Below are 56,978 nucleotides of genomic sequence, written 5' to 3'. Positions count from 1 at the left end.
TCCTCGACGTCCCACAGCGTGTTCTGCAGCAGACGAGCGATCGTCCACCCGGCTGCACGATGACGGTCGAGGTCGAGCATCTCGGTGAGGGTATCGAAACGTCGCCGCACGATGCGTGGCGCCTCGGTGACGGTGTCATCGGAGCTCCACCCGCTGTCCAGAGCCGGCCACAGATCGAATCCAGGGTCGCCGACGAGGGGTTCGGGATCGATCGCCAGCCATGGTTCTCGGTCGGCGGCGAGGACGTTGCCGTAGTGCAGGTTCCAGTGGAGGAGATGATGTCCGGGCTCGGCTTCGAGATCGGCGACTCTGTGCATCCATCGACGGAGTCGAGACCGGTCGTCCTCTTCCAAGGCTCGCATCGCTGTGGGAGCGGCGTCGAGCATCTCCGAGAGGATCGTCCGGAGCCGAGGGATCCCCTCGGGTGCCGGTGCGCTGTGCAGGCGTGAGAGCAGGGACCCGATCACCTGAACGGCGTCGTCGTCATCCTCGACGGCCTCGAGGGTGCGATCAGAGTGGAGGCGTTCGAGGAGCATGGCGCCTCGAACGCCGTCGCTGCGCAGGAGGCGGACGATCCCTCGACCGTCCCATCGGTCGAGACCGATGATCGCCGCCGTGGTCTCGGCGCGCGGCACCTGCAACTTCAACACCGCCAGGGTCCCGTCGGCGCGGCGCACCGGCACGACGACTCCCGCTTCCCCCGATCGGACCACGCCATCTTGTCGAAGCTCCCACTCCCGGAGAACGTCGGCGGCGACCGACGGCAGCGCACCCGCCCAGGCGCGGGTCCCGTCATCGCCGGTCTCGAAAGCACCGAGAGCGGTCGCCGGGACGACGAACTCCGGATCTCTGTCCATATTCGACACTTCACCATGAAGCGCCCCGTCGACCACAACGGCCGCCGACACCCGTGATGGTTCCCGTCGCTGGACGCACCCCTAGTTCGGCGGTGTCTGCCCCGCAGCGGAATGCGCTGCGGACGAAGGGGTTGCCGTCGTCTGAGCGGGAGGCGCCGCGAACAGATGCGCGTCGGGGACTCCGGCCGGCAGCGCGGCGAGAGCGGATGCCTCGCGCCGTCGCGACCGACGCACGAGCCAGATGATCACCACGGCGGTGAGGAGCAGGAGGACGAGCCAGGGGAGTCCGAGCCCGAGTGCGATCACGACGCTGGTCCAGAACGAGATGAAGCCGGACCACCCGATCGCGATCGCCTCGCCGAGATTCTCCGGTGCCGTCGTGACGGGGACGTACTCGGACTGCAGCGCCAAGGTCACGGTCGACAGGGAGACCTGGTCGGCCAGGTCGCGGGCCTGGGTCTCGAGTCCCTCAAGCTCGGTCTGCCGCTCGGCGATCGCCGACTCCAGCTCGATGAGGTCGGAGGTGGAGTCCGCGGTGCCGAGCCACTCGGTGTATCGGGCGATCGATGTGCGCAGCGTCGTGATCCGGGCATCCAGATCGCGTGTCGCCGCGCCGACCTCGGTGGTCTCCATGGTGGTCTCCGTCACCGTCCCGAGCGCGGCGAGCGCGGTGCGGACCGTCTCGAGCGCATCAGCGGGGATGCGCAGCGTCAACACGGCCTGGGCCTGCTCACCGTCCTCGCCGGCGCGCTCCTCTCTGCCGCTCACCCTGCCGCCCGCCTCTCCGACGATCGCGGTCGCCTCGGTGGCGGCGCTCAGCGGATCGCTCGTTGTGATGGCGATGCGGCCGGTGATGACGACGGCGCTGTCGGGTTCGGCCGAATCCTCCTCGGTGGCGGCGTCGGCAGCGGGTTGAGCCTGACTGCTGCCCGACGAGGAGCTGGAGGCTGTGCAACCGGTGAGCCCGACGAGGGCGACAGTGGCGAGGACGAGTGCGGTCAGTCGTCGTGCGGTGAGCGTCATGCCGAAAGGCTAGGGAGCGCAGCCCGCAGAACTCCCGAGAGTTCGATCACGAAACGACAGCCTTTCCGTAACGACTCCGTATCGTCCCGGCATCCGCTCGTCGCCGGTCCATTGTCACGGCCCGTCGTCCGCATGCGTCCAGGCACCCGCGGGTAGACTCGCCGAGTCCACTTCGAGAGGAATGCAATGCGGATCACCGGGCTCGGCCACGCCGGAATGTTCATCGAGACGGTCGGCGGGAACATCATCTGCGACCCCGTTCTCGGCCCGTCCTTCTTCGGCTCCTGGTTCCCGTTCCCCGACAACCGAGCCCTCGACTGGGAGCGCTTCGGGCGTGAGGCGGACTTCCTGTACATCTCGCACCGTCACCGTGACCACTTCGACCCGAAGCTCCTCGAGCGCTACATCCGCAAGGACATCGAGGTGCTGCTGCCGGAGTACCCGATCGATGATCTCGAGCAGGACATCCGTGCCCTCGGCTACACGAACATCACCTACGCGCCCGCCGGCGAGATCATCCACCGCGGTGAGCTCAAGATCATGATCACACCGCTCCGTGCCCCCAGTGACGGTCCGATCGGCGACTCCTCGCTCAGCGTCGACGACGGCACCGGCTCGGTACTGAACCAGAACGACTCCCACCCGCTGGACCTCGAGAAGCTCCTGCACTTCGGCCGGCCCGACGCGTACTTCACGCAGGTCTCCGGCGCAATCTGGTGGCCCATGGTCTACGACCTGCCGCTGGACGCGAAGCAGAACTTCGCGCAGCTCAAGCGCGAGGCCCAGAACAAGCGCGCGATGTACTACATCGAGAAGGTCGACGCCCCCCACGTCTTCCCGATGGCCGGCCCCCCCATGTTCCTTCGCGACGAGCTGTTCGACTTCAACGGCATCGGCCGTAACGGCGAGTCGATCTTCACGGATCAGAAGCAGTTCCTCGCCCACATGAAGGAGCTGGCTCCGCAGTACGACGGACAGCTCTTCATCCCCGGCACCGTGGTCACGGTCGACGGCGGCGAGGTGAGCATGGAGCAGACCCTCTATTCGGATGCCGAGATCGCGCACATCTTCGATGAGAAGTGGGACTACCTCGAGTCGCAGCGCGCGAGCCGCCAGCAGGAGATCGCCGATGAGGTGGCTTCTCGTGCCGAGGTTCTGCCCGCCGAGGAGATCCTCGCGACGCTGAAGGAGTGGTGGGAGCCGCTGCTGAAGAAGTCGCGGACGATCCGGCTCGGCGTCGGAGGCTGCGTGCGGTTCCGGATCGGCGACCTCGACATGGTCGTCGACTTCCCGAAGGCCAAGGTGCGCGAGTACGCGGGGGAGGAGTGCATCTACTGGTACACGATCCCCGCTGACCTCGTATCCACCAACATCCGCGACCGTGAAATCGACTGGTCGAACTCGATCTTCCTGTCGATGCAGTTCTCGGTCGGCCGCAGCGGCAAGTTCAACGAGTTCCTCACCACGTTCCTCAAGTGCCTCTCGGTCGACCGGATCGAGTACGTCGAGAACTGGTATCAGGAGCAGACCGACCAGACCGAGGATGCTGAGATCGGCGATTGGGTCGTGCAGCGACGCTGCCCGCATCTGCGCGCCGACCTCACCCGCACCGGCAAGATCGAGGACGGCGTGCTGACGTGCAGCATGCACGACTGGAAGTGGGACCTCGCGACGGGACGCTGCCTCTCGACGAGCGGCCACCCGATCCGCGCGAGCAAGGTCGACGAGGTCACCGACGAAGCCCTGGCATCCTGACGTGACGCATCCGCAGGGGTCGGGGCGTGACGCCCGGACCTCCCGGGGCGCGTGGACGGGGCCGTTGCGCGGCGCCAGATGGGTGGTGCGGTCCACGCCGGAGCGGCTGACGCGGATCGCGACCGACTTCCTCGTCGCCGAGGGGTTCGAGGTGAGAGCCGATGGGTTCGACGACCGGCTGAGCGCTCAGGGATCGGAGTGGACGTCGGTCGCCCTCGAGATCGGCGACGAGAGGCGCTCCCGCAGAGGATGGTGGCAGGGCTTCGTGACCGACGATCTGCCCTTCCCGCTGCCGCGATTCCTGCAGCGCGTGCTTCCCCCGACGCTCGTCGTCGCGACCGCCAGGAAGGTCGCGTCGGTAGTGGCGGAGCTCGTGGTGTTCCCGCACACGTCGCGCCGCGGGGATGCGGAGTACGCCGCAGCAGCCGCGCCGCGCGTGACCGCGGCGATCGACGGCATCACGGCGGCAGCGGGATCGGAGACGGCGATGCTCTCGCACGAGTACCTGCGCGGGCTGCCGAACGACGGATGCCCCGCCTCCCAGGCGGTCGTCCGCGACGTCCTCGGCTGGCGCTGAGGTCACGCTAGACTGAAAGACGCAAGCAACCTTTAACACCGTCCTGAGAGGCGGAGAAGGGAGCGGAGGAATGAGCACGCGCACTGTGCTTCAGGATGCCGATATCACGCGGGCACTGACCCGCATCGCCCATGAGATCCTCGAGTCGAACCGTGGTCCTGACGGACTCGTGCTCCTCGGGATCCCCACCCGCGGCGTCACCCTCGCCCAACGCCTGGCGACACTGATCAGCAGCATCGCCGAGGTGCCGGTGGCCGTCGGATCGCTCGATGTGACGCTGTTCCGAGACGATCTCGCGCAGCATCCGACCCGCTCGCCGCAGCCGACCGACATCCCGGCGGGTGGCATCGACGGCAAGACGGTCGTCCTCGTCGACGACGTCCTGTTCTCCGGACGCAGCATCCGTGCCGCCCTCGATGCGATCCAGTCGATCGGTCGCCCGGCCGTCGTGCGGCTCGCGATCCTCGTCGACCGAGGGCACCGAGAACTGCCGATCCGTCCCGACTTCGTCGGCAAGAACATCCCGTCGTCGCGTCAGGAACGCGTGAACGTGCGCCTCGTCGAGAACGACGGCGTCGAGGGGGTGACGATCGAGGGATGAGACACCTTCTCGATACGCGCACCCTCGATCGCGAGACCGCGCTTCGCATCCTCGATGTCGCCGAGGACATGGCCGACACTCAGTCTCGCGAGATCAAGAAGCTCCCGACGCTGCGCGGCAAGACCGTCGTCAATCTCTTCTTCGAGGACTCTACGCGCACCCGGATCTCGTTCGAGGCCGCAGCCAAGCGCCTCTCGGCCGACGTCATCAACTTCGCCGCGAAGGGCTCGAGCGTCTCCAAGGGCGAGAGCCTCAAGGACACGGCTCAGACCCTCGAGGCGATCGGTGCGGATGCCGTCGTCGTGCGGCATCCGTCCTCCGGCGCCCCGCAGACCCTCGCCACCAGCGGATGGATCTCGGCCGGCGTCGTCAACGCGGGCGACGGCACGCACGAGCACCCCACGCAGGCGCTGCTCGACGCGTTCACGATCCGCAAGCGGCGCTTCGGTGCCGACAGCCGCGGACGAGATCTCGCCGGGGTGCGCGTCGTGATCGTCGGCGACGTGCTGCACTCCCGGGTCGCGCGATCGAACGTGTGGCTGCTCAGCACGCTGGGTGCCGAGGTGACCCTGGTCTCGCCGCCGACCCTGGTTCCGCAGAACGTCTCGCTCTGGCCCGCTCGAGTCGAGTACGACCTGGATCGCGCTCTGGCGGAGGACCCGGACGCCGTCATGATGCTGCGCATCCAGCTCGAGCGCATGAACGCCGCGTATTTCCCGACTGAGCGGGAGTATTCGAGGCGATGGGGTCTCGACGCACGGCGCGTGCAGGGGCTTCCGACCGGTAGCATTGTCATGCACCCCGGACCCATGAACCGCGGCTTGGAGATCTCCTCCGAAGCGGCCGATTCCGAGCGCTCCACCGTGCTCGAGCAGGTCGCGAACGGGGTGTCCATCCGGATGGCGGTGCTGTACCTGCTGCTGGCAGGAGAACGAGACGACGAACGAGGGGGAGACCTGTGAGCGAGACCCTCGTCATCACCGGCGCGCAGCTTCTCGGTGCCGAAAGCACCGACATCATCGTGGAGAACGGGGTGATCAGCGAGCTCGGCACCGGTCTGCACCGCTCCGGCGCCCGCGTGATCGACGCGGCCGGCCTCATCGCCCTTCCCGGCCTGGTCGACCTCCACACGCATCTGCGCGAGCCCGGTTACGAAGCATTCGAGACCGTGCTCACCGGGACGAAGGCCGCGGCCGCCGGCGGGTTCACCGCGGTGTTCGCGATGCCGAACACGTCTCCCGTCTCCGACACCGCAGGCGTCGTCGAGCAAGTGCTCGCGCTCGGCGAGGCCGCCGGCTACGCCACGGTGCAGCCGATCGGCGCCGTCACCGTCGGCCAGAAGGGCGAGCGGCTCGCCGAGCTCGGCGCCATGGCGACCTCCCGCGCGCAGGTCCGCGTCTTCAGCGACGACGGTTTCTGCGTCTTCGACCCGCTGATCATGCGCCGTGCGCTGGAGTACGTGAAGTCCTTCGACGGTGTGATCGCCCAGCACGCGCAGGACCCCCGCCTCACGGAGGGCGCCCAGATGAACGAGGGCACGGTCTCGGCGGAGCTCGGTCTCGCGGGTTGGCCGGCCGTCGCCGAGGAATCGATCATCGCCCGCGACGTGCTGCTCGCCGAGCACGTCGGGTCGCGTCTGCACGTCTGCCATCTGTCCACCGCCGGCTCGGTGGACCTCATCCGCTGGGCCAAGAAGCGCGGCATCCAGGTCACCGCCGAGGTCACCCCGCATCACCTGCTCCTCACCGAGGAGCTGGTGCGCGGCTACGACGCCCGGTACAAGGTCAACCCGCCGCTGCGTCGTCAGGAGGACGTCGAGGCGGTCCGTGAGGGACTCGCCGACGGCACCATCGACATCGTCGGCACCGACCACGCCCCGCACCCGAGCGAGCACAAGGCGTGCGAGTGGCAGGCCGCGGCCAACGGCATGGTGGGACTCGAGAGCGCCCTGCGTGTCGTCCACCAGACGATGGTGCAGACCGGCCTGATCGGCTGGGCCGACGTCGCCCGCGTCATGAGCTCCGAGCCCGCCCGCATCGGTCGACTCGCGGGTCACGGCACGCAGCTGGCCGTCGGGCAGCCCGCGCACATCGCCCTGTACGACGCCTCGGTCGACGGGGTGTTCACCGAGGCCGATCTGCACGGCCGCAGTGGGAACTCGCCGTACCTGGGGCGTCCGCTGCCCGGCCGCGTGGAGTACACCGTGCACGGCGGCGTCCTCACCGTCGTCGAAGGTGCCGTGGTCGAGGAGCTCGGCGCGTGAGCCGCGAAGTCGCGATCGCCCTGTGGATCGTCTTCGCACTCGTCATCCTCGCCCTCATGACGATCGCGTGGCGACGACGACTCCGACGAGACTCGGCGCTCTCAGCGCCGCTCGGGGTGCCGGAGCACGCCGAGGTCGTGGATCGCCATGAGGTGCTCTACGTCTCGACCACCCGTCACGACGAGCCGCTGGAGCGCCTGACCATCTCGCCGCTGGCGTACCGCGCACGGGGAGAGGCGGCGGTCACCGACCGCGGTCTCGCGCTCTGCCTCGACGGAGCGCCCACCGTGTTCCTCGCCTCGAGCCGCCTCGTCGGCGTCGATCGAGCCACCGTCACGATCGATCGGGTCGTCGAACCCGGCGGACTCGTCCGAGTGGCGTGGAACGCGGACGACGACACGATCGTCGACTCCTACCTGCGCGTCGCCGACGGCGACCCGAAGACCTTCATCTCAGAACTGCAGCGGCTCGTCCCCGCCGCCCCCGACACAGGAGCCACCTCATGACCTCCCTGCCCGAACCAGCCGTCCTCGTCCTCGAAGACGGCACCCGCCACGTCGGGCGCGCCTACGGCGCCCTCGGCACGACGCTCGGCGAGGTCGTCTTCGCCACCGGTATGTCCGGCTACCAGGAGACGCTCACCGACCCGTCCTACGCCGGTCAGATCGTGCTGCAGACCGCGCCGCACATCGGCAACACCGGAATGAACGACGAAGACCCCGAGTCGCGTCGCATCTGGGTCGCCGGTTACATCGTGCGCGACCCCTCGCGCGTCGTATCGAACTGGCGCGCCAACGCCTCGCTCGACGAGATCCTCATCCAAGACGGGATCGTCGGGATCAGCGGGATCGACACCCGCGCGATCACCCGCCACATCCGCTCCGCCGGTTCCATGCGCGGCGGCATCTTCTCGGGCGAGGCCGCGGGGCTGGACGCCGAGGAGCATCTGCGCATCGTCCGCGAGGCGCCGGAGATGGCTGGCCAGAACCTCTCATCGCAGGTCTCGGTCGAGGTCGCCACGGTCACGACCGCGCTGGGGGAGAAGATCGGCAACCTCGCCGTGCTCGACCTCGGTGTCAAGCAGGCGACGATCGACAACCTCGCCGCCCGCGGCTTCGAGGTGCACGTGCTCCCGCAGTCGTCGACCTTCGCCGACATCACGGCGATCGATCCGGTCGCGGTGTTCTACTCCAACGGCCCCGGCGACCCCTCGGCCTCCGACGCGCAGGTCGCGGTGCTCCGCGAGGTGCTCGATGCGAAGCTGCCGTACTTCGGCATCTGCTTCGGCAACCAGCTCTTCGGACGCGCGCTCGGCCTCGGCACCTACAAGCTCACCTTCGGCCACCGCGGCATCAACCAGCCGGTGCTCGACAAGGCGACGGGCAAGGTCGAGATCACGGCCCACAACCACGGCTTCGCGGTCGAGGCGCCCCTCGAGGGCTCCTTCGACAGCCCGGAGGGCTACGGCAAGGTCGAGGTCAGCCACGTCGGTCTGAACGACAACGTGGTCGAAGGGCTCCGCGCCCTCGACATCCCCGCCTTCTCGGTGCAGTACCACCCCGAGGCCGCCGCCGGCCCCCACGACGCCAACTACCTCTTCGACCGGTTCCGTGACCTGGTCCTCGCCTCCCAGAAGGACGCAAAGTAATGCCCAAGCGCGACGACATCAACTCCGTCCTCGTCATCGGATCCGGCCCGATCGTCATCGGCCAGGCCTGCGAATTCGACTACTCCGGTACCCAGGCGTGCCGCGTGCTCCGCGAGGAGGGCGTCCGCGTCATCCTCGTGAACTCCAACCCGGCCACGATCATGACCGACCCCGACTTCGCCGACGCGACCTACATCGAGCCGATCACCCCCGAGGTCATCGAGACGATCATCGCCAAGGAGAAGCCCGACGCGATCCTGCCGACGCTCGGCGGTCAGACGGCTCTCAACGCTGCCATGGCCCTCGACGAGCGCGGCATCCTCGCGAAGTACGGCGTCGAGTTGATCGGCGCCAAGGTCGACGCGATCAAGAAGGGCGAGGACCGTCAGATCTTCAAGGAGCTCGTGATCGAGGCGGGCGCCGACGTCGCCAAGAGCGTGATCGCCCACTCGATGGACGACCTGCTCGCCGGCGCCGAGAAGCTCGGCTACCCGCTCGTGGTCCGCCCCAGCTTCACCATGGGAGGTCTCGGCTCGGGCTTCGCCTACAACGAGGAGGACCTCCGCCGTATCGGCGGCGCCGGCCTGCACGACTCTCCGACGAACGAGGTCCTGCTCGAGGAGTCGATCCTCGGCTGGAAGGAGTACGAGCTCGAGCTCATGCGCGACACCGCCGACAACACGGTCGTCGTCTGCTCGATCGAGAACGTCGATCCTGTGGGCGTGCACACCGGTGACTCGATCACCGTCGCTCCTGCCCTGACCCTCACGGACCGCGAGTACCAGCGTCTGCGTGACATCGGCATCGACATCATCCGCGCCGTCGGCGTGGACACCGGTGGCTGCAACATCCAGTTCGCGGTGAACCCCGAGAACGGCCGCATCATCGTCATCGAGATGAACCCTCGCGTCTCGCGGTCGTCTGCTCTCGCATCGAAGGCCACGGGCTTCCCGATCGCGAAGCTGGCCGCGAAGCTCGCCCTCGGCTACCGCCTCGACGAGATCCCGAACGACATCACAGGCGTCACCCCGGCGAGCTTCGAGCCCACGCTCGACTACGTCGTCGTCAAGGTTCCCCGCTTCGCGTTTGAGAAGTTCCCGGCCGCCGACGCGACACTCACCACGACCATGAAGTCCGTCGGCGAGGCGATGGCGATCGGCCGCAACTACGCCACGGCCCTGCAGAAGGCACTGCGCTCGCTCGAGAAGCGCGGCTCCAGCTTCCACTGGGGAATCGAGGAGCGCTCTCTCGAGGAGCTCCTCGAGATCTCGAAGACCCCGACCGACGGGCGCATCGTCACCCTGCAGCAGGCGCTGCGCAAGGGTGCGACGGTCGAGCAGGCATTCGACGCCACGGCGATCGACCCGTGGTTCCTCGACCAGATCGTGCTGATCAACGAAGTCGCCGAGATCGTGCGTTCGGCCGCCGAGCTGGATGCCGCCACCCTGCGCTATGCCAAGGAGCACGGTTTCTCCGACGCGCAGATCGCGGAGATCCGCGGCGAGTCCGAGGCGGAGATCCGCGGCGTGCGCCACGGTCTCGGCATCCGCCCCGTGTACAAGACGGTCGACACCTGCGCCGGCGAGTTCCCCGCCCTCACCCCGTACCACTACTCGAGCTACGACTTCGAGACCGAGGTCGCCCCGTCCGAGCGCACCAAGGTCGTGATCATCGGGTCCGGTCCGAACCGCATCGGACAGGGCGTCGAGTTCGACTACTCGTGCGTGCACGCGTCGTTCGCCCTGTCGGATGCCGGCTACGAGACGGTGATGGTCAATTGCAACCCCGAGACCGTGTCGACCGACTACGACACCTCGGACCGTCTGTACTTCGAGCCGCTCACGCTCGAGGACGTGCTCGAGGTGCTCGACGCCGAGGCGGCGAGCGGCACCATCCTCGGAGTCGTCTGCCAGCTCGGCGGCCAGACCCCGCTGGGGCTCGCGAAGGGCATCGAGGCCGCGGGCTACACGGTTCTCGGCACCAGTCCTGCGGCGATCGACATCGCGGAGGAGCGCGAGCTGTTCTCGCAGCTGCTCGACACTGCGGGTCTCCTGGCCCCGCGTCACGGCACCGCGATCGACGCCGATGGCGCTGTCGCGATCGCCGAGGAGATCGGCTATCCGGTGCTCGTCCGTCCCAGCTTCGTGCTCGGCGGTCGTGGCATGGAGATCGTCTACAGCTCGGACGCGCTGCGCGACTACTTCGTGCGCACCGCGGGCGAGGTCGTGATCGAGGAGGGCAAGCCGCTTCTCGTCGATCGGTTCCTCGACGACGCCATCGAGCTCGACGTGGACGCGCTCTACGACGGCACCGAGCTCTACATCGGCGGCGTCATGGAGCACCTCGAGGAGGCCGGTATCCATTCCGGAGACTCGAGCTGCACGCTTCCGCCCGTTTCGCTCGGTCGCACCGACATCGATCGCGTCCGCGAGGCGACCCTGGCGATCGCCGAGGGCGTCGGAGTGCGCGGTCTGCTGAACGTGCAGTTTGCGATCAGCGCCGGCGTGCTCTATGTCATCGAGGCCAACCCCCGCGCGAGCCGCACGGTGCCCTTCGTGTCCAAGGCGCTCGGCATCCCGCTCGCGAAGGCGGCCAGCCGCATCATGGCCGGCTCCACCATCGCCGAGCTCAAGGGCGAGGGACTGCTGCCCGAGAGCGACGGCTCCCGAGTTCCGCTCGACGCCCCCGTCGCTGTCAAGGAGGCCGTGCTGCCGTTCAAGCGCTTCCGCACCGCCGACGGCAAGACCGTCGACTCGGTCCTCGGCCCGGAGATGCGCTCCACCGGCGAGGTCATGGGCATCGACCGCGACTTCCCGACCGCGTTCGCCAAGAGCCAGGCCGCAGCCTACGGAGGCATGCCGACCTCGGGCACCGTGTTCATCTCGGTGGCCGACTCCGACAAGCGTGCGGTGATCCTGCCCGCGCACCGTCTGCAGCAGCAGGGCTTCACGATCGTCGCGACCGAGGGCACCGCCGAGATCCTCTCGCGCAACGGCATCTCGGTCACGGTCGTCGAGAAGTACAGCGACACGCAGGAGTCCGGCGAGCGCAACATCGTCGACCTCATCAACGACGGAGAGATCGACATCGTCGTGAACACTCCGTCCGGAGGCGCTGCCCGCGCCGACGGCTACGAGATCCGCGCCGCAGCGGTGGCCGCCGACAAGGCGCTGTTCACGACCATGGCCGTGCTCGGTGCCGCGGTGAGCGGAATGGATGCGGCTCACGAGGGCTTCAAGGTCCGAAGCCTGCAGGAGTACGCCCTCGACCGGACGGCGTCGGTGTGACCGGAGGCTTCGGCGAGCGGGTCCGCGCGGTCCTCGACGCGCGCGGCCCCCTCTGCGTCGGCATCGACCCCCATGAGGCGCTGCTCGCCTCCTGGGGGTTGGCCGCCGACGCTGCGGGAGTTCGGGAGTTCGGTCTGCGGACCGTGGAGGCCGCGGCCGAGCGGGTCGGCATCGTGAAGCCGCAGGTGTCGTTCTTCGAGCGGTACGGATCGGCCGGCTTCGCCGCCCTGGAGGACGTTCTCGGTGCGGCGAGGGATGCCGGACTGATCGTGATCGGCGACGCGAAACGCGGCGACATCGGATCGACCATGGATGCCTACGCCGCTGCCTGGCTCACGCCTGGCTCGCCGCTGGAGGTCGACGCACTGACGGTGAACCCGTTCCTCGGGGTGGGAGCGCTCGACGGCGCCTTCGGGCTGGCCGCCGCACACGACAAGGGTCTCTTCGTCCTCGCCTCGACCAGCAATCCAGAGGCGACCGGCCTGCAGCGCTCGACGTCCGCGGGCGGGAGCACGGTGTCCGCGGAAGTGGTGGCCGAGGTGTCTGCTCGCAATGCGGAGACCGTGGCGGCAGGGGAGTGGGGCGGCTTCGGTTTCGTGATCGGTGCGACAGTGGAGTGGACGGATGCCGGGCTCTCGGCGTTCTCGCCGGTCGCCCCCATCCTCGCGCCCGGTTTCGGAGCGCAGGGGGCGTCACCCTCCGATCTCACCAGTCGCTTCGCGGGCATGAGCCCCGCCGTGATCGCGAGTGAGAGCCGCAGCATCCTCTCGGCGGGCCCCGACGGTCTCGCCGCCGCCATCGACGCCCGCGTCGCAGAATACTCGGAGGCGCTCCTTGGCTGAGTCCCGCACCGTTCCCGAGGTCGATCGCGCGGCCGCCGCGCGCCGGGCCGTCGAGCGCCGACGCGCCAGGGCGGCCGTCAAGCGCGATCTGACGACTCGTGTCGTCACCCCGCAGAGAGTTCTCGACCGCGCGCTCGGTGACGCGGATTCGGTCGAAGGGTCCATGCGGGTCACCGACTTCCTCGTGTCGCTGCCCGCGATCGGCGCAGGCAAGCGCGACAGGATCCTCACCGAGCTGCAGATCTCGCCGGTGAAGCGTCTGGGGGGACTGGGCGTGCGTCAGCGCGACGTCCTCCGGGAGTGGCTCGACCGCCGGTTCCCGCCGCTGGAGCCTCGGGGTGGACGGAGCCGCCTGCTGGTGCTCGCCGGCCCCACGGCTGTGGGCAAGGGGACTGTGGCGGCGCACATCCGTGAGCACAACCCCGAGATCCACCTCTCGGTCTCGGCGACGACCCGTGCCCCGCGGCCCGGTGAGATCGACGGAGTGCACTACTACTTCGTCGACGACGCCGAGTTCGACCGGCTCATCGCCGATGGTGAGCTTCTGGAGTACGCCGTCGTGCACAACCGGTCGCGTTACGGCACGCCGCGAGCGCCGATCGACGCCGCACTCGCCGATGGACGCACCGTGCTCCTCGAGATCGATCTGCAGGGCGCCCGCCAGGTGCGCGAGGCGGAGCCGGCCGCGACGCTGATCTTCCTCCTTCCTCCGAGCTGGGACGAACTGGTGCATCGGCTGGTCGGAAGAGGCACCGAGGACGAGGAGGAGCGCGCCCGCAGACTGCGCACCGCCAAGGTCGAACTCGCCGCGCAGAACGAGTTCGACCACCTCATCGTGAACGAGGACGTCGCCACCGCGGCCGCCGAGGTCGTAGACTTGTCTTCTGCGTCTGCGCGCTGATCCGTCGTATCGAGCCTTCGAGGCTGGACCCGTCCGGCGTCGTACCCACGCAGCACACCGACTTCGCGACGACTCCCGTCGCCTGATCAGGAGGTCCATCATGGCCGGACATCACAACAAGGGCATCATCGATCCCCCCATCGACAACCTGCTCGACCGTGTCGACTCCAAGTACGAACTCGTCATCTACGCGGCCAAGCGCGCGCGCCAGATCAACGACTACTACTCCGACCTGCACGAGGGCAACCTGTTCGACAACGTCGGGCCGCTCGTCGACTCGTCGGTCGAGGACAAGCCCCTCACCATCGCTCTGCACGAGATCAACGAGGACAAGCTCCGCCTTCGTCACGCAGAGTGATAAAACCCGCCGCGCCGCCGCTTTGTCGGCGGCGCGGTTCAGAATGGGGTGACACCCGCACAACTTCCGACCCCGTTCTGGAGCATCGATGAGCGCCCTCCGTCTGTTCACGTCCGAGTCCGTCACCGAAGGGCACCCGGACAAGATCTGCGACCAGATCTCCGACAGCATCCTCGACGGTCTGCTCGCCGAGGACCGCGGCTCCCGCGTCGCTGTCGAGACGCTCGTCACCACCGGGCTCGTGCACGTGGCCGGCGAGATCCGCACCGAGGCCTACGTCGACATCCCCACGATCGTCCGCGAGGTCGTCAACGGCATCGGCTACACATCGAGTGACACCGGTTTCGACGGGTCCTCGTGCGGTGTGAGCGTATCGGTGGGCGAGCAGTCCAGTGACATCGCCGCCGGAGTGGACAACGCCCAGGAGCATCGCGACGGCACGTCGACCGATCGCCTCGACGGTCTGGGCGCCGGCGATCAGGGCATCATGTTCGGCTTCGCGACGAACGAGACCCCCCAGCTCATGCCGATGGCCGCCTGGACGGCGCATCGCATCGCGGAGCGCCTCTCCGAGGTGCGTCGCTCCGGTCTGCTGCCGTTCCTGCGCCCCGACGGCAAGACCCAGGTGACGCTGGGATACGACGGATTCACGCCGAAGACGGTCGACGCGATCGTGCTCTCGACGCAGCACAATCCCGACGTCTCTCAGGCGGACCTGCAGGCGCAGGTGCACGAGCACGTGATCGATCCGGTGCTGCAGACGACCGGCCTCGACCTCGACGACGTCACCTTCTACATCAACCCCGCAGGCCCGTTCGTCACCGGCGGCCCCAAGGGCGACGCCGGTCTGACCGGCCGGAAGATCATCATCGACACCTACGGCGGGGCCGCCCGCCACGGCGGCGGCGCGTTCAGCGGCAAGGACCCGTCCAAGGTCGACCGTTCGGGCGCATACGCCACGCGCTGGGTCGCGAAGAACGCCGTGGCGGCAGGCCTCGCCGACCGTCTCGAGGTGCAGGTGGCCTACGCGATCGGCGTCGCCCGTCCGGTGGGCCTCTACGTCGAGACGTTCGGCACGGGCAAGGTCTCGGACGAGACGATCATCGAGGCGATCACGAGCGTGTTCGATCTGCGTCCCCAGGCGATCATCGAGGAGCTCGACCTCCTGCGCCCGATCTACGCGCAGACCGCCGCGTACGGTCACTTCGGACGCGAACTCCCCGACTTCACCTGGGAGCGCACCGACCGCGTCGACGACCTCCGTCGCGTCGCCGGGCTCTGAGCCGGAGTCGCCTCTGATGTCGTCGCAGAGCCGCCGCATCGCGCGCGTGCTCCTGGACTCGCCGTTGCCGCAATTGGACAGGCTGTTCGACTATGCGATTCCGGATGCTCTGGGCGAGGTGCCGCTCGGCGTGCGCGTGCGGGTGCCGCTGCGCACGGCCGGACGCGTGATCGACGGCTACGTCGTGGAGCTCGACGACGAGGACGACGCGGATCGACCTCTCTCCGAGGTCGAGAGCGTCGTCTCGACGGTTCCGGTGCTGCCGGACCGGCTGCACCGGCTGGCGCGACGCGTCGCCGATCGCGCAGCGGGTTCGGAGTCCGACGTGCTGCGCCTGGTGATCCCGAAGCGGCAGGTGCGGGTCGAGAAGGCATGGACGGCGGACTCCGAACCCGTGCGCCCTGGGGTCGCCGAGCGTACGCGCGCGACGGAGGTCGTGGCCGCGTACGACGGTCTGGCCGAGGTGCTGACCTCTGGCGGGCGGGCGGCCGTCGAAGCGATCCCGCAGCCGCACGGCGACGTGCTCGGCTGGGCCGCGCTGATGGCGTCCACGGCGACCGCCATGCTCGAGGAGGGCAGATCGAGCATCCTCATCGTTCCCGACCATCGCGATCTCGACCGCCTGCGCGCGGCACTGGATGAACTCGTCCCCGCCGAGGCGGTCGCCAGGTACGACTCCCGGCAGACGAACCCCGACCGCTATCGGGCGTTCCTGCGATCGCTCGAGGACGCCCCGTGCATCGTGATCGGCAACCGATCCGCCGCATACGCGCCGGTCGTGGCGGGGCTCGTCGCGATCTGGGACGACGGAGATCCGCTGCTAGGCGAGCCGCTCGCGCCTTACGTGCACGCGCGGGACGTCGCGCTCGTCCGCCAGGAGCAGGAGGGATCCGCGCTCCTGTTCGTCGGCCACTCCCGCACCACCGACGTCGAGCGCCTCGTGTCGCACGGATGGCTGAGCGATGTCAGAGCCACCAGGCGCGTGCTGCCGAGGGTGTCGTTGAGCACCCCGCAGGAGCTCGAGCAGCCCGCCCCGCAGCGTCTGCCCTCGTCCGCATTCCTGTCCGCCCGTGCTGCGGCCGCCGAGGGACCGGTGCTCGTCCAGGTCTCACGGCCCGGTTTCGCGCCGACCCTCGTCTGCGCGGAGTGCCGAGCGCCCGCGCGATGCGCACACTGCGGCGGCCCCCTCGGGGCGGCCCATCGGGGCGCGGTGCCGGTCTGCGCGTGGTGCGGACGGGGAGCGCGGGCATGGTCCTGCCCGGCCTGCTCCTCGACGAAGCTGCGTCTCGCGTCCTCGGGCAGTGAACGCACAGCCGACGAGCTCGGTCGTGCGTTCCCCGGCATCCGGGTGATCGTCGCCGACAGCGCCCATCCCATCGAACGCGTCGCCGACAAGCCGTCACTCGTCGTCGCAACCCGGGGCGCCGAGCCGGTCGCCGATGGCGGCTACCGCGCCGTCGTCCTGCTCGACGGACCACGGATGCTCCAGGCGCCGGACCTGCGCATCGGCGAGTCGTGCCTGCGGTGGTGGTCGAACGCGGCCGCCCTCGCCGCGCCGGGAGCACCCGTGCACCTGGTCGGCGTGGACGGAGGTGTGGCCAGGGCTCTCGCCACCTGGAACCAGTCCGGGTACGCGCGAGCCGAGCTCGCCGAACGCGCTCCTCTGCACATGCCGCCGGCGGCCCGCGTCGCTCTCGTGGAGGGCACCAAGGCGGCGCTCGATCGCGCGCTCGGCTCCCTGTCCGAGCTCGCCCTTCCGCCCGACGCGGTGCTCGGGCCGGTCCCGATCGATTCCGATGACCTCCCGCCCCGGCTGCGCGCCCTCGTCCGTTTCGACTACAGCGCAGGAGCGAGGGTCGCGACCGCGCTGCGCGCGGCTCTCGTCGCCGAGGCCGTGGGCAATCGTCGTGGCAGAGGCCGCACGGTCCGCAACCCCCTCTCGATCAAGCTCGATATCCTCGATCCAGAGCTTTGACCCTTCCGGAGTACTTTTCATGCGCCTCGTCTTCGCCGGCACACCGTCGGCTGCCGTCCCCACGCTTCGTCGCCTCGCGGCCGAGCACGACATCCTCGCCGTGGTCACCCGGCCCGACGCGCCTCTGGGGCGCAGGCGGGTGCTGACGGCGTCGCCCGTCGCACAGACGGCCGACGAACTCGGGATTCCGCTGATCAAGGCCGCCCGACTCGATGACGAGGCGACCGCGGCGATCGCGGCGCTCCGCCCCGAGCTCGGAGTGATCGTGGCCTACGGCGGCCTGGTCCGCGAGCCGCTCCTCTCGACGCCCGACGCCGGCTGGATCAACCTGCACTTCTCGCTGCTCCCCGCGTGGCGAGGCGCGGCGCCCGTGCAGCGCGCGCTGATCGCGGGCGACGAGGTATTGGGCGCCAGCGTCTTCCAGCTCGTACCTGCGCTGGATGCCGGTGACGTGTTCGCGACCCTCGAGGTGGATGTGCCGGCCGACGCGACCGCAGACGTGGCGCTGAACATCCTCGCGGAGCGGGGAGCCGCTCTCACCGCCGAGGTGGTGTCCGCCATCGCCGTGGGCACGGCACGCGCGCTGCCGCAGGTGGGCGATGCGACCCTCGCGGCGAAGCTCACCATCGACGACGGGCTGCTCGACTGGAACCTCCCGTCTCAGGCGGTGTTCTCGCGGTTCCGTGGTGTCACGCCGGAGCCGGGAGCCCACACGACCGTCGACGGGGTTCGGGTGAAGATCCTCGAGGCGTCTCCCACGGACGACTCGACGCTCGCCCCGGGGGAGATCGTCGCGACGAAGCACGTGCTCCTCATCGGCACCGCCGATGCCGCACTCGCCGTGGCACGCGTGCAGCCGGCCGGCAAGGGGGCCATGAACGCGGTCGACTGGTGGCGTGGGCAGCGCTCCACCGAGGGCCTGCGAGCGGGATCATGAGCGCCGATCGTCGCGACCCGAATCCTCCTTCTCGGCCGGGGCGCGATCGCCGCCCCGGTGGATCTGGTCGCTCCGGTGGCCCGACTCGCGCCGGTGGGCCGATGCGCACCGTGCAGCCGGCCCGTCGCGTCGCCTTCGACGTACTGCGCGCGGTGACCGAGTCCGACGCGTATGCGAACCTCATGCTGCCGTCCGCGATCACCGAGGCGAACCTGTCGGTGCAGGACGCCGCGCTCGCGACCGAGCTGACGTACGGCACGCTGCGCCGTCGTGGGACCTACGACGCGATCATCGCCGCAGCAGCGGATCGTCCAGTGGCCGAGATCGATCCGGCGGTTCTCGACGCCCTTCGACTGGCCTCCCACCAGCTCCTCGCCACTCGGGTCGCCACGCACGCCGCGGTCAATGAGTCCGTCAACCTCGTCGCATCCACGCAGAGCAGGGGAGCGGCGAACTTCGCGAACGCCGTGCTGCGCCGCATCGCCGGTGCGACCGCCGAGGAGTGGCAGACACGGATCGACGCGGCGGCCAGATCCGACGACGAGCGTCTCGCCCTGCGCACCGCCCATCCGGTCTGGGTGATCCGCGCGCTGCGGCGCGCCCTCGCCGCCGAGGGGCGGGCAGAGGAACTCGAGGCTCTGCTCGATGCCGACAACGCGTCGCCCGAGGTCACCCTGGTCGCGCTTCCCGGACTCGCCGAGCAGGGTGAGCCCCGGCGTCCCTACGCCCCGACGGCGTTCGGATCGCCCGGCGGAGATCCGCTCCGCATCGTCGCCGGATCCGGTGGACGGGTCAGGGTGCAGGACGAGGGCTCGCAGCTCGTCGCCCTGGCGCTGGCGGGCGCCGCACCGATCGCCGAGGGGGAGCGCTGGCTCGACCTCTGCGCGGGGCCCGGCGGCAAGACCGCCCTGCTCGCCGCCATCGCGCATCAGCGCGGCGTGATCCTCGAGGCCAATGAGGTCGTCCCCGCCCGTGCCGGTCTCGTCCGCAACGCCCTGCGTCCGGTCCCGGGCGAGGTCGTCGTGCACGAGGACGACGGACGTGAACTGGCGCGTCGCCGATCCGGGGAGTTCGACAGGATCCTCGTCGACGCCCCCTGCACGGGGCTCGGGGCTCTGCGGCGTCGACCCGAAGCCCGGTGGCGCAAGTCGCCTGCAGATGTCGCCGAGCTCGTGCCGCTGCAGACCGAGTTGCTCTCAGCGGCGGTCGACGCCCTCGCCCCCGGAGGCATCGTCGCCTATGTGACCTGCTCGCCGCACCTCGCGGAGACGGTCGGCGTTGTGCAGGACGTGCTTCGCGGTCGAGACGACCTCGTCGAACTGGACACGCGCTCCGCACTGGCGGGCGTCGCGGTCTCGCCGATCGACCTCGCGGGCGACGATGCCTCGCACGTGCAGCTGTGGCCCCATCGTCACGGCACCGACGCCATGTTCCTCGCGCTGCTCCAACGCACCGCATCCGATCAGAAGGAGAAGTGACCCGCATGCACCTGCCCGGTTCCCCCCGCATCAACCCGAGCATCCTCGCCGCGGACTTCGTCAACATGCAGCGCGACCTCGCGAAGATCGCCACGGCCGACTTCGCGCATGTCGACGTCATGGACAACCACTTCGTCCCCAACCTCACGTTCGGCCCGCAGATGGTCGAACGCATCCAGGCGACGAGTCCGGTGCCGCTGGACGTGCACCTGATGATCTCCGACCCGGACCGCTGGGCCCCCGGCTATGCCGAGCTGGGAGCCGCGAGCGTCACCTTCCATCTCGAGGCCGCGACGGAGCCTGTGGCTCTGGCCCGGAGGCTGCGCGGCATCGGTGCGCGTGCAGGTATCGCGATCAAGCCGGGCACGGCGGGGGAGAGCCTGTACGACGTGCTCGACGAGTTCGACCAGATCCTCGTGATGACGGTCGAGCCCGGGTTCGGCGGACAGGGCTTCATGCCCGAGACCATGCCGAAGCTGCGCGCCCTCTCCGAAGAGGCGAAGCGTCGCGGCTCGAACGTCTGGTTCCAGGTCGACGGGGGCATCTCCGACGCGACCATCGAGATCGCCGCGGCGGCCGGAGCCGACACCTTCGTCGCCGGATCCGCCGTGTACGGGGCCGACGACGTCGAGGCGGCCGTCACCCGGCTCAGGGACCTCGCCAGAGCCGCTAGCCTTGATTCGTGAAGACTTTCGACGAACTGTTCGCTGAGCTCAGCCACAAGGCGGAGACCCGGCCCGAGGGATCGGGTACGGTCGCAGAGCTCGACGGGGGCGTCCACGCGATCGGGAAGAAGATCGTCGAGGAGGCCGCCGAGGTCTGGATGGCGTCCGAGTACGAGTCCGATGAGGCCGCCGCCGAGGAGATCTCGCAGCTCCTCTACCACCTGCAGGTGATGATGATCGCCAAGGGTCTCTCGCTGCAGGACGTGTATCGACATCTGTGATGCGCCTCGCCCATCCCGATTCGATCTGAAAGCCAGACATGCTGCGCATTGCCGTTCCCAACAAGGGCTCTCTCTCCGAGACCGCCGCCGAGATGCTCGCGGAGGCCGGATACGCCGGTCGCCGCGACCCCAAGACCCTGCACGTGATCGACGCCGAGAACGACGTCGAGTTCTTCTTCCTCCGTCCCCGTGACATCGCGACGTACGTCGCATCCGGCGCTCTCGACGTCGGGATCACCGGTCGCGACCTGCTGCTCGACGTGCAGCAGCCCGCTCGCGAGATCGAGCAGCTCGGCTTCGGCGGGTCGACGTTCCGCTTCGCCGGCCCTCCCGGCCGCTTCTCCTCGCTCGAGGATCTGCAGGGAGTGCGCGTCGCCTCGGCGTATCCCGGGCTCGTCGGCGCCTACCTCCGCGAGCACGGCGTCTCCGCCGAGCTCGTGCAGCTGGACGGCGCGGTCGAGTCGGCCGTGCGCCTCGGCGTGGCGGATGCCGTCGCCGATGTCGTGTCGACCGGAACCACGCTCCGCCAGGCGGGGCTCGAGATCTTCGGTCCGGTGATCCTCGAGTCCGAGGCCGTGCTCATCAGCCGCCCCGGCGACGCCGAGGGTACGGAGACGTTGCTGCGTCGTCTGCGCGGCGTCATGGTCGCGCACCGCTTCGTGCTGATCGACTACGACCTGCCGGCCGAACTCGTCGACCAGGCCACCGCCATCGCACCCGGCCGTGAGTCCCCGACGATCTCGCCACTGCGCGATGAAGCCTGGGTCGCCGTCCGCGTCATGATCCCGCGGCGGGGGATGAACCAGGTCATGGACGACCTCTACGCGCTCGGTGCACGGGCGATCCTCGTCACGGCGATCCACGCCGCGAGGCTCTGATGTCGCTCGCGAGTCGTGTCATCCCGTGTCTCGACGTGGCCGACGGCCGTGTCGTCAAGGGCGTGAACTTCGAGAACCTCCGCGACATGGGCGATCCCGTCGAGCTGGCGCGTCACTACGCCGCGCAGGGTGCGGATGAGATCACGTTCCTCGACGTCACCGCGACCGTCGACGCACGGGCGACGACCTACGACGTGGTGCAGCGCACCGCGGAGCAGGTCTTCGTGCCGCTGACCGTCGGCGGGGGAGTCCGCAGCGTCGACGACGTCGCTCGTCTGCTCTCGGTCGGAGCCGACAAGGTCGGCGTGAACTCGGCCGCCATCGCGCGGCCGGATCTGATCGGCGAGATCGCCGACCGCTTCGGCGCGCAGGTGCTCGTGCTCTCGCTCGACATCAAGCGTGCCTCCGGAACGGCATCCGGCTTCGTCGTCACCACCCACGGCGGCCGTACGCAGACCGAACTCGATGCGATCGAATGGGCACGCGAGGCCGCGGAGCGCGGTGCCGGCGAGCTGCTCGTCAACTCCATCGACGCCGACGGAACGCGCGACGGCTTCGACCTCGAACTCGTCGCCCTGATGCGGGAGGCGGCATCCGTCCCCGTCATCGCCTCCGGCGGCGCCGGGGCGGTCGAGCACTTCGCTCCGGCCATCAAGGCGGGCGCGGATGCCGTGCTCGCCGCCAGCGTGTTCCACACCGGCGCGATGACCGTCGGCGACGTCAAGGACGCGCTTCGCGCGGAAGGAGTGACGGTCAGGTGAGCGACATCGAATCCCGGATCGCACAGGTGGCCTTCAACGCCGATGGGCTCGCCCCGGTGATCGTGCAGCAGTGGGACACGAACGAGGTCCTCATGATGGCGTGGGTCAACGATGAGGCGTTGCGACGCACGCTCACCACCGGCCGCGCGGTCTACTGGTCGCGATCCCGCCAGGAGTACTGGCGCAAGGGCGACACCTCCGGACACATCCAGGTCGTGCACGAGGCTCGGCTGGACTGCGACGGGGACGCGATCCTGCTGCGCGTCGACCAGACCGGGCCGGCCTGCCACACCGGCACTCGGACGTGCTTCGACACGACCGATCTCGAAGCCGTGGTGGGGAGCGCCTCCGAATGAGCCTGGCTCGCAGAGGCCGGTCGATCGGCGTCTCCGGTCTCCTCCTGGGAGGCGCGATCGGCATCATCTCGTCCACGCAGACCTGGCTCACGGTGCAGCGCGCCGATGCCGGCGCCGAGATCCTCGTTCCCGGAGCATCCGCGCTGCCGCTGCTCGCGCCGCTCAGCCTGGCGGTTCTCGCGCTCGGTGCCGCCCTGTCGATCACCGGCAGGACGTTACGACTCGTGTTCGGCGTGCTCGCCGCCGCGACCGCCGTGCTCCTCGGCTGGAGCACGCTGCAACTGCTCGTCGGCCCATCGGTCTCCGCGGTCGGAGCGACCGTCACCGAGACGACGGGCCTCGCGGGCGACGAAGGTCTCGCCGACGTGATCGCCGGCATCGTCCCCACCCCCTGGCCATGGATCGCCCTGGTCGGCTGGGTGATCCTGCTCGCGGCATCCGTGGTCGTCCTGATCACGTGGCGCGGCTGGAAGACCGGCGGTCGTCGATACCAGACGGATGCCGCCGCTCGCGCTGTCGCGACGGGCCCCGTCGATGCGATCGATTCCTGGGACGAGCTGTCCCGCGGAACCGATCCGACGCGTTGACCCCGATAGACTGAACCAGATCCCGCTACGCCGTCCCTCCGGAGGAGAACATGACCAACCCGATCGCCGACCCCGGACACGGACACTCTCCCGCAGCCTGGACCGCCGTGATCATCATGCTCCTCGGCTTCACGGTGGGCACCCTCTTCTTCTGCCTCGAGCAGCCTGTGGGTGTCTGGGTCGGTGTCGCGATCATCCCCGTCGGCGCTCTCGTCGGCTGGGCTCTCGCGAAGGCCGGATACGGCGTGAAGGGCCCCAAGTACCAGCCGAAGGGGCACTAGTGGTCCTCGCCGACCTGACGGCCGGCGCTGTCGCAGACGCCGAGCGTCGCGCCCTCACCCGGCCCCTGGCCGAGGTCGAACGTGATGCCGTCGCGCGCCCGGCAGCGAAGGACGCACTCAGCTTCCTGTCGCCCGCCGACCGTGTCAAGATCATCGCCGAGGTGAAGCGGGCCAGCCCATCGCGCGGCGCACTCGCCGAGATCCCGGATCCCGCCCACCAGGCCTCGCTGTACGAGACCGGCGGCGCGTCGGCGATCAGCGTGCTGACCGAGGAGCGCCGGTTCGGCGGCAGTCTCGCGGACCTCGAGGCCGTCACAGCCAGGGTCGCCCTCCCGGTGCTCCGCAAGGACTTCATCGCCACGCGGTATCAGGTCCTCGAGGCGCGTGCCGCGGGCGCCGACCTCGTGCTGCTCATCGTCGCGGGCCTCGACCGCGATGTCCTCGAAGACCTCTTCGGGTTCATCGGCGACCTCGGGATGACCCCGCTCGTCGAGACCCACTCCGCCGAGGAGCTCGAGGTCGCCATCGACCTGGGTTCTCCGCTGATCGGGGTCAACGCTCGTGACCTGAAGACGCTCGAACTCGACCGCGATCTCTTCGGCCGCCTCGTCGAGCGCATCCCGGACTCCGCGGTGAAGATCGCCGAGTCCGCGGTGCTCACCCCTGCCGACGTCGCGCACTACCGCTCCGCGGGTGCGGATGTCGTCCTGATCGGGGAAGCGCTCGTCACGGGCGACCCGATCGCCACGCTCAAGAGCTTCCTGGAGGTCTGAATGGGTCTGCGCGACCAGCACGGTCCGCTGTTCGGCGACTACGGCGGGCGCTACATGCCCGAATCGCTCATCGCCGCGATCGACGAACTCACCGAGGCGTACGCGGCGGCCATCGCCGACCCGGAGTTCCGTGCCGAGCTCTCGCATCTGCTGAGCTCGTACGCGGGGCGTCCCTCTCCGCTCACCGAGGTCCAACGGTTCGCCGAGCACGCGGGCGGAGCGCGGGTGTTCCTCAAGCGCGAGGACCTCAACCACACGGGTTCGCACAAGATCAACAACGTGCTCGGACAGGCGCTGCTCACCAAGCGCCTGGGCAAGACCCGTGTGATCGCGGAGACCGGAGCAGGACAGCACGGTGTCGCGACGGCGACCGCAGCGGCGCTGTTCGGCCTCGACTGCACGATCTACATGGGCGAGGTCGACACCGAGCGCCAGGCGCTCAACGTCGCACGCATGCGCCTGCTCGGCGCCGAGGTCGTCCCTGTGACCTCTGGCTCGCGCACGCTGAAGGACGCGATCAACGACGCCTACCGCGACTGGGTGGCCTCGGTCGAGACCACCAACTACATCTTCGGCACCGCGGCGGGCCCGCATCCGTTCCCGGCGATGGTCCGCGACTTCCAGAAGATCATCGGCGAAGAGGCGCGTCAGCAACTGCTCGACGAGGTCGGTCGCCTTCCGGATGCCGTGATCGCCTGCGTCGGCGGAGGTTCCAACGCGATCGGCATGTTCGACGCCTTCCTCGACGATGAGGGCGTGAAGCTCTACGGCGTCGAGGCTGCCGGCGACGGCGTCGACACCGACAAGCACGCCGCGTCGATCGAACGCGGACGACCCGGCATCCTGCACGGCGCGAAGACGTACGTCCTCCAGGACGAGGACGGTCAGACGATCGAGTCGCACTCGATCTCGGCCGGTCTCGACTACCCGGGCGTCGGCCCTGAGCACTCCTGGCTCGCAGATATCGGCCGCGCGGAGTACATCCCGGCGACCGATGACGAGGCCATGCAGGCTCTGCGTCTGCTCAGTCGCACCGAAGGGATCATCCCCGCCGTGGAGTCGGCTCATGCCCTGGCCGGCGCGCTCCGGCTCGGGCGCGAGCTCGGTCCAGACGCGGTCCTCGCGGTATGTCTGTCGGGACGCGGCGACAAGGACATGGACACCGCAGCCCGGTACTTCGACCTCTACGACGCGCAGGCACTCGCGCACGACGCCGACGCCGAGACCCCGGCCGAGGACGCCGCCACGAAGGGGGAGCCGCAGTCATGAGCGACGTCATCACGAGCCCCGTCGAAAAAGCCATCCGCCGCGCCGAGGCCGCAGGGCGCAGCGCGTTCGTGGGGTATCTGCCCGTCGGCTACCCCGACCTCGAGACGAGCATCCAGGCGGCGATCACCCTCGCCGAGAACGGTGTCGACATCATCGAGCTCGGTCCGCCGTACAGCGATCCCGTCATGGACGGCGCCGTCATCCAGGAGGCGACGACGGCCGCTCTCGCGGGCGGCTTCAAGATGAAGGACCTCTTCACCGCGGTGAAGGCCATCACCGACGCCACCGACGTGCCGGTCCTCGTCATGACCTACTGGAACCCCGTCTTCCAGTACGGGGTCGACCGTTACGCCGATGACCTCCTCGCCGCGGGCGGGGCGGGCCTGATCACCCCCGACATCACTCCCGATGTCGCGCAGGAGTGGATCGCCGCGAGTGAGCGCACGGGTCTCGACCGCGTGTTCCTCGCCGCCCCCACATCGACCGAGGAGCGCCTCGAGCTCGTGGTGAAGTCCTCCACCGGCTTCGTCTACACCGTCTCGACCATGGGCATCACGGGCGAGCGCGCCGAGCTCGACCGTGCGGCGCGCACGCTCGTGGCGCGCCTGCGTGAGCACGGGGCCGTGCGCGCGTGCGTCGGCATCGGCATCTCCACCGCCGAGCAGATCGCCGGGGTGTCGGAGTACGCCGACGGCGCGATCGTCGGCACCGCACTCGTCCGTGCCCTCCGCGACGGGGGCATCCCCGCTCTCGCAGACGTCACCCGCACCCTGGCCGCCGGCACCGCGTCGGCGTGCCCCGTCTCTCAGAACTAGGATCGCTCTCATGTCCCTCGCGCTCCACAGCACCATCGGCGGCGTGCTCGCCAGCATCCCCAGCCCGCCGGTGTCGTACATCGACCTCGGTCCGATCCGCGTGCACTTCTACGCCCTGTGCATCATCGCGGGCATCATCGCCGCAGTGCTCCTGACCAACCACCGCCTGACACGTCGCGGTGCGGAGCCGTGGGTGGTCATCGACATCTCGATCCTCGCGGTGCCGCTCGCGATCATCGGCGCGCGCATCTTCCACGTGCTCACCCACCCCGGCTTCTACTTCGGCGAGGGCAAGAACACCTGGAACCCGTTCGAGCCCGGATCCGTCTGGGCGATCTGGGAGGGCGGCATCGCGATCTTCGGTGCGCTCATCGGTGGTGCGGTCGGCGCCTACCTCGGCTGCCGCTGGTCCGGCATCCGCTTCTGGACGTTCGCGGATGCTCTCGCGCCCGGTCTGCTGCTCGCACAGGCCATGGGGCGCTTCGGCAACTGGTTCAACCACGAGCTCTTCGGGCTGCCGACCGATCTGCCATGGGGACTCGAGATCGAGTCGACGAACTCCGCGTTCCCTCCCGGCCTTCCCGAGGGCACGCTGTTCCACCCGACGTTCCTCTACGAAGTGATCTGGAACGGTCTCGGCGTGATCGTCCTGCTCTGGCTGAGCCGGAAGGCCACCGCCTTCCAGTGGGGGCGCCTGTTCGCGATCTACCTCATCTGGTACAGCGCGGGTCGCGTGGTGTGGGAGTCCATCCGCATCGATCCGAGCGAGATCATCCTCGGCCTGCGCAGCAACGTCTGGGCCGCGATCATCGGCATCGTGGTCGGAATCGCCATCCTCATCGTGCAGCGTCGCCGGCACCTCGGACTCGAGCCGTCGCCGTACCAGCCGGGTCGCGGCCGGAAGGACGTGGACGCTGATGTAGAATCACAGGACAATCCCCTTGACTACGTCGACGTCAGTGAGCCCACGGTCGACGAGGTCTCCGCAGGAGCCAGCGCCACAAGCACCGCTCCCACGGACGCGGAAGGCTCCCGATAGCCGCCCGTCCGTGAGGACCCCACTGCAGCAGCCCGGCCAATGACGTCCCCGGGTCATCCGAAGATCTGAGGACGGTTCAGGTGTATTTTCAGCCTCCGTACGGCGCGTCCGGCGCCTACCCCCCGAAGCAGGGCATGTACAACCCCGCGTTCGAGAAGGACGCGTGCGGCCTTGCGATGGTCGCCACTCTGCGCGGCGAAGCAGGCCACGACATCATCGCGCTGGCGCTCGAAGCACTGCGCAACCTCGAGCACCGAGGGGCGATCGGCTCGGACGCCGGCACCGGCGACGGGGCGGGCATCCTGACGCAGATGCCGGACGCGTTCCTGCGCGAGGTCACGACCTTCGAACTGCCACCGGTCGGCGAGTACGCCGCGGGTCTGGCGTTCCTTCCCCGTGACTCCAGCGAACGCCGTCAGCAGAAGGCGGGCATCGAGAAGATCGCGCGCGCCGAGGGGCTCCGCGTCCTGGGCTGGCGCGAGGTCCCGACGGTCAACGAGCACCTCGGCAAGCTCGCCGACGAGGCCCGTCCCGCATTCGAGCAGCTCTTCGTGAGCGCCGGCGGGGCGACGCATGCTCAGGCCCCGCTCACCGGCATCGCCCTCGACCGCGTCGCCTACCGGCTCCGCAAGCGCGCCGGCCACGAGCTGGGCGCCTACTTCGTCTCGCTCTCGGCCCGCACTCTCGGGTACAAGGGCATGGTCACCACGCTCCAGCTCGAGCCGTTCTACCCGGATCTGCAGGACGAGCGCTTCATGTCGGAGCTCGCCGTCGTGCACTCGCGCTACTCGACGAACACCTTCCCGTCGTGGCCGCTCGCGCAGCCGCTGCGGATGCTCGCCCACAACGGCGAGATCAACACCGTCGGCGGCAACCGCAACTGGATGCGCGCCCGCCAGTCGCAGCTCGAGTCCGAGCTGCTGGGCGACATCCAGCCGCTGCTCCCGATCTGCACCGACGGCGCCAGCGACTCCGCCTCGTTCGACGAGGTGCTCGAACTGCTGACCCTGACCGGCCGCAGCCTGCCGCACGCCATCATGATGATGGTGCCGGAGGCGTACGAGAAGCAGTCCGACATCTCGCCCGAGCTGCGCGCGTTCTACGAGTACCACTCCAACCAGATGGAGCCCTGGGACGGCCCGGCCGCGCTCATCTTCACCGACGGGACGCTCGTCGGCGCGACCCTCGACCGCAACGGTCTGCGCCCGGGGCGTTGGACCGAGACGACCGACGGCCTGATCGTGATCGGCTCCGAGACCGGAGTGCTCACCTTCGAGCCCGAGCGCATCAAGCGCCGCGGACGCCTGCAGCCCGGCAAGATGTTCCTCGTCGACACCGAGCAGCGGCGCATCATCGAGGACGAGGAGATCAAGCGCGACCTCTCCACTCTGCACCCGTGGCAGGCGTGGCTCGACGAGGGTTCCGTGCGACTCGCCGACCTGCCGGAGCGCGAGCACATCGTGCATCCGCCGGCATCCATCACCCGCCGCCAGCGCACCTTCGGCTACACCGAGGAGGAAGTGCGGATCCTGCTGACCCCGATGGGGCAGACCGGGGCCGAGCCCCTCGGTGCCATGGGTTCGGACACCCCGATCGCCGTGCTGAGCAAGCGGCCGCGCCTGCTCTTCGACTACTTCACGCAGCAGTTCGCGCAGGTCACCAACCCGCCGCTGGACTCGATCCGCGAAGAGGTCGTCACGAGTCTGAAGCTCGGCCTCGGCCCCGAGGGCAACCTGCTCGGCTGGGGTCCCGAACACAGCCGCACCGTGTCGCTCGACTTCCCGGTGATCGACAACGACGAGCTCGCGAAGATCCGCTACATCGACAAGGCGCTGCCGGGTCGATCGAGCGCCACGATCAAGGGTCTCTACCACTTCGATGCCGGACCCCAGGCCCTCGCCGAGCGCCTCGAGGAGATGTGCGCCGAGGTCGACGAGGCCATCGAGCGCGGCGCGGAGTTCATCATCCTCTCGGACCGCGACTCGAACAAGGACCTCACCCCGGTGCCGTCCCTGCTCATGGTCGCCGCGGTGCACCATCACCTCATCCGTCGCGAGAACCGCATGAAGGTCGGTCTGATCGTCGAGGCCGGTGACGTCCGCGAGGTGCACCACGTCGCGACGCTGATCGGCTACGGCGCCTCCGCCGTGAACCCGTACCTCGCCATGGAGACCGTCGAACACCTCGTCCGCACCGGACGCATCACGGGCATCAGCCCGGAGAAGGCGGTGCGCAACCTCATCTACGCGCTCGGCAAGGGCGTGCTGAAGATCATGTCGAAGATGGGCATCTCGACGGTGTCCTCGTACGCCGGCGCCCAGGTCTTCGAAGCCGTCGGCCTCAGCCAGGAGGTCATCGACGCGTACTTCACGCGCACCGAGTCCAAGCTCGGCGGCATCACGATCGAGGACATCTTCGCCGAGAACCAGGCGCGTCACGACTACGCCTATCCCGAGGACGAAGCGGCTCGTGCGCACGAGCGGCTGTGGACCGGTGGCGAGTACCAGTGGCGACGCGACGGTTCGCCGCACCTGTTCAGACCGGAGACGGTGTTCAAGCTGCAGCACTCGACCCGCGAACGCCGCTACGACATCTTCCGCGAGTACACCAAGCTCGTCGATGACCAGGCGGCCGAGTTGAAGACACTGCGTGGTCTGTTCACCCTGCGCACCGGCATCCGCAAGCCGGTGCCGCTCAGCGAGGTCGAGCCCGTCTCCGAGATCGTGAAGCGCTTCTCGACAGGTGCGATGAGCTACGGCTCGATCTCGAAGGAAGCGCACGAGACGCTCGCGATCGCCATGAACCGGATCGGTGGCAAGTCGAACACCGGTGAGGGCGGAGAGGATGCCGACCGGCTCGTCGACCCCGAGCGACGCAGTTCGATCAAGCAGGTCGCATCGGGACGGTTCGGTGTCACGAGCCTCTACCTCACCGAGGCGGACGACATCCAGATCAAACTCGCGCAGGGCGCCAAGCCCGGCGAGGGCGGTCAACTTCCCCCGCAGAAGGTCTACCCCTGGGTGGCCCGCACACGCGGCGGCACGCCCGGCGTCGGACTCATCTCCCCGCCTCCGCACCACGACATCTACTCGATCGAGGACCTCAAGCAGCTCATCTTCGACCTGAAGCGTGCGAACCCCGAGGCCCGCATCCACACCAAGCTCGTCAGCCAGTCGGGCATCGGTGCGGTCGCAGCGGGCGTCGCGAAGGCGCTCAGCGACGTCGTGCTCGTCTCCGGACATGACGGCGGCACGGGCGCGAGCCCGATGAACTCCCTCAAGCACGCCGGAACGCCGTGGGAGCTTGGCCTCGCCGAGACCCAGCAGACGCTCATGCTCAACGGCATGCGCGACCGGGTCGTCGTGCAGGTGGACGGTCAGCTCAAGACGGGGCGCGACGTGATCATCGGCGCGCTGCTCGGTGCTGAGGAGTTCGGCTTCGCGACCGCACCGCTCGTCGTGAGCGGCTGCATCATGATGCGCGTCTGCCACCTCGACACCTGCCCCGTGGGCGTGGCGACGCAGAACCCGGTGCTGCGCGAGCGCTTCACCGGCAAGCCGGAGTTCGTCGTGAACTTCATGGAGTTCATCGCCGAAGAGGTGCGCGAGCTCCTCGCCGAACTGGGCTTCCGTTCGCTGGACGAGATCATCGGCCGCGCCGAGCTGATCGAGGCCAACGCCGCGGTCGAGCACTGGAAGAGCGAGGGGCTCGACCTCGCGCCGATCCTCGACGGTCCCGCGTTCCCGGCGAGCGAGCCGCGTCGCAGCGGTCGCTCGCAGGACCACGAACTCGAGAAGCACTTCGACGTCCAGCTCATCGACATCGCCGGTGGTGCCCTCCTGAACGGTGAACCCGTCGTCATCGAGCTGCCGATCGCGAACACCGAACGAGCCGTCGGCACGATGCTCGGCCACCAGGTCACCGCGCGCTACGGCGCGGCGGGGCTGCCTCGTGGCACGATCGACGTGACCCTGCACGGCACCGCCGGTCAGTCTCTCGGAGCGTTCATGCCCTCGGGTATCGTGCTGCGCCTGGAGGGCGACGCGAACGACTACGTCGGCAAGGGGCTCTCGGGTGGTGACATCACGATCCGTCCCTCGCGCGCCTCATCGATCGAGCCGCATCGCAACGTCATCGCCGGCAATGTGATCGGCTACGGCGCGACCGCGGGCACGATGTTCATCTCCGGAGTCGTCGGCGAGCGGTTCCTCGTGCGCAACTCCGGCGCCACGGCGGTCGTCGAGGGCGTGGGCGACCACGCGCTCGAGTACATGACCGGGGGAGTGGCGGTGATCCTCGGATCGACCGGCCGCAACTTCGGCGCCGGAATGTCGGGAGGCGTCGCCTACGTGCGGGGCCTGCAGACCGGCAAGATCAACGCCCAGTCGCTCGGCAGCGGAGAGCTCCTCCTGCAGCCGCTCGACCGCGCTGATCTCGAGGTGCTGCGGGGACTGATCTCCGAGCACGTCGAGCGCACGGCGTCGCCCCTCGGCGCCGACATCCTGTCTCGCTTCGACGAGACGGCATCCGAATTCGTGAAGGTCCTCCCGCGTGACTACGCCGCCGTGCGCAGCATGCGCGAGGAAGCAGTCGCCGAGGGCATCGACCCCGACGGCGACGTCGTCTGGAACCGCATCCTGGAGGTGACCGGTGGCTGATCCCAAAGGTTTTCTGAAGGTCACCGAGCGTGAGCTTCCCGCCCGTCGGCCGGTTCCGGTCCGCATCATGGACTGGAAAGAGGTGTACCAGCCGGGCGACCAGGCTGTGCTCCGGCGTCAGGCGGGGCGGTGCATGGACTGCGGCGTGCCTTTCTGTCATCAGGGCTGCCCGCTGGGCAACCTGATCCCGGAGTGGAATGACCTCACCTGGCGCGGCGAGGGTCGTGCGGCGATCGATCGCCTGCACGCGACGAACAACTTCCCCGAGTTCACGGGACGTCTGTGCCCGGCGCCCTGCGAGAGCGCGTGCGTGCTGGGTATCAACCAGCCGCCCGTCACGATCAAGCAGGTCGAGGTCTCGATCATCGACGAGGCGTTCAACAAGGGCTGGGTCGAGGCGCAGCCGCCGGCTCGCCTGACCGGCAAGACGGTCGCGGTCGTGGGCTCCGGCCCCGCCGGTCTCGCCGCCGCACAGCAGCTGACCCGGGCCGGCCACACCGTCGCCGTGTTCGAGCGCGACGACCGCATCGGCGGACTCCTGCGCTACGGCATCCCGGACTTCAAGATGGAGAAGAACCAGCTCGAGGCTCGCCTGCGTCAGATGCAGGAGGAGGGCACGCGCTTCCGCGCCGGCGTGGAGATCGGCAGGGACATCTCCTGGGCCGACCTGCGCGCACGGTACGACGCGGTCGTCATCGCGACCGGTTCGACGGTTCCTCGCGATCTCGCCATCCCCGGTCGCGACCTGGACGGCGTGCACTTCGCCATGGAGTACCTCGTCGAGTCGAACCACGTCGTCGCCGGCGACAAGGTTCCGGACCAGATCTCCGCCGAGGGCAAGCACGTCATCGTGATCGGCGGCGGTGACACCGGTGCCGACTGCATCGGGACCGCTCACCGGCAGGGCGCGCTCAGCGTGACCAACCTCGCGATCGGCAAGCAGCCGGGCACGGACCGCCCTGACCACCAGCCGTGGCCGATGATGCCGACCGTCTTCGAGGTGTCCTCTGCGCACGAGGAGGGCGGAGAGCGGGTCTTCCTCGCGTCCACCGTCGAGTTCCTCTCGAACGAGGTCGGAGAGGTTCGCGCACTGCGCGTCGCCGAGACCGAGTACGTCGATGGACGCCGCGTTCCCAAGAGCGGCACGGAGCGCGAGATCCCCGCTGATCTGGTGCTCATCGCGATGGGATTCACGGGGCCCGAGCAGAGCGGTTTCACCGACGAGGCTCGCCCCCAGTTCACGGACCGCGGCAACTTCGAGCGCAGCGCATCGTACGAGACGACGCTCCCGGGCGTCTTCGTCGCCGGTGACGCCGGTCGGGGACAGTCGCTCATCGTGTGGGCGATCGCCGAAGGCCGTGCCGCTGCGGCGAGCGTCGACGAGTTCCTCATGGGCTCGACCGTGTTGCCGTCGCCGGTGCGTCCGACCGATGTCGCGATCGGCCTGCAGCCCGCGTAGGCTGAACAGCGGCCCCGTCGCCTGATTTTTCTATCCCCCTTCTACCCTGGAGATTCTGTTGAGACGCGCGAAAATCGTCGCCACACTCGGCCCTGCCACGAGTTCCTATGAGAACGTGCGGGCCATCATCGAGGCGGGAGTGGATGTCGCACGACTGAACCTCAGCCACGGTGACTACTCCGTCCACGACGCGAACTACGCGAACGTGCGCCGCGCTGCGGAGGACGCCGGCAAGGCGGTCGCCGTGCTCGTCGACCTGCAGGGCCCGAAGATCCGCCTCGGCAAGTTCGAGGGCGGCCCCTACGAGCTCGCAGTGGGCGACATCTTCAAGATCACCATCGAGGACATCGTCGGAAACCGTGAGATCTGCGGCACGACGTTCAAGGGGCTGCCTCAGGACGTCAAGGCAGGGGACTTCCTCCTGATCGACGACGGCAAGGTCCGCGTCGAGGTCGTCGAGACCGACGGCACGGTCGTCACCACCCGGGTCGTCGTGGCCGGTGCGGTGTCGAACAACAAGGGCATCAACCTTCCCGGTGTCGCCGTGAACGTCCCCGCGCTCAGCGAGAAGGACGAGGCGGACCTCCGGTGGGGCCTGCGCACCGGCGCCGACCTCATCGCCCTGTCGTTCGTCCGCAACGCGGCCGATGTCGACCGGGTGCACGAGATCATGGCCGAGGAGGGCGTCCGCGTCCCCGTCATCGCCAAGATCGAGAAGCCCCAGGCCGTCGACGCGCTCGAGGAGATCGTCGACGCGTTCGACGGCATCATGGTCGCCCGCGGTGACCTGGGCGTGGAGCTGCCGCTCGAGGCCGTACCGATCGTGCAGAAGCGCGCGGTCGAGCTCGCCCGCCGCAACGCGAAGCCCGTCATCGTCGCGACGCAGATGCTCGAGTCGATGATCTCGAGCCCGGTGCCGACGCGCGCCGAGACGAGCGACGTCGCGAACGCCGTGCTCGACGGAGCGGACGCGGTCATGCTCTCGGGCGAGACCAGCGTCGGCGACTACCCGATCGTCGTCGTCGAGACCATGGCTCGCATCATCGAGTCCACCGAGGAGCACGGCCTGGAGCGCATCGCGCCGCTCACGAACAAGCCGAAGACCCAGGGTGGAGCGATCACCCTCGCCGCTCTCGAGGTCGCCGACTTCGTCGAGGCGAAGTACCTCTGCGTCTTCACGCAGTCGGGTGACTCCGCTCGTCGTCTGTCGCGCCTGCGTTCGCGCATCCCGATGATCGCGTTCACGCCCGAGCCCGGCACCCGTCGCCGCATGGCGCTGACGTGGGGCATCCGCTCCAAGCTGGTCGAGATGGTCCAGCACACCGACCTGATGTATCTGCAGGTCGACGACTACCTCCTCAAGAGCGGCCTCGCCGTCGAGGGCGACAAGGTGGTCGTGGTCTCCGGATCCCCTCCCGGGATCGTCGGGTCGACCAACGACATCCGGGTGCACAAGGTGGGCGACGCCGTGAACGGCGCTGCTCCCGTGTACAAGGAAGCCACGGTCTGACACACGTGCAGCGAAGGGGCGGGGCCATCGGGCTCCGCCCCTTCCTCGTGCCCCGGGTGCAGTCGGCATGTCAACCCGCTGGTCGCCATGCAGCAGGCGTCGTAGGTTCTTCTCGTGCGCCAGACAGGGACCAAGGCAGGGGAGCGGATGCTGAGGCGTGCGCGGTGGTGGCTCGCGGACTACGTCTACGCCGGATACTGGCAGGTCCGTGGATTCTTCGATCGCACGGCGGCGTCGGACTTCACCGTGGGCTCGCGGGCACCGATCCTCATCCTGCCGGGGGTGTACGAGTCATGGCGGTTCATGAGGCCGCTGATCTCCGTGCTGCACGATCGTGGGCACCCGGTGCACGTCGTCCCCGCTCTCGGACACCACCGTCGACCTCTCGCGGAGTCCGCAGCGACGGCGGCGACCGTGCTCGAGGAGTCGAACCTCGACCAGGTCATCATCGTCGCGCACAGCAAAGGCGGTTTGTCGGGCAAGGCGGTGATGCTGAGCCGTTCCGGCGCTCGTGTGCGCGGGATGGTGGCTATCGCGACTCCTTTCGCCGGCTCCGCCTATGCGCGGCTTCTGCTCCCGTCGACGCTGCGGGCGTTCTCGCCATCGCATCCTTCGATCGTCGAGATGGCGGGGCAGCGGGACGTGAACGCGCGCATCGTATCGGTGTACCCCGCCTTCGACCCGCACATCCCCGAGGGTAGCGAGCTGCCCGGAGCGAAGAACGTGCGACTTGCGACCGGGGGCCACTTCCGAGTGCTCGCCGATGCCCGGGTGATCGCCGAGGTCGTCACGATGGCCGAGGGCGACGCTCTGTCGTCGTCATGAGGCAGTGATGCCCTCGTCAGACAGGACGGTCATCGTGAACCAGGCGGGAGCTTGTCGACGCCGTGTCGATCGGAGGCACGCGCCCGGTGCGGTAGTGTCGTTTCGGGCCGGCGTGGCGGAATGGCAGACGCGGAGCACTCAAAATGCTTTGTCCGAGAGGGCGTGTGGGTTCGAGTCCCACCGCCGGCACCAGATCCTCATCACGGATGACATAGACCGACGTCGTCTGCAGGATACGAGTGCGCGCAGCGCCATACGGTGTCTGCGCCCATCCCTGCGAAGAGCCGTCATCGGATGCCGCTTGCACGCGTCGCTGGCCGGCTCCGGGCGTTCGTTCGGTAGGATGGAGCGGTGACCGAGCAAGAACTGTCCGAGCAGCCCGCAGCATCCGCCCCCCGACGCGTCGTCGTCGCTGAGGACGAATCGCTGATCCGACTCGACATCGTCGAGATCCTCCGCGACAACGGCTTCGACGTCGTGGGTGAGGCCGGAGACGGAGAGACCGCAGTCGCACTCGCCACCGAGCTGCGTCCGGACCTCGTCATCATGGACGTCAAGATGCCACAGCTCGACGGCATCAGCGCCGCCGAGAAGCTGCACAAGGGCAACATCGCCCCCGTGGTCCTGCTGACCGCCTTCAGCCAGAAGGAGCTCGTCGAGCGAGCGAGCGAGGCCGGCGCACTCGCATACGTCGTCAAGCCGTTCACCCCGAACGACCTGCTGCCCGCCATCGAGATCGCCCTCGCTCGTCACGAGCAGATCATCACGCTCGAGGCCGAGGTCGCCGACATGGTCGAGCGCTTCGAGACCCGCAAGCTCGTCGACCGCGCCAAGGGCCTGCTCAACGAGAAGATGGGCCTGTCCGAGCCCGAGGCGTTCCGCTGGATCCAGAAGGCATCCATGGACCGACGTCTCACCATGCAGGACGTGGCCAAGGCCATCATCGAGCAGCTCGCACCCAAGAAGTGACCGTGCTTCCGCTGGATGCGGAGCACACACTGAGAACGGTCCGCGCCGGAGACGGCGCCGCGCTGGCGCGTGCCTATCGGGTGAACAGGGAGCATCTGGCTCCCTGGGAACCTCGCCGCAGCGAGGGGTTCTTCACCGAGGCCTGGCAGGAGCAGAACGCGAAGGACTGCGTGGCGGATGCTGCGGCAGGTCGGAGCATCCGCTTCGTGGTCGTGACCGCAGACGATGAGATCGTCGGACGTGTCAATCTCAACAACATCGTCCGCGGTGCGTTCCTCAACGCCGACCTCGGCTACTGGATAGACGAGCGCCGACAGGGTCGAGGGCTCGGATCCCTCGCCGTCGCGACGGTCATCGCGCACGCGCGCGACGCGCTCCGCCTGCACCGGTTGCAGGCGGCGACGCTCCTCGACAACGCGGCGTCGCAGACCGTTCTCGCCCGGAACGGCTTCCGACGCATCGGCATCGCACCGCGCTACCTGCACATCGCGGGGGAGTGGCAGGACCACGTGCTCTTCCAGCGGCTGCTGGATGATCCGGTCACTGCGCCTTCGGCGCATCCTTGATGAGGTTCGTGATCCTGATGGTCGAGCATCGCTGGCCCTGATCGTCGGAGATGACGATCTCGTGGACGGTGATGCTGCGTCCGAGATGGATCGGCGTGCAGACGCCCGTTACCACGCCCGAGGTGGCGGAGCGGGTGTGCGTGGCGTTGATGTCGACGCCGACGGCGAGGCGCCCTGGGCCTGCGTGCAGGTTCGCGGACATCGAGCCGAGCGACTCTCCGAGGACGACGTATGCACCGCCGTGGACGAGCCCCACCGGCTGCGTGTTGCCCTCGACCGGCATGGTGCCGACCGAGCGTTCGACGGAGAACTCGGTGAACTCGATGCCCATCTTCTCGGCGAGAGCTCCCATGCCGCGGGCGGTCGCCCACTCCAGCCCTTCGCTCGTCGTGACGTCGCTCATGCATCCTCCTCAGCGGGTGTCCGTGGTCCTCGTTAGGCTGACAGGGTGACGGACTCCGCAAAGCCTACCCTCCTGGTCGTCGACGGCCATTCGCTCGCCTACCGCGCGTTCTTCGCGTTGCCGGTCGACAACTTCACGACCAAGGACAACCAGCACACGAACGCCATCTACGGGTTCCTGTCGATGTTCGTGAACCTCATCAAGGCGGAGCAGCCGACGCACGTCGCCGTGGCGTTCGACACGTCTCGTCACTCCTTCCGCACCGACGCGTACCCGGAGTACAAGGCGACCCGGTCCGAGACCCCGCAGGAGTTCCGGGGACAGATCCCGCTGCTTCAGGACTGCCTCGCGGCGATGTCGATCCCGGTGCTGACGAAAGAGGGCATCGAGGCCGACGACATCCTCGCGACGCTCTCGGTGCAGGGTGCCGAGCAGGGGTACGAGGTCCTCGTCGTCTCCGGCGATCGCGACACGATCCAGCTCGTGAACGACGACGTCACGCTGCTCTACCCCTCGGTGCAGGGCGTGTCCCAGCTCAAGCGCTACGACCCGACGACGGTGCAAGAGCGCTACGGCGTGCGCCCCGAGCAGTACCCCGACATCGCCGCGCTCGTCGGCGAGACCAGCGACAACCTTCCCGGCGTTCCCAAGGTGGGAGAGAAGACCGCGGTCAAATGGCTCACCCAGTTCGGCTCCCTCGATGAGCTGCTCGATCGCGCGGAGGAGATCAAGGGCGTCGTGGGCGGCAACCTTCGCGAGCACATCGAGGACGTCCGCCGCAACCGCAAGCTCAACAGGCTGCTGACCGATGTCGAGCTCCCGGTGAGCCCGACAGACCTCGCGGTGGCCCCGATCGATGCGCAGGCCGTGCGCGACATCTTCGCCCGGCTCGAGTTCCGCACCCTGCTTCCCCGCGTCTTCGATGCCGTCGGGGCCGGCGAGGTGGCCGAGGACCCGGCATCCGTCGTGGAGCTGCCGACGCCGGTGGAGGTCACCGCTGCCGAGTTCCTCGCCTGGGCGACCGCGCAGACGGACGAGATCGCGCTCACGATCACGACGCCCGGCGGGGCACCGAGTCGCGTCGGTGCGGCGACGTTGAACGAGCTGCGCGAGCTCGCGTGGTCCGACGATGCGGCGACCGCGATCACGGCCTGGCTGGAGTCCGACGTCCCCAAGGTCTTCCACGACGCGAAGCCGCAGGTCAAGGCGCTGCTGCGTGCCGGCATCCGTCTGGACGGTCTCGCCTACGACACGAGTCTCGCCGGATGGCTGCTGCGCCCCAGCTTCCCCGACAAGACGCTCGGCGACCTCGTCCAGCGGTACCTCGGCGAGAAGCTCCCAGAGGCGGATCCGACGCAGCTCGTCCCCGAGACGGAAGGGGCGACACCGTCGCAGGAGGCGTGGTTCGCACTGCGTGTCGCCGCGTCGCTGCGCGAGGACATCCCGGAGTCGGTGGCGCGCGTGCTCACCGACATCGAGTTGCCGACCCTGCTCACGCTCGCCGACATGGAGGTCGCCGGAGTCGCGGTCTCGCATGAGGTGCTGTCGACGTTCTCGGGCGAACTCGCCTCGCGAGCCGATGCGCTGGCGCAGGAGGCGTTCGCCCTGGTCGGACGCGAGTTCAACCTCGGCTCTCCCAAGCAGCTGCAGGAGGTCCTGTTCGACGACCTGCAGCTCCCCAAGACCCGCAAGACCAAGACCGGGTACTCGACGGATGCCGCCGTGCTGGCCGACCTCCAGGAGAGCAACCCGCACCCCTTCCTCGGTCTGCTGCTGCAGCACCGTGAGGCGACGAAGCTCCGTCAGATCATCGAGTCGCTCGACACTGCGATCGGCGCCGACCAGCGCGTGCACACCACGTACGTGCAGACCGGCAGCCAGACCGGGCGGCTCTCGAGCACCGATCCGAACCTGCAGAACATCCCGGTGCGCACCGAGGAGTCCCGCCGCATCCGCAGCGCCTTCGAGGTCGGGGCGGAGTACGAGTCGCTGCTCACGGCCGACTACTCGCAGATCGAGATGCGCATCATGGCGCACCTCTCCGGCGATGAAGGACTGATCGAAGCGTTCAACAGCGGCGAGGACCTGCATCGCTTCGTCGGAGCCCGCGTGTTCGGTGTCGATCCGTCGGACGTCACGCCCGCCATGCGCACCAAGGTCAAGGCGATGTCCTACGGCCTGGTCTACGGGCTCTCGGCGTTCGGTCTGTCCAAGCAGCTGCGCATCGAGCAGGCCGAGGCCAAGCAGCTCATGGTCGAGTACTTCGCCCGATTCGGCGCGGTGCGCGACTACCTGCGCGCGTCCGTGATGAAGGCCAAGGAGGACGGCTACACCGAGACGATCTTCGGTCGACGTCGGCCTTTCCCCGATCTGGCGAGCCCCAACCGGGTGCTGCGCGAGAACGCCGAGCGTGCCGCTCTGAACGCGCCGATCCAGGGCAGCGCCGCCGACATCATGAAGATCGCGCTGCTGCACATCCACGAGGACCTCCGGTCCGAAGGACTCGGTTCCCGCGTGCTGCTGCAGATCCACGACGAACTCGTCGTCGAGGTCGCCCCGGGGGAGTGGGACGCCGCTGAGCGGATCGTCCGCACGCGGATGGGCGATGCGGCCGCGTTGTCAGTGCCACTCGATGTGCAGGTCGGGCGTGGTCAGGACTGGAACGAGGCGGCGCACTGACGCGATCCCACAGGTCGACCAATATGTTGCGATCGACGCACGGGGCTATTCTGGAGGGATGACTTCCGCCCCCCGCACTCCGTCTGCCATCGACAAGGTCGCCGACGAGTGGGTCGACACGCTCGCCGTGCTCGCGCCCACGCTCGGCACGTACATCGGTCGGAGCGAGGTGAACGACCGCTTCGGCGACCTCAGTCCCGAGGGCCACGAAGAGATCGCCGCCGTGACCAAGGCGACGCTCGCGAAGCTGTCGGCGCTCGAGCCCGTCGATGCGATCGACGAGGTCACGAAGGCCGACCTGAGTTCGGAGCTCGCTCTCGACCTCGAACTGCATGAGGCGAGCTGGCACCTGCGCGATCTCAACGTCATCGCGTCGGCCGCACAGGACGTGCGATCGGTGTTCGATCTCATGCCGACCGCGACTGCGGACGACTGGTCGGTCATCTCGACGAGGCTCGCGGCCGTGCCGGCCGCTCTCCGCGGCTACACGGCGACGCTGCGCGCGGGTATCGCCGCCGGCGTCACTCCGGCGAAGCGCCAGGTCGTCGAGGTCGCGACGCAGATCGATCGGTACACGGCGGACGACGGGTTCTTCGCCGAGTTCGTCGCGAACGCCGGCCCCGACGAAGGCAATCTGCCGGCGTCCCTCGCTCGCACCCTGGCCGACAACTCGGCCGCCGCGCGGGTGGCGTACCATGAGCTCCGTCGCTTCCTCGCCGAGGAACTCGCGCCGGTCGCGACGGAGACGGATGCCGTCGGTCGTGAGCTCTACGCGCTGAACTCGCGCCGTTTCCTCGGGGCGACGATCGATCTCGACGAGACCTACGACTGGGGACGCGAGGAGCTCGCTCGGATGGTGGCGGAGCAGACCGCGATCGCGAACGAGATCCTTCCCGGTGCCTCGGTCGAAGAGGCCGTTGCACACCTCGAAGCGGACGCGTCGCGCAAGCTCATCGGCACCGAGGCGCTGCAGCGCTGGATGCAGGAGACGAGCGATCGCGCTGTGGCAGAGCTCGGCGCCACGCACTTCGACATCCCCGACGCCATCAGGACGCTCGAGTGCATGATCGCGCCCACCCAAGAAGGCGGGATCTACTACACCGGCCCGACCGACGACTTCTCGCGGCCCGGACGCATGTGGTGGTCGGTGCCGGAAGGCGTCACGGAGTTCGACACCTGGCGCGAACTCACCACGGTCTATCACGAGGGCGTACCAGGGCATCACCTGCAGATCGCGCAAGCCGTCTACAACCGCGCCGAGCTGAACTCGTGGCGGAGACTGCTCGCCGGCACGTCGGGGCACGCGGAGGGCTGGGCGCTCTACGCCGAGCGTCTCATGCAGCAGCTCGGCTACCTCGACGATCCCGCCGACCGGCTCGGCATGCTCGACGGTCAGCGCATGCGCGCGGCGCGTGTGGTGCTGGACATCGGCGTGCATCTCGGCAAGCCGCGTCTGGACGGCGAAGGCGTATGGGACGCAGACTATGCACTCGACTTCATGCGCAAGAACGTGAACATGTCCGACCAGTTCGTGCAGTTCGAGGTCAACCGCTACCTCGGCTGGCCGGGCCAGGCCCCGTCGTACAAGGTCGGACAGCGCATCTGGGAGCAGGTCCGCGACGCATACCAGGCCGAGCGCGGTGCCGACTTCGACATCAAGCAGTTCCATAAACGCGCACTCGACATGGGCGGGGTGGGCCTCGACACGCTGCGGACGGCGTTGCTGAACAAGTAACGGGAATGCCCGGCCCGAGCATGATGTTCATGCATCTGAATGGAAAGGGATGACATGAGCATCGAGTTCGGGCTGGACACGTTCGGCGACATCACCAGGGGCGCGGACGGCGAGCTGCTCAGCGGCGCGCAGACGATCCGCAATATCGTCGCGCAGGCCGAGATGGCGGACAGCGTCGGCGTCGACTTCTTCGGAGTGGGGGAGCACCACCGCCACGAGTTCGCGGTGTCCGCACCCGAGATGGTGCTCGCGGCGATCGCCTCCCGCACCGAGAACATCCGGCTGGGCACCGCCGTGACCGTGCTGTCGTCCGACGACCCGGTGCGCGTCTTCGAGCGCTTCTCGACGCTCGATGCCGTCTCGAACGGCCGTGCAGAGGTCGTTCTCGGCCGCGGCTCGTTCATCGAGTCCTTCCCGCTGTTCGGATACGACCTGCGCGACTACGACGCGCTGTTCGAGCAGAAGCTCGAGCTGTTCGTCGAACTCCTGAAGGAGAAGCCGGTCACCTGGTCGGGCACCATGCGTCCTGCGCTGGAGAACGCCGACGTGTTCCCGAAGAGCGAGAACGGCCTGCGCACCTGGGTCGGCGTGGGCGGAAGCCCCGAATCCGTCGTCAGGGTCGCACGCCATGGTCTCGGACTGATGCTCGCCATCATCGGGGGCCCCGCAGGGCGGTTCAAGACCTTCGTCGATCTGTACCACCGTTCGGTCGCCTCTTTCGGCACGACCGCGCATCCGATCGCCGTGCACTCGCCCGGCCACATCGCCGACACCGACGACGAGGCCTGGGAGGCCGCGTACTCGGGTTTCGAGGCCATGAACAACACCATCGGTCGTGAGCGCGGCTGGCCCGCGTACAGCAGGGCGCGCTTCCAGAACGACGTCGGTCCTGCGGGAGCGATCTACTCCGGCTCGCCCGAGCGCGTGGCCGCGAAGATCGCCGACACGATCACCACCCTCGGCCTCGGTCGGTTCGATCTGAAGTACGCGACCGGCACGCTGTCGCACGAGGCGATGATGCGGAGCATCGAGCTCTACGGGACCGAGGTGATCCCGCGCGTGCGCGCGCTGCTCGACGACTGAGTGCGCGGCGGATCCGCGACGGTCCTACGATGAGGGGCATGGTTGATTCCGTGCTGCCCAGCCGAGCGTCTCTCGCTCAGCGTCTGGACGACCTGCCCCTTACCTGGCGCCACATCCGCCTTCTCGGAGGTTCCGGGGTCGGCTGGGCACTCGACGCGATGGACGTCGGACTCATCTCGTTCATCCTCGCGGCGCTCACCGCGCAATGGGGGCTCACCAAGCCCGAGGCCGGATGGGTGGCCTCGATCGGATTCCTGGGAATGGCGCTCGGCGCCACGCTGGGCGGTCTGCTGGCGGACCGTTTCGGTCGACGCCAGATCTTCGCTGTGACGCTGCTGGTCTACGGCATCGCGACGGGCGCGAGCGCACTCGTCGGGGGGCTGGCGATCCTGCTCGTGCTCCGCTTCTTCGTCGGGCTGGGGCTCGGCGCAGAGCTCCCCGTCGCGTCGACCTATGTGAGCGAGTTCGCCCCCTCGCGCATCCGTGGCCGACTGATCGTCGCCCTCGAAGCGTTCTGGGCGGTCGGCTGGACGGCGGCCGCAGTGATCGGCTACTTCGTGATCCCGGCATCCGACGACGGCTGGCGCTGGGCGTTCGCACTGGGTGCGATTCCCGCGGTCTACGCTCTCATCATCCGGTGGGGGATGCCGGAATCGCCGCGGTGGCTGGCCATGCGCGGTCGCATCGCCGAGGCCGAGCGGATCGTCGTCTCCTTCGAGTTGGATGCGGGCATCGTCGCCGGTCCCGCGATCCGCAAGGAGCCCGCCTCGCGTGCGATCACCGCGACGATGCGCTCGCGTGTCTCGACGCTCTGGCACCCCGAGTTCCGCACTCGCACGCTCTGCCTGTGGCTGGTCTGGTTGTTCGTCAACTTCTCGTACTACGGCGCGTTCATCTGGATACCGAGCATCCTCGTCGATGCCGGCTTCGATCTGGTGAGATCCTTCGGGTTCACGCTCATCATCACTCTCGCGCAACTGCCCGGTTATGCCGTTGCCGCGTGGCTCATCGAGATCTGGGGGAGGCGGATCACGCTCTCGGTGTTCCTCATCGGATCGGCGGCATCCGCGCTCGTATTCGGTACTGCGAACACGGAGGCCATGATCATCGGCGCCGGCATGGCCCTCTCCTTCTTCAACCTCGGAGCGTGGGGTGCCCTGTATGCGGTGACGCCGGAGATCTATCCCACGTCGCTGCGGGGCACCGGAGCGGGTTGGGCCGCGGGCGTCGGGCGGATCGCTTCGATCATCGCTCCCCTCGCCGTCCCCGCTCTGCTGCCGGTGGGCGGGGTGACCCTGGTCTTCAGCATCTTCGGTGCCTGCTTCCTCGTCGCCGCGGCCGCCGCGTGGGGGCTCAGTGACCGCAAGGGCGTCGCCCTGGATGACCGATGAGCGACGACGTGAGCGGCGACCTCCGCAGTGGCAGTGGGGCAGTCGCCGCTCGACCGATCGATCTCGGCCGGTGGACGAGGCGGGAGACCTTCCAGCACTACCGCGAGCGCGTGCCCTGCACGTACGCGATCACCGTCGAGGTGGACGTGTCGGCGACGGTCGAGGCTCTGCGACGTGCCGGTCGGAAGACCTACCTCGCGCAGATCCGGGCGCTCTCCTCGATCGTCAATCGGCGTGAGGAGTTCCGGATGACCCTCGATGAGCACGGCGCGCCGGCGATCTGGGATGTGCTGCATCCGGCGTTCACCGTATTCAACCCTGAACGAGAGACATTCGCTTCCGTGTGGTCTTCATTCGATGAGGACTTCTCGACGTTCCACGACGCCGCAGCCGATGTGCTCGCCCGATACCGCTCTGCGACGTCGATGTTCCCGCAGCAGGATGTGCCGGAGAACGTCTTCGATGTGTCGAGTCTGCCCTGGACGTCGTTCACCGGGTTCTCTCTGCAGATCCGCGACGGCTGGGAGCATCTGCGTCCCGTCTTCACGATCGGCCGGCACCGCGAGAGCGATGGTCGCACGCTCATGCCTTTGTCGATCCAGATCCATCACGCCGCCGCCGACGGTTTCCATACAGCCCGGTTCGCCGGCGACCTGCAAGCGCTGTTCGCAGAGCCGACCTGGGTGGGGGCTTGATCGGGACCGACGCGGCATAGGCTGGTCCGGTGACTGAGGTGCGATTCGTGGCGATCGGTGACTCGTTCACCGAAGGAGTGGGGGACGAACTCCCCGATGGACGGGTACGCGGCTGGGCGGACATCGCCGCTCAGGGGTGGGCGGACGCTCTCGACCGCCCCGTCTCATACGCGAATCTCGCGATCCGCGGCAAGCTGATCTGGCCGATCGTCGAACAGCAGTTGGAACCGGCTCTCGCGCTTCGGCCGACCCATCTGGCGTTCAACGGCGGCGGCAACGACATCCTCCGTCCGCGTGCCGATGTCGAGCACATCGCCGATGCGTTCAGCCGAGTGCTACGGCGTTGCGATCAGGAGGGCGTGACCTTGATCCTGCTCTCCGGCGCGAATCCGAGCGGCCAGTTGCCCATGGGAAAGGTGTTCCAGCGTCGCGGCGATCTGCTGTCGGACACTGTCATCCGGCGCATCGCGGACCGGCCGGACGTCGTTCGCGCACTCAATTGGCCCGACACGGAGCTCTCGAAGCCGCCGTACTGGTCGGAGGACCGCCTGCATATGAACGCCGCAGGACATCACCGCGTCGCGGCACGGGTTCTGCATGCTCTCGGCCTTGAGCCTGACGCGAGCTGGTGGGCGCCGTACGAGGTCGGCCCTGCGGGATCCAGCGGCTTCGCGTACTACCGGGAGTTCGTGGCACCGTGGGTCAAGCGACGGGTCACCGGCACGTCGTCAGGGGATGGACGCATCGCGAAGTACGCCACATGGACGGAGATCCCGCCGCGGTCGGGCGCGCAGGGTGCCGGAGATCGGCACCCCGGTTCGCCCGCCTGAAGCGGCGGGAGTCCCCACGTCAGGCCCGCATCTGCGGGTAGAGCGCTTCGACGGGCCCGCTGAGCGCACCTTTCACACGGAGCGCGACGTCTCCGACGACGGCTTCGCCCCTGCCGGATTCGAACGCGTCCAGCGCCTGCCCGACCACCTCGTCGGCGGTCTCCTTGGGGCCTGCGGCTCCAGCGGCCATGTCGGTGTCGACCCACCCGACGTGGACCCCGACGACGTGGATTCCCTGCGGCGCGAGCTCGACACGCGCGGAGTTGGTCGCCGACCAGAGTGCGGCCTTCGACACGCTGTAGGAGCCGATCGCGTACCAGGACAGAGCGGAGTGCATGGAGATGACCCCGCCTCCGCCGTTGCGTTCGATGATCGGTGCGAACGCGCGTGTCATCAGGACAGGACCCCAGAAGTTCGTGTCGAACTCGGCACGTGCGAGTCCGAGGTCGCCGGTGACGAGCGACTGATTCCGATCGATTCCGGCATTGTTGATGAGGAGGGTGACATCGCCTGCGTCTTCCGCTGCTCGGACGATGCTCTCCTCGTCGGTGACGTCGAGTTCGAGGGGAACGATGCGTTCGTCGCCTGCCTGAAGGGAATCCGGTCGCCTGACGGCGGCGTACACCTTCTCGACGCCGCGCTCGAGCAGCTGTCTGACGAACTCGGCGCCGAGGCCGCGATTCGCGCCCGTGACGAGGGCGATCTGTCCGGTGATGTCGGTCATGGTGCTCGCCCCTCTCACTCTGCGGCCGCTGCGCGTCGGAGAGCAGCGAGTCCCAGGAACTCGCCGAGGTCGTACTCCAGCCTGAGCGCTTGCTCCCCGGTCGGCGCGGGTGAGGCTGCGCGTGCCAGATAGCCGGGAAGGGTCGTCGTGTGCAGGAACTCCTCGTAGGCCGTGACGAGATCGGCGTCGGGCGGCAGCACGGCTCGGTTCACCATGCGCTTCGCGGTCGCGAGGGCGGCGCGATCGAATGCCGCGAGACGCTCGACGATGGTGTCGACGAACGAGTCGAGTTCGGCGTCGGGGATCGCGCGGGTCACCCATCCCCACTGCTCGGCGGTCGCGGCGTCGTAGTCCCGCGAGGTGAGAACGGCTTCGAGAGCACGATCTCGACCGATCAGGCGGGGGAGGCGTTCGGTGCCGCCGCCCCCGGGCACGACAGCGGTCCCGACCTCGGGCTGGCCGAAGAACGCCTTCTCGAGGCTGGCGTAACGGAGGTCGAACGAGAGGGCGAGCTCATTGCCGCCGCCCCGGGTGCGCCCGCGGATCTTCCCGACGCTGATGTAAGGAGCACGAGACAGCGTCAGTGAGATGTCCGTCCACGCGTGCACGCCGTCCTGCGGAGCAGGGAAATCGGCGAGATGTGCGAGATCGAAGTGGTTGAGGAAGAAGTCCGGGATGTCGCTCTCGAAGACGAGGACCTGCAGCTGCGAGTCGTTCTCGAGCTCCTCGACGACTGCTGCAAGCTGCGAGGCGGTCTCCGCGGTGACGAGGTTGACGGGACCCGTCGCGAACGCGATGGTCGCCACCTGCGGCGATGTACGGGTGAAGCGGATGCTCATGGGAAGCCTTTCATGGAGGATCACTGGACCGTCAGGACGACTTTGCCTGGGCCGTGGGCGGTCGCCTGTGCGGAGGCCGCGTCGGCAAGCGGGTAGGACGCGGAGATCGTCGGCGTCAGACGGCGATCCGCGACGAGATCGGCGAGCGCGAGCAGGCCGACACGGTCGGCTTCGACGAAGAGGCCGCTGATCTCGATGCCCTTCTCTCCGGCGGCCATCAGCGCCGACCCCAGGCTCTGGGGAAGCGTGGAGACCAGGCGTCCTCCCGGGCGGAGCGCCCGTACCGCCTTCGCGGGACCATCGCCCCCGAGCACATCCAGAACGACATCGAGGTCGCTGAGGTCGGCGATGTCGGTGGTCGCGTAGTCGAGCACGTCGTCCGCGCCCAGACTGCGCACGAACTCCGCGTCCCGGCGAGACGCGAAGGCGATCACATGCGCCCCGCGCGCCGCAGCGATCTGCACGGCGAGGTGCCCGACACCGCCGGATGCTCCGGTGATCGCGATGCGCTCTCCGACGCGCAGACCGGCCGTTTCGACGAGCGCCTGCCAGGCCGTCAGACCCGCCAGGGGAAGTGCTGCGGCCTGCTCATGCGTCAGGGCCGGGGGTTTCTCGATCAGTGCGCGCGCCGGAGCGAGGACGTACTCCGCGTACGCTCCGCTTCCGTGGGGGAAGGGGAGCAGCCCGAACACCTCGTCACCGGGGGCGAAGATCGTCACGCCGGGGCCGACGAGTTCCACGACGCCCGAGACATCGAAGCCCAGGACGAACGGCGGCGGTCCGGTGAACGCTCCGGTCTGACGATTCATCGCGTCGACGGGATTCACGCCCGCGGCGCGCACCCTCACGAGAACCTCGCCGATCCCCGGCGTCGGCCGGGGAACCGTGGCGAGGTGCAGCACATCGGGTCCGCCGAGCTCATCCTGGATGACGGCGTTCATCGTCGGGATCTCAGACATCGGTGCCCGCCCATCCCTCGAGCACGAGCTTGCCGACCGTCCGACCGGTCTCGATGGCTTCGTGTGCGCGTCGAAGGGACACGGCCGAGATCGGCCCGAGGTTCGCGGTCACAGTCGGGCGAACCGCTCCCGACTCCACGAGGGCCGCCACCTGATCGAGGATCCACTGCTGGTGGTGCGATTCTGGGAGGTACTGCGGATCGGTGAACATCAGCTCCCACAGCCAGCCGATGCTCTTCGCCTTCAGAGCCGCGATGTCACGAGGACCATCATCGATGGCGACGATGCGGCCGAAGGGCGCGACGATCTTCGCGTAGAGCGCTTCCTGGTGCTGCGAGTGGGAAGTGAACAGCCACGTGACACCCTGGGGTGCGATCTCCTGGATCTGTGCAGCGAGATCACCCCGATGGTCGACCACGTCGTGTGCGCCCATGGTCCGCACCCATTCGCTGTTCGCGGCACTGGCCGTGCCGATGAGGCGAACCTTCGGCGCGCGTTCACGGACGAGCTGAAGCATGATCGAGCCGACTCCACCGCTCGCGCCGACGACGAGAAGATCCCCTTCAGATTCGGCGGTGATCCCGAGCCGGTCGAAGACGGCTTCCCACGCGGTCAAGGCGGTGAGGGGCAGCGCCGCAGCCTCACCGAACGACACGTTGGCCGGCTTGCGGCCGACGAGCCGGGCTTCGACCGCTTGGAACCTCTGGTTGCTCCCTGGGGCAGCGATGTTGCCGGCGTAGAAGACCTCGTCGCCGATCGCGAACCCGGTCACTCCCTCGCCGAGCGCGACGATCGTTCCGGCCGCGTCGAAGCCCAGCACCCGGAACCCCTGCGGGTCGCTACCGGATCGCACCTTCACGTCGACCGGGTTGACCGACACCGCCTCGACGCGGATTACGAGCTCGCCGGGTCGCGGTGCCGGAATCGGGGCGGCGCGCTCCTCGAACGCAAAGGGGTCGGAGGCCGGAAGCGCGCGTGAGTATCCGATCTGCAGATTCGCCTCGGTGGTCAGGTCGACAGCTGTGGTCATGCCAACAGCGTGTCACCGCAGAGGCGGGGGAGGCGCGGCTGGATGTGAAGTCGGCGGGGACCTGATGAATCGTGGCTGGTATCTATCGCTGTAGTCATTTCCCGCCATTCGCGCCCCTAAGCTGATCTCATGTCGATCGCCAGACCGCACCGCGTCGTCGTCCTCGCGCAGGAGGGTGCGTATCCCTTCGAAATCGGTATACCCGCGCGCATCTTCGGTGCCGCCGACGGCGCGTACGAGGTCGCACTGTGCACCCCGACCGGAGCCCCGATCACGACGAATGCGGGGTTCGGGATCTCTCCCGCCGGAGGGAGCGAACTGCTCCGCGAGGCCGACACCGTCATCGTCGCTCCGGTCGACCCCCGAAGGCTGAAGCCCGTCCTGGACAACGACGTCCGTGACGCTCTCGCGATGATCCGTCCCGACGCGCGCATCGCGTCGATCTGCACCGGGGTGTTCACCCTCGCCGCCGCCGGCATGCTCGACGGTCGAGCGTCGACGACGCATTGGGAGTGCGAAGCGCTCTTCCGTTCCTGGTATCCCGACATCGAACTCGACGAGAAGGTGCTCTTCACCGATGCCGGGCGGGTGCTCACCTCGGCAGGGGCGGCATCCGGCATCGATCTCTGCCTCCACATGATCCGCACCGACCACGGTACGGACCTCGCGAACAGGGCGGCACGACGGTGCGTGGTCGCCCCGCACCGCGACGGCGGTCAGGCCCAGTACATCGAGCGTGCCGTTCTCGATCCGAAGGACGCGTCGACGTCCCGCACGCGCGAATGGGCTCTCCAGCGACTCGGGGATCCACTCACCCTTGCCGGGCTGGCGGAGCATGCGCACATGAGCGAGAGGACCTTCACCAGGCGCTTCCGCGAGGAGACCGGTCTCGCCCCTCGACAGTGGCTGACGGAGCAGCGGCTCGCTCTCGCGCGCGAGCTGTTGGAGTCGACCGATCAGGGGATCGAGGCCATCGCCGCCGCGATCGGCTACGCCACGGCGACCTCGCTCCGCACTCATCTCTCTGCGGCGCTCGGCGTGTCACCGGCGACGTACCGACGCACCTTCCGAGCGACCAGCGCCACGCGGCGTGGCGAGCAGGTGGTTCGGACTCCTCGGCGGGGCACCTCCGCGGTCACCGTGTAGGTGCGGCATCCGAATAGGATTCCCCCTATGCCCGCGATCGACAGCATCGAGATCGAGATGCGCCGGATCCCCGCCGGTTCCGTCACTCTGCACGACGCGCGCCGCAAGGTGCAGCGCTTCGTGGAGCTGGAGGCGTTCGAGATCGGGGTCTTCACGATCACCGAGGAGCAGCTCGCTGAGATCCTCCCCGTGCCATCCCGGCACCTGCGGCGACCGGCGATCGGCGTCAGCTGGCAGCGGGCCGTGCACTTCTGCAATGCGGCATCCGAATGGGAGGGGCTGGATCCCGCCTACCGGTTCGACGGCGAGGACGTGACCTGGGATGCGACCTCTGAGGGGTACCGGCTGCCCACCGAAGCGGAATGGGAGTTCGCCTGCAGGGCGGGATCGAGCAGCCCGCATTATGCTCCGCTCGCGGATGCCGCATGGACGAGTGCCGACGGCGTCTCGACCCCGCAGGACGTCGGAGGAAAGCTCCCCAATCTGCACGGGCTGTTCGACACTCTCGGGAACGTCTGGGAGTGGTGCTGGGATCTGCTGGATCCCGCGCGCTACGGCGACTACCGGGTGTTCCGCGGCGGCGGATACGCCGACGACGCCTGGAGCGTGCGGGCCGGCGTGCGCCGTGGGGGAGGGCCGAGGATGGCGCATGAGGACCTCGGGTTCCGCGTCGCGCGAGGCGCCTTCGATGACCCGGATGCCGCGCAGGGCTGGTCCGTGGCCGAGGATCGTGAGCGCGTCTTCGTCGACGGACCCGTACCCTTCGGCTGGACGCCGTTGACGCGACCCACGCGGTGAGCATCCGCTGGTTTGGCTCTCCGCAGGGCGGGTGAAAAACTGGGGGGATGTCTGATTCGTACTCGCTCATCGTCTCTCAAGGCCGTGTGGCCGACCGCACCGACGGCGCACTCGTCGGTGCTCGACGTGTGGGCGCAGCGCTCTCGGAACTTCTCGGGCTCGAAGCGACCGTGATCGGCACGCCGTCGTCGGCGGTGACCGATGACTGGAGCGAGGCTCTGCGACAGGCCGAGGAGATGTTGACGGGGCTCCGCAGTGCACTCTCCACGGCTCTGGATGCCGGCACCGTGCCCGTGCTGGTGACGAACACCTGCGCTGCGAGTCTGGGTACCCTGCCCACGGTCGCCGAGCGCCACCCGGATGCCGTCGTGCTCTGGATCGACGCGCACGGAGACTTCAACACGCCGCAGACGACCGATTCCGGCTACCTCGGCGGCATGGTGCTCGCGGCAGCCTGCGGACTGTGGGACAGCGGGCACGGAGCCGGCATCGATCCACGACAGGTGATCGTCGTCGGAGGACGGGACATCGACGAGGCTGAGGGAGAGCTTCTCTCCGAGGCGGGGGTGACGGTGCTGCCGCCTGCCGAGAGCACCCCTGCTCGGCTCCTCGACCTCATCGATGGACGACCGGTCTGGATCCATGTCGACTGGGACGTCCTCGAGCCGGGCTACATCCCCGCTGCTTATCGCGTGTCCGAAGGCATGCTGCCGCACGAGGTCGCGTCGATCTTCGCGGCTCTGCCGTCGGGTGCGGTCAAGGGGATCGAGCTCGCGGAGTTCGAGGCGGGGGACACCGAGGTGCCGGAGCGGGTCAGCCTCGAACTGATCATCGAGACCTTCCAGCACCTGCTCCGTTGATCTCGGGCACTCAGCGCTTGCGCTCGGGATCCATCCCGATGCGGATGCGCGTGCGCTTGCGCTCGATCACGATGAACACGACGCCGATCACCCACAGCGGGATCGGCGCGAGGAATGCGATCCGGAACGCCTCGAGCGAATAGGTGGAGGGTGTACCCGCCCCCTGGATGTCGAGGGCGAGGCCGATGAGGAAGATCGCGATCAGCGCGGCGATGAATCCGCCGGCGTTCGTCACGCCCGTCGCCGTGCTCAGTCGCTGCGAGGGATTATGCGTGCGAGCGTGGTCGAAGGCGATCATCGAGGCCGGGCCGCCCGTTCCGAGGGCGACGGCGAGCACATAGAGCATCCAGTCCGGCGCGGTGCCGGGGACGGCGATCACCGCGATCCAGGCCACCATCTGCACGCCGACCGCCGGGAGCACGAGCGCGAGTGAGCGATGATTGGGCAGTCGACGCGACAGGTCGCCGATGATCGGGCCGAGCGCCATTCCCGCGACCACGTAGACCGAGATGATCGCCGCGGCGTGGGCGGCGTCGAGGCCCTCGCCGGCGGTGAGGAACGGCATCCCCCAGAGCAGGACGAAGGCGGTTCCTGCGAACGGCGTCGTGAAGTGCGACCAGAAGGCGAGCCGGGTTCCCGGGTGCGCCCACGCCGCTCGGATGCCGACCCCGGTGTCGATCGAGGATGTCACGACACGGATGACGCCGGTGTCGGTGTTCACCGTGATGTCGGCGCCGCGCTCCGGTGGGTGGTTCCGGATGAGCACGTACACCAGGATCGTGAAGAGCACGCCGAGCCCGGCGATGCTGCCGAAGGTGACGGTCCAACTGGTCGCGTGCAGGAACGCGGCGAGGGGCACCAGCGCTACCAGCTGCCCGGCTTGGCCGAGGATGCCGGTGAACTGCACCATCAGCGGCCCGCGCTGTGCGGGGAACCAGGTGGCGACGAGTCGGAGCACGGCGGGGAAGATGGCCGCGTCGCCGGCGCCGAGCAGGATGCGGGCGAGGATCGCGATGCCGATGCTGGGGGAGAGGGCCATGGTGAGCTGGCCCGCCGCCATCAGGATCATGCCGACCGTCATGACCGGGCGGGATCCGTACTTGTCCAGCAGGACGCCGATCGGGATCTGCATGCCGCCGTAGACGGCGAGCTGGACGACGGCGAAAAGGGCGAGTGTCGAGGCATCCGCGTCGAAACGATCAGCGGCTTCGACGCCGACGGCCCCCAGGGAGGTGCGGTTCGTGATCGCCAGCATGTAGGCGGCGACACCGACCGACCAGATGAGCCACGCCCGCCATCCCGGAGACGAAGTGGGGGACACGGACTGCTGTTGCACGATTCAACGGTACTCCTCGGGGAGGAGTCGGCTCGCGCTCCGCAGCGTCAGGCGGCGATGTTCTCCTCGGTGAGGACGATCCCCCCGGTCGAATTCGCGGAGTACATCATCTCCTCGATCCACCGGACGTTGAGCGACGGAGCATCCACCTCTTCGAACGTGAAGCGCAGGGGGATCGAGGGATGGATCCAGAGCGTCTCCCGTCCGGAGCCGTCGAACTGCCTCCAGGAGAGCGTGAAGCTCTCGTTGCGCCGGAGCTTGGTGGCCATGACGATCTTGAGATGGCTGAGTGCGCGATCCTCCACGTAGAGGCGTCCGCCAGAACTGCCGTATGCGAGAGTACCCATGAGAAAGCCCCGTTCCTGTGTGCACCGCGATCTGCGTGCATCCGGAGGAGGGCTGTTCCCCGGCGCCAATTGTGGCTCCCGAACTCTCCCGACATACCCACGCTCGCACGTCGTTTCTCGCCGAACAAGGGGGTGACACATCGCGAGAAGTGTGAATCGGATACCGTGAGGTGACGAACGGCGGGGGAGCAGCGGTGGCATGACGAATGAGCTGGCATCCATCCAGGCGGTCCGTTTCTCGACGACCACCGCCGCGGTGCTCCACATGGGTGGGCCGCCTCTGCCCTGGGCCTTCACTGTCAGCGTGCGGGAGGGGCGCATCGAGTTCGCCGACGTGCGGCGGCCTGCGGTCGTATGGGATCTACCCGCATCCAGCGTCGTCGCGCTCACGGTGCGGGAGACGACCTCGAAGGGGTGGGCGCATCGCCAGACGATGCCGGCCATCGTCTTCACGATCTCGACGGCCGATGGTCTCGTCGAGTTGCCGGTGGTGCCGACATCCGATGACGGGCGACGTCTGCTCACCTGGAAGGAGAACGAGGTGCGAGTGCTCGCGCGACGGCTGGAGACCGCCATCGGTACTCAGAGAGCGAAGTGACGGATTCCGTTGGGGAGCCCTGGTTTCGCGTCAACCTGACATAATGTGCATTATCGGTTATTCCTACGACCCTCAGATCAGACGCACCGGTTGTTAGCGTGTCTCCATGACGGATACGGATGCTGGCGAACTGTACCGCGCGACGAATGCCCGTGACCTCCATGAGGTTCGACGACTTCTGCGCATCGGTGCAGATCCATCGGTCGCTCCGTTGCGAAACGGTTGGACTCCATTGCACCTCGCAGCTCAGCACGCCGACCTCGCCATCGCCCGAGAGCTCATCTCCGCAGGCGCGCCTGTCGATCGACGTGATGCTGTCGGACGAACCGCCGCCTTCGTCGCCGTGCTGGCACCGTCGGGAGCGCACGATGTTCTCACGGCGCTTCTCGATGCAGGAGCCGATCCGACGATCGTGAACGACCACGGTGAGTCCGCCGCATCCGTCGCCGCGATCATCGCAGGTTTCCCGGCCGACCTCCTCGGCCGGCTCCAGTCCGCCCGAACGTCCGATATATCAGGCGTCGTGACGCTCTGCTGTCTGCTCTGGGCCCGCGACGGACTCCAGGCGGAGATGGCGGCGTATGAGGACGACGTCATCGAACTGCTCGCCGATCACGGTGCGACGATCCTGCAGCGGGCGGTCTCGGATGGCGCCGAAGGCGCTCCCCATGAGGTTCAGTTGTACCGATTCGACGACCGCGCAGGGCTCGACGGATTCCTCGCCGATCCACGCAGGACAGCTCTCGCGGAGGAACGCGATCGCGTCGTCGCGCGCACGGAGCTCTTTCCCGTGAAGCTCTGAGTCCGTTGCCGGCTCCGAACGGATCGAGCCGTAGGATCTCCCCGTGGATGGTGTGAACGTGAAGATCGACTGGACCGACGCGCGAGACGCGAACCATGCGAACTGGGAGGATCGCGTACCGCTGCATGAGGCGGCGTACGGACTCGACGCGTTCGACGATCCCGAGCACCTGAGCGATGTCATCTGCGACGACCTTCCGGTGCTCGAGTCCATTCTCGGCGCCGATGGGCTCCACGGACTCGACCTCTGCCACCTGCAGTGCCATATCGGCACGGACACCGTCTCGCTCGCCCGCGCCGGTGCGCGAGTGACCGGGGTCGACTTCTCTGCGTCTGCCCTGGCCGCGGCGGAGTCCCTCGCTCGTCGCGCGGGGATCGACGCTCGATGGGTGCAGACGGACGTTCTCGACGCGCGAACAGCCGTCGACGGAGACTTCGACGTCGTCTACACCAGCATCGGCACGATCACCTGGCTGAACGATCTCGATCGCTGGGCGACTCAGATCCATGGACTGCTCCGGGCGGGCGGAACGTTCTTCATCCGCGACGGGCATCCGGCGCTGCATGCTCTCGATGAGAATGCAGACGGAATCGTCACGCGCTACCCGTACTTCGGCGATGGGAAGGCACTGCGGTGGGACGACGCGTCGACCTACGCCGGTGACGGCACAGTCGCGAATCCACGGACCTACGAGTTCCCGCACCCGCTGTCCGAGATCATCGGGGCACTCCTGCGCGCGGGGCTCCGGATCGTCCACTTCGACGAGGGCCGCACACTTCCGTGGCGGTTCAGCGAGCGCATGATCGAAGTGCCGCGCGGCTACGCCTGGCCCGAAGGAGAACGCGACCTGATCCCCTGCACCTTCACGATCGTCGCTCGACGGGAGTGAGCAGTTCACTCCCCCGGTGATACGGCGCACGCAGAGGTGATCGTCATGTGCAGCAGTCCGTCGATCGTCGTCCTGTCTCGTATCGTCATCTGTGCGACCGGCAGGGTCTCGCTGTAGCGGATGTCCGACTGCATCGCGCGGTCCGGGAGGTACCCCGCGTCGTCCCACGCCTCCAGGATGCGCGTCAGCGATCGGGCGTTGTCCGCGGTCGCGAACTGCAGAGATACCTCGGCGCGCTCGGTACCCGGAACGTCGCACGGCGCGAGGGGCACCGACAGCGTCGCAGCATCCAGCTCGTTGCCTGTCGCGTCGCGTACCTCTCCCCCGGCTGCGTCGAACGATGCGGCGATCATCGTTC

General features: G+C 68.3%; 54 protein-coding genes and 1 tRNA gene (2 of these 55 running past the window's edge). 45 read left to right on the top strand and 10 right to left on the bottom strand.

The features are described from left to right. Together ACI3KS_RS07520 and ACI3KS_RS07515 are read right to left on the bottom strand one after the other, a co-directional pair. Positions 1-857, bottom strand: partial view of an aminoglycoside phosphotransferase family protein gene (locus ACI3KS_RS07520; RefSeq protein WP_404916804.1) — the 5' portion only. It extends 79 nt beyond the left edge of the window; 857 of the gene's 936 nt are visible here — the first part of the coding sequence; it begins with the start codon at positions 855-857; its stop codon lies off the left edge, out of view. Positions 858-938: 81 nt separating this feature from the next. Then, positions 939-1,880: a DUF4349 domain-containing protein gene (locus tag ACI3KS_RS07515; protein ID WP_404916802.1), complete on the bottom strand. Its 942-nt coding sequence runs from the start codon at positions 1,878-1,880 to the stop codon at positions 939-941. A gap of 186 nt (positions 1,881-2,066) precedes the next feature. Here ACI3KS_RS07515 and ACI3KS_RS07510 point away from each other — a divergent pair, with 186 nt between their 5' ends. The 33 genes from ACI3KS_RS07510 (at position 2,067) to ACI3KS_RS07350 (ending at position 37,476) form a co-directional block, all read left to right on the top strand. Beyond that, positions 2,067-3,635, top strand: a complete 1,569-nt coding sequence (locus ACI3KS_RS07510; protein WP_404916800.1) for a Rieske 2Fe-2S domain-containing protein — start codon at positions 2,067-2,069, stop codon at positions 3,633-3,635. A 1-nt stretch (position 3,636) separates the two neighbouring features. Next, positions 3,637-4,212 (top strand): hypothetical protein, encoded by a 576-nt coding sequence (locus ACI3KS_RS07505; RefSeq protein ID WP_404916798.1) that lies wholly within the window; start codon positions 3,637-3,639, stop codon positions 4,210-4,212. Positions 4,213-4,282: 70 nt separating this feature from the next. Continuing rightward, on the top strand, positions 4,283-4,813 hold the full coding sequence (pyrR, locus tag ACI3KS_RS07500; protein WP_404916797.1) for a bifunctional pyr operon transcriptional regulator/uracil phosphoribosyltransferase PyrR: 531 nt from the start codon (positions 4,283-4,285) through the stop codon (positions 4,811-4,813). Further along, complete coding sequence (locus ACI3KS_RS07495) at positions 4,810-5,775, top strand: aspartate carbamoyltransferase catalytic subunit (RefSeq protein WP_404916795.1); 966 nt, start codon at positions 4,810-4,812, stop codon at positions 5,773-5,775. The genes pyrR and ACI3KS_RS07495 overlap by 4 nt, the downstream gene beginning before the upstream one ends. After that, a complete protein-coding gene (locus ACI3KS_RS07490) occupies positions 5,772-7,076 on the top strand; it encodes a dihydroorotase (protein ID WP_404916793.1) in 1,305 nt (434 codons plus the stop codon). Before ACI3KS_RS07495 ends, ACI3KS_RS07490 begins: the two co-directional genes overlap by 4 nt. Continuing rightward, entirely contained in the window at positions 7,073-7,582 is a 510-nt protein-coding gene (locus ACI3KS_RS07485) for a hypothetical protein (protein WP_404916791.1), read from the top strand. The genes ACI3KS_RS07490 and ACI3KS_RS07485 overlap by 4 nt, the downstream gene beginning before the upstream one ends. Continuing rightward, the gene (gene carA / locus ACI3KS_RS07480) at positions 7,579-8,724 is read left to right on the top strand and encodes a glutamine-hydrolyzing carbamoyl-phosphate synthase small subunit (protein WP_404916789.1); all 1,146 of its coding nucleotides are present in this window, start codon (positions 7,579-7,581) and stop codon (positions 8,722-8,724) included. The genes ACI3KS_RS07485 and carA overlap by 4 nt, the downstream gene beginning before the upstream one ends. Continuing rightward, positions 8,724-12,011: a carbamoyl-phosphate synthase large subunit gene (gene carB / locus ACI3KS_RS07475; RefSeq protein ID WP_404916787.1), complete on the top strand. Its 3,288-nt coding sequence runs from the start codon at positions 8,724-8,726 to the stop codon at positions 12,009-12,011. Before carA ends, carB begins: the two co-directional genes overlap by 1 nt. Next, positions 12,008-12,853 carry an orotidine-5'-phosphate decarboxylase gene (gene pyrF, locus ACI3KS_RS07470; RefSeq protein WP_404916785.1) on the top strand — a complete coding sequence of 282 codons (846 nt, stop codon included), beginning with the start codon at positions 12,008-12,010 and terminating at the stop codon, positions 12,851-12,853. Before carB ends, pyrF begins: the two co-directional genes overlap by 4 nt. Beyond that, positions 12,846-13,754 (top strand): guanylate kinase, encoded by a 909-nt coding sequence (gmk, locus tag ACI3KS_RS07465; protein ID WP_404916783.1) that lies wholly within the window; start codon positions 12,846-12,848, stop codon positions 13,752-13,754. Before pyrF ends, gmk begins: the two co-directional genes overlap by 8 nt. A 100-nt stretch (positions 13,755-13,854) precedes the next feature. Next, complete coding sequence (gene rpoZ / locus ACI3KS_RS07460) at positions 13,855-14,112, top strand: DNA-directed RNA polymerase subunit omega (RefSeq protein ID WP_045258544.1); 258 nt, start codon at positions 13,855-13,857, stop codon at positions 14,110-14,112. 88 nt (positions 14,113-14,200) lie between these two features. Next, a complete protein-coding gene (gene metK, locus ACI3KS_RS07455) occupies positions 14,201-15,394 on the top strand; it encodes a methionine adenosyltransferase (protein ID WP_404916781.1) in 1,194 nt (397 codons plus the stop codon). 16 nt (positions 15,395-15,410) lie between these two features. After that, a complete protein-coding gene (locus ACI3KS_RS07450) occupies positions 15,411-17,369 on the top strand; it encodes a primosomal protein N' (protein ID WP_404916779.1) in 1,959 nt (652 codons plus the stop codon). A gap of 19 nt (positions 17,370-17,388) precedes the next feature. Further along, positions 17,389-18,306, top strand: coding sequence for a methionyl-tRNA formyltransferase (fmt, locus tag ACI3KS_RS07445; protein WP_404916777.1), 918 nt, complete (start codon positions 17,389-17,391; stop codon positions 18,304-18,306). A gap of 101 nt (positions 18,307-18,407) precedes the next feature. Next, positions 18,408-19,784 carry an RsmB/NOP family class I SAM-dependent RNA methyltransferase gene (locus ACI3KS_RS07440; RefSeq protein WP_404916775.1) on the top strand — a complete coding sequence of 459 codons (1,377 nt, stop codon included), beginning with the start codon at positions 18,408-18,410 and terminating at the stop codon, positions 19,782-19,784. Between the two features lie 5 nt (positions 19,785-19,789). Then, entirely contained in the window at positions 19,790-20,470 is a 681-nt protein-coding gene (rpe, locus tag ACI3KS_RS07435) for a ribulose-phosphate 3-epimerase (RefSeq protein ID WP_404916847.1), read from the top strand. Continuing rightward, complete coding sequence (locus ACI3KS_RS07430) at positions 20,467-20,730, top strand: phosphoribosyl-ATP diphosphatase (protein WP_404916773.1); 264 nt, start codon at positions 20,467-20,469, stop codon at positions 20,728-20,730. Before rpe ends, ACI3KS_RS07430 begins: the two co-directional genes overlap by 4 nt. A gap of 38 nt (positions 20,731-20,768) precedes the next feature. Then, positions 20,769-21,608, top strand: a complete 840-nt coding sequence (hisG, locus tag ACI3KS_RS07425) for an ATP phosphoribosyltransferase (protein WP_404916771.1) — start codon at positions 20,769-20,771, stop codon at positions 21,606-21,608. Beyond that, the gene (gene hisF, locus ACI3KS_RS07420) at positions 21,608-22,369 is read left to right on the top strand and encodes an imidazole glycerol phosphate synthase subunit HisF (protein ID WP_404916769.1); all 762 of its coding nucleotides are present in this window, start codon (positions 21,608-21,610) and stop codon (positions 22,367-22,369) included. Before hisG ends, hisF begins: the two co-directional genes overlap by 1 nt. Then, positions 22,366-22,725, top strand: coding sequence for a phosphoribosyl-AMP cyclohydrolase (hisI, locus tag ACI3KS_RS07415; protein ID WP_404916767.1), 360 nt, complete (start codon positions 22,366-22,368; stop codon positions 22,723-22,725). Before hisF ends, hisI begins: the two co-directional genes overlap by 4 nt. Continuing rightward, positions 22,722-23,312, top strand: coding sequence for a Trp biosynthesis-associated membrane protein (locus ACI3KS_RS07410; RefSeq protein ID WP_404916765.1), 591 nt, complete (start codon positions 22,722-22,724; stop codon positions 23,310-23,312). The genes hisI and ACI3KS_RS07410 overlap by 4 nt, the downstream gene beginning before the upstream one ends. Before the next feature lie 50 nt (positions 23,313-23,362). Next, complete coding sequence (locus ACI3KS_RS07405) at positions 23,363-23,593, top strand: HGxxPAAW family protein (protein WP_404916763.1); 231 nt, start codon at positions 23,363-23,365, stop codon at positions 23,591-23,593. Next, entirely contained in the window at positions 23,593-24,366 is a 774-nt protein-coding gene (trpC, locus tag ACI3KS_RS07400; RefSeq protein ID WP_404916761.1) for an indole-3-glycerol phosphate synthase TrpC, read from the top strand. The genes ACI3KS_RS07405 and trpC overlap by 1 nt, the downstream gene beginning before the upstream one ends. Next, positions 24,367-25,635, top strand: coding sequence for a tryptophan synthase subunit beta (gene trpB / locus ACI3KS_RS07395; RefSeq protein ID WP_404916759.1), 1,269 nt, complete (start codon positions 24,367-24,369; stop codon positions 25,633-25,635). It begins immediately after the preceding gene. Beyond that, positions 25,632-26,450, top strand: a complete 819-nt coding sequence (trpA, locus tag ACI3KS_RS07390) for a tryptophan synthase subunit alpha (RefSeq protein WP_404916758.1) — start codon at positions 25,632-25,634, stop codon at positions 26,448-26,450. Before trpB ends, trpA begins: the two co-directional genes overlap by 4 nt. Before the next feature lie 10 nt (positions 26,451-26,460). Next, positions 26,461-27,489, top strand: a complete 1,029-nt coding sequence (gene lgt / locus ACI3KS_RS07385) for a prolipoprotein diacylglyceryl transferase (RefSeq protein ID WP_404916756.1) — start codon at positions 26,461-26,463, stop codon at positions 27,487-27,489. A 134-nt stretch (positions 27,490-27,623) separates the two neighbouring features. Further along, on the top strand, positions 27,624-32,147 hold the full coding sequence (gene gltB, locus ACI3KS_RS07380; protein WP_404916845.1) for a glutamate synthase large subunit: 4,524 nt from the start codon (positions 27,624-27,626) through the stop codon (positions 32,145-32,147). Beyond that, a complete protein-coding gene (locus ACI3KS_RS07375) occupies positions 32,140-33,606 on the top strand; it encodes a glutamate synthase subunit beta (RefSeq protein ID WP_404916754.1) in 1,467 nt (488 codons plus the stop codon). The genes gltB and ACI3KS_RS07375 overlap by 8 nt, the downstream gene beginning before the upstream one ends. A gap of 58 nt (positions 33,607-33,664) precedes the next feature. Beyond that, complete coding sequence (gene pyk, locus ACI3KS_RS07370) at positions 33,665-35,116, top strand: pyruvate kinase (protein WP_404916752.1); 1,452 nt, start codon at positions 33,665-33,667, stop codon at positions 35,114-35,116. Between the two features lie 114 nt (positions 35,117-35,230). Next, positions 35,231-35,941, top strand: a complete 711-nt coding sequence (locus tag ACI3KS_RS07365; protein WP_404916750.1) for an esterase/lipase family protein — start codon at positions 35,231-35,233, stop codon at positions 35,939-35,941. Between the two features lie 106 nt (positions 35,942-36,047). Beyond that, positions 36,048-36,133 (top strand) — tRNA-Leu (locus ACI3KS_RS07360). A gap of 159 nt (positions 36,134-36,292) precedes the next feature. Next, entirely contained in the window at positions 36,293-36,910 is a 618-nt protein-coding gene (locus tag ACI3KS_RS07355) for an ANTAR domain-containing response regulator (protein WP_400852983.1), read from the top strand. 2 nt (positions 36,911-36,912) lie between these two features. Then, entirely contained in the window at positions 36,913-37,476 is a 564-nt protein-coding gene (locus ACI3KS_RS07350; protein WP_404916747.1) for a GNAT family N-acetyltransferase, read from the top strand. Here the strand turns inward: ACI3KS_RS07350 and ACI3KS_RS07345 are convergent. Then, positions 37,451-37,879 carry a hotdog fold thioesterase gene (locus ACI3KS_RS07345; protein WP_404916745.1) on the bottom strand — a complete coding sequence of 143 codons (429 nt, stop codon included), beginning with the start codon at positions 37,877-37,879 and terminating at the stop codon, positions 37,451-37,453. The two genes, ACI3KS_RS07350 and ACI3KS_RS07345, sit on opposite strands and share 26 nt — an antisense overlap. Before the next feature lie 45 nt (positions 37,880-37,924). Here ACI3KS_RS07345 and polA point away from each other — a divergent pair, with 45 nt between their 5' ends. Genes polA through ACI3KS_RS07315 form a run of 6 tightly spaced genes read left to right on the top strand, consistent with a single transcriptional unit; the run spans position 37,925 to position 46,292 of the window. Further along, on the top strand, positions 37,925-40,558 hold the full coding sequence (polA, locus tag ACI3KS_RS07340; protein WP_404916743.1) for a DNA polymerase I: 2,634 nt from the start codon (positions 37,925-37,927) through the stop codon (positions 40,556-40,558). A 58-nt stretch (positions 40,559-40,616) separates the two neighbouring features. Continuing rightward, a complete protein-coding gene (locus ACI3KS_RS07335) occupies positions 40,617-42,293 on the top strand; it encodes a DUF885 domain-containing protein (RefSeq protein WP_404916741.1) in 1,677 nt (558 codons plus the stop codon). 54 nt (positions 42,294-42,347) lie between these two features. Next, positions 42,348-43,376: an LLM class flavin-dependent oxidoreductase gene (locus ACI3KS_RS07330; RefSeq protein ID WP_404916739.1), complete on the top strand. Its 1,029-nt coding sequence runs from the start codon at positions 42,348-42,350 to the stop codon at positions 43,374-43,376. Positions 43,377-43,414: 38 nt separating this feature from the next. Next, complete coding sequence (locus ACI3KS_RS07325; protein WP_404916737.1) at positions 43,415-44,767, top strand: MFS transporter; 1,353 nt, start codon at positions 43,415-43,417, stop codon at positions 44,765-44,767. Further along, positions 44,764-45,462 carry a CatA-like O-acetyltransferase gene (locus ACI3KS_RS07320; RefSeq protein ID WP_404916735.1) on the top strand — a complete coding sequence of 233 codons (699 nt, stop codon included), beginning with the start codon at positions 44,764-44,766 and terminating at the stop codon, positions 45,460-45,462. Before ACI3KS_RS07325 ends, ACI3KS_RS07320 begins: the two co-directional genes overlap by 4 nt. Positions 45,463-45,491: 29 nt before the next feature. Then, positions 45,492-46,292, top strand: coding sequence for an SGNH/GDSL hydrolase family protein (locus tag ACI3KS_RS07315; RefSeq protein WP_404916733.1), 801 nt, complete (start codon positions 45,492-45,494; stop codon positions 46,290-46,292). Positions 46,293-46,311: 19 nt separating this feature from the next. Here ACI3KS_RS07315 and ACI3KS_RS07310 read toward each other — a convergent pair whose 3' ends face one another. Genes ACI3KS_RS07310 through ACI3KS_RS07295 form a run of 4 tightly spaced genes read right to left on the bottom strand, consistent with a single transcriptional unit; the run spans position 46,312 to position 49,844 of the window. Beyond that, entirely contained in the window at positions 46,312-47,016 is a 705-nt protein-coding gene (locus ACI3KS_RS07310) for an SDR family oxidoreductase (RefSeq protein WP_404916731.1), read from the bottom strand. A 14-nt stretch (positions 47,017-47,030) separates the two neighbouring features. Next, entirely contained in the window at positions 47,031-47,855 is an 825-nt protein-coding gene (locus tag ACI3KS_RS07305) for an enoyl-CoA hydratase/isomerase family protein (RefSeq protein WP_404916729.1), read from the bottom strand. Between the two features lie 20 nt (positions 47,856-47,875). After that, complete coding sequence (locus ACI3KS_RS07300; protein ID WP_404916727.1) at positions 47,876-48,814, bottom strand: NADP-dependent oxidoreductase; 939 nt, start codon at positions 48,812-48,814, stop codon at positions 47,876-47,878. Then, complete coding sequence (locus tag ACI3KS_RS07295; RefSeq protein ID WP_404916725.1) at positions 48,807-49,844, bottom strand: zinc-binding alcohol dehydrogenase family protein; 1,038 nt, start codon at positions 49,842-49,844, stop codon at positions 48,807-48,809. Before ACI3KS_RS07295 ends, ACI3KS_RS07300 begins: the two co-directional genes overlap by 8 nt. A 129-nt stretch (positions 49,845-49,973) precedes the next feature. Between ACI3KS_RS07295 and ACI3KS_RS07290 the strand changes: the two genes are divergently transcribed. From ACI3KS_RS07290 to ACI3KS_RS07280, 3 genes are read left to right on the top strand one after another with little or no spacing between them, the layout of a single operon-like run. Then, positions 49,974-50,990 (top strand): GlxA family transcriptional regulator, encoded by a 1,017-nt coding sequence (locus ACI3KS_RS07290; protein WP_404916723.1) that lies wholly within the window; start codon positions 49,974-49,976, stop codon positions 50,988-50,990. A 27-nt stretch (positions 50,991-51,017) separates the two neighbouring features. Continuing rightward, on the top strand, positions 51,018-51,788 hold the full coding sequence (locus ACI3KS_RS07285) for a formylglycine-generating enzyme family protein (protein ID WP_404916721.1): 771 nt from the start codon (positions 51,018-51,020) through the stop codon (positions 51,786-51,788). A gap of 47 nt (positions 51,789-51,835) precedes the next feature. Beyond that, positions 51,836-52,648, top strand: coding sequence for an arginase family protein (locus ACI3KS_RS07280; protein ID WP_404916719.1), 813 nt, complete (start codon positions 51,836-51,838; stop codon positions 52,646-52,648). Positions 52,649-52,658: 10 nt separating this feature from the next. Here the strand turns inward: ACI3KS_RS07280 and ACI3KS_RS07275 are convergent, their stop codons facing one another. Next, positions 52,659-53,984, bottom strand: coding sequence for a nitrate/nitrite transporter (locus ACI3KS_RS07275; protein ID WP_404916717.1), 1,326 nt, complete (start codon positions 53,982-53,984; stop codon positions 52,659-52,661). Between the two features lie 47 nt (positions 53,985-54,031). Continuing rightward, a complete protein-coding gene (locus ACI3KS_RS07270; protein ID WP_404916715.1) occupies positions 54,032-54,331 on the bottom strand; it encodes a hypothetical protein in 300 nt (99 codons plus the stop codon). Between the two features lie 199 nt (positions 54,332-54,530). Between ACI3KS_RS07270 and ACI3KS_RS07265 the strand changes: the two genes are divergently transcribed. The 3 genes from ACI3KS_RS07265 (at position 54,531) to ACI3KS_RS07255 (ending at position 56,620) form a co-directional block, all read left to right on the top strand. Beyond that, entirely contained in the window at positions 54,531-54,929 is a 399-nt protein-coding gene (locus ACI3KS_RS07265) for a hypothetical protein (RefSeq protein WP_404916713.1), read from the top strand. Between the two features lie 106 nt (positions 54,930-55,035). Next, entirely contained in the window at positions 55,036-55,731 is a 696-nt protein-coding gene (locus ACI3KS_RS07260) for an ankyrin repeat domain-containing protein (protein WP_404916711.1), read from the top strand. A 43-nt stretch (positions 55,732-55,774) separates the two neighbouring features. Continuing rightward, on the top strand, positions 55,775-56,620 hold the full coding sequence (locus tag ACI3KS_RS07255; RefSeq protein ID WP_404916709.1) for a class I SAM-dependent methyltransferase: 846 nt from the start codon (positions 55,775-55,777) through the stop codon (positions 56,618-56,620). Positions 56,621-56,625: 5 nt separating this feature from the next. Here the strand turns inward: ACI3KS_RS07255 and ACI3KS_RS07250 are convergent, their stop codons facing one another. Beyond that, on the bottom strand, positions 56,626-56,978 hold the 3' end of the coding sequence (locus tag ACI3KS_RS07250; RefSeq protein WP_404916707.1) for a hypothetical protein. 706 nt of this gene lie beyond the right edge of the window; only the last 353 of its 1,059 coding nucleotides appear in the window; its start codon lies beyond the right edge, outside the window; it ends in the stop codon at positions 56,626-56,628.

It is taken from the genome of Microbacterium sp. ZW T5_45 (genome assembly GCF_044987415.1).
Taxonomy (GTDB): domain Bacteria; phylum Actinomycetota; class Actinomycetes; order Actinomycetales; family Microbacteriaceae; genus Microbacterium.
The sequence above is the reverse complement of the archived record's forward strand: the minus strand, read 5'-3'. Positions and strand labels throughout refer to the sequence as shown.

What these genes read in the sequence shown, in the direction of transcription:
- ACI3KS_RS07295 (WP_404916725.1), bottom strand. Translation starts at nt 49,844, where the DNA reads ATGACCACAGCTGTCGACCTGACCACCGAGGCGAATCTGCAGATCGGA.
- carA (WP_404916789.1), top strand. Translation starts at nt 7,579, where the DNA reads ATGACCTCCCTGCCCGAACCAGCCGTCCTCGTCCTCGAAGACGGCACC.
- rpe (WP_404916847.1), top strand. Translation starts at nt 19,790, where the DNA reads ATGCACCTGCCCGGTTCCCCCCGCATCAACCCGAGCATCCTCGCCGCG.
- ACI3KS_RS07515 (WP_404916802.1), bottom strand. Translation starts at nt 1,880, where the DNA reads ATGACGCTCACCGCACGACGACTGACCGCACTCGTCCTCGCCACTGTC.
- ACI3KS_RS07345 (WP_404916745.1), bottom strand. Translation starts at nt 37,879, where the DNA reads ATGAGCGACGTCACGACGAGCGAAGGGCTGGAGTGGGCGACCGCCCGC.
- ACI3KS_RS07290 (WP_404916723.1), top strand. Translation starts at nt 49,974, where the DNA reads ATGTCGATCGCCAGACCGCACCGCGTCGTCGTCCTCGCGCAGGAGGGT.
- metK (WP_404916781.1), top strand. Translation starts at nt 14,201, where the DNA reads ATGAGCGCCCTCCGTCTGTTCACGTCCGAGTCCGTCACCGAAGGGCAC.
- ACI3KS_RS07265 (WP_404916713.1), top strand. Translation starts at nt 54,531, where the DNA reads ATGACGAATGAGCTGGCATCCATCCAGGCGGTCCGTTTCTCGACGACC.
- ACI3KS_RS07310 (WP_404916731.1), bottom strand. Translation starts at nt 47,016, where the DNA reads ATGACCGACATCACCGGACAGATCGCCCTCGTCACGGGCGCGAATCGC.
- rpoZ (WP_045258544.1), top strand. Translation starts at nt 13,855, where the DNA reads ATGGCCGGACATCACAACAAGGGCATCATCGATCCCCCCATCGACAAC.
- hisF (WP_404916769.1), top strand. Translation starts at nt 21,608, where the DNA reads ATGTCGCTCGCGAGTCGTGTCATCCCGTGTCTCGACGTGGCCGACGGC.
- fmt (WP_404916777.1), top strand. Translation starts at nt 17,389, where the DNA reads ATGCGCCTCGTCTTCGCCGGCACACCGTCGGCTGCCGTCCCCACGCTT.
- ACI3KS_RS07270 (WP_404916715.1), bottom strand. Translation starts at nt 54,331, where the DNA reads ATGGGTACTCTCGCATACGGCAGTTCTGGCGGACGCCTCTACGTGGAG.
- trpB (WP_404916759.1), top strand. Translation starts at nt 24,367, where the DNA reads ATGGGTCTGCGCGACCAGCACGGTCCGCTGTTCGGCGACTACGGCGGG.
- ACI3KS_RS07510 (WP_404916800.1), top strand. Translation starts at nt 2,067, where the DNA reads ATGCGGATCACCGGGCTCGGCCACGCCGGAATGTTCATCGAGACGGTC.
- ACI3KS_RS07325 (WP_404916737.1), top strand. Translation starts at nt 43,415, where the DNA reads ATGGTTGATTCCGTGCTGCCCAGCCGAGCGTCTCTCGCTCAGCGTCTG.
- ACI3KS_RS07405 (WP_404916763.1), top strand. Translation starts at nt 23,363, where the DNA reads ATGACCAACCCGATCGCCGACCCCGGACACGGACACTCTCCCGCAGCC.
- pyrR (WP_404916797.1), top strand. Translation starts at nt 4,283, where the DNA reads ATGAGCACGCGCACTGTGCTTCAGGATGCCGATATCACGCGGGCACTG.
- hisG (WP_404916771.1), top strand. Translation starts at nt 20,769, where the DNA reads ATGCTGCGCATTGCCGTTCCCAACAAGGGCTCTCTCTCCGAGACCGCC.
- ACI3KS_RS07330 (WP_404916739.1), top strand. Translation starts at nt 42,348, where the DNA reads ATGAGCATCGAGTTCGGGCTGGACACGTTCGGCGACATCACCAGGGGC.
- ACI3KS_RS07305 (WP_404916729.1), bottom strand. Translation starts at nt 47,855, where the DNA reads ATGAGCATCCGCTTCACCCGTACATCGCCGCAGGTGGCGACCATCGCG.
- ACI3KS_RS07320 (WP_404916735.1), top strand. Translation starts at nt 44,764, where the DNA reads ATGAGCGACGACGTGAGCGGCGACCTCCGCAGTGGCAGTGGGGCAGTC.
- ACI3KS_RS07450 (WP_404916779.1), top strand. Translation starts at nt 15,411, where the DNA reads ATGTCGTCGCAGAGCCGCCGCATCGCGCGCGTGCTCCTGGACTCGCCG.
- ACI3KS_RS07300 (WP_404916727.1), bottom strand. Translation starts at nt 48,814, where the DNA reads ATGTCTGAGATCCCGACGATGAACGCCGTCATCCAGGATGAGCTCGGC.
- carB (WP_404916787.1), top strand. Translation starts at nt 8,724, where the DNA reads ATGCCCAAGCGCGACGACATCAACTCCGTCCTCGTCATCGGATCCGGC.
- ACI3KS_RS07335 (WP_404916741.1), top strand. Translation starts at nt 40,617, where the DNA reads ATGACTTCCGCCCCCCGCACTCCGTCTGCCATCGACAAGGTCGCCGAC.
- ACI3KS_RS07410 (WP_404916765.1), top strand. Translation starts at nt 22,722, where the DNA reads ATGAGCCTGGCTCGCAGAGGCCGGTCGATCGGCGTCTCCGGTCTCCTC.
- ACI3KS_RS07440 (WP_404916775.1), top strand. Translation starts at nt 18,408, where the DNA reads ATGCGCACCGTGCAGCCGGCCCGTCGCGTCGCCTTCGACGTACTGCGC.
- gltB (WP_404916845.1), top strand. Translation starts at nt 27,624, where the DNA reads ATGTACAACCCCGCGTTCGAGAAGGACGCGTGCGGCCTTGCGATGGTC.
- ACI3KS_RS07280 (WP_404916719.1), top strand. Translation starts at nt 51,836, where the DNA reads ATGTCTGATTCGTACTCGCTCATCGTCTCTCAAGGCCGTGTGGCCGAC.
- ACI3KS_RS07285 (WP_404916721.1), top strand. Translation starts at nt 51,018, where the DNA reads ATGCCCGCGATCGACAGCATCGAGATCGAGATGCGCCGGATCCCCGCC.
- lgt (WP_404916756.1), top strand. Translation starts at nt 26,461, where the DNA reads ATGTCCCTCGCGCTCCACAGCACCATCGGCGGCGTGCTCGCCAGCATC.
- ACI3KS_RS07495 (WP_404916795.1), top strand. Translation starts at nt 4,810, where the DNA reads ATGAGACACCTTCTCGATACGCGCACCCTCGATCGCGAGACCGCGCTT.
- ACI3KS_RS07260 (WP_404916711.1), top strand. Translation starts at nt 55,036, where the DNA reads ATGACGGATACGGATGCTGGCGAACTGTACCGCGCGACGAATGCCCGT.
- trpA (WP_404916758.1), top strand. Translation starts at nt 25,632, where the DNA reads ATGAGCGACGTCATCACGAGCCCCGTCGAAAAAGCCATCCGCCGCGCC.